General features: G+C 61.6%; 52 protein-coding genes (2 of these 52 only partly in view). 32 read left to right on the forward strand and 20 right to left on the reverse strand.

Translation table 11 applies throughout. From position 1 onward, the window contains the following. The 4 genes from PQQ95_RS19150 to PQQ95_RS19165 form a co-directional block, all read left to right on the forward strand. A protein-coding gene (locus tag PQQ95_RS19150) for a DMT family transporter (protein ID WP_408439245.1) crosses the window boundary here: on the forward strand, positions 1–567 show its 3' portion. The gene continues 333 nt to the left of window position 1, outside the view; the window shows 567 of its 900 coding nt (coding positions 334–900); its start codon lies off the left edge, out of view; it ends in the stop codon at positions 565–567. 141 nt (positions 568–708) lie between these two features. After that, positions 709–1,863 (forward strand): epoxide hydrolase family protein, encoded by a 1,155-nt coding sequence (locus tag PQQ95_RS19155; RefSeq protein WP_408439248.1) that lies wholly within the window; start codon positions 709–711, stop codon positions 1,861–1,863. Between the two features lie 396 nt (positions 1,864–2,259). Continuing rightward, positions 2,260–3,615 (forward strand): sigma-54 dependent transcriptional regulator, encoded by a 1,356-nt coding sequence (locus PQQ95_RS19160; protein ID WP_408439566.1) that lies wholly within the window; start codon positions 2,260–2,262, stop codon positions 3,613–3,615. Between the two features lie 387 nt (positions 3,616–4,002). Continuing rightward, positions 4,003–4,977, forward strand: coding sequence for a hypothetical protein (locus tag PQQ95_RS19165; RefSeq protein ID WP_408439251.1), 975 nt, complete (start codon positions 4,003–4,005; stop codon positions 4,975–4,977). Positions 4,978–5,013: 36 nt separating this feature from the next. Here the strand turns inward: PQQ95_RS19165 and PQQ95_RS19170 are convergent, their stop codons facing one another. Then, positions 5,014–5,784 (reverse strand): YkgJ family cysteine cluster protein, encoded by a 771-nt coding sequence (locus PQQ95_RS19170; protein WP_408439254.1) that lies wholly within the window; start codon positions 5,782–5,784, stop codon positions 5,014–5,016. A gap of 93 nt (positions 5,785–5,877) precedes the next feature. After that, complete coding sequence (locus PQQ95_RS19175) at positions 5,878–6,789, reverse strand: patatin-like phospholipase family protein (RefSeq protein WP_408439257.1); 912 nt, start codon at positions 6,787–6,789, stop codon at positions 5,878–5,880. Positions 6,790–7,552: 763 nt separating this feature from the next. On the opposite strand from PQQ95_RS19175, the gene PQQ95_RS19180 reads away from it, so the two are divergent. From PQQ95_RS19180 to PQQ95_RS19205, 6 genes are all read left to right on the forward strand, one after another. Next, positions 7,553–9,727: a M1 family metallopeptidase gene (locus PQQ95_RS19180; protein ID WP_408439259.1), complete on the forward strand. Its 2,175-nt coding sequence runs from the start codon at positions 7,553–7,555 to the stop codon at positions 9,725–9,727. A gap of 388 nt (positions 9,728–10,115) precedes the next feature. Further along, positions 10,116–11,072 (forward strand): metallophosphoesterase family protein, encoded by a 957-nt coding sequence (locus tag PQQ95_RS19185; protein WP_408439262.1) that lies wholly within the window; start codon positions 10,116–10,118, stop codon positions 11,070–11,072. Positions 11,073–11,105: 33 nt separating this feature from the next. Next, a complete protein-coding gene (locus tag PQQ95_RS19190; protein WP_408439264.1) occupies positions 11,106–11,450 on the forward strand; it encodes a cupredoxin domain-containing protein in 345 nt (114 codons plus the stop codon). A 73-nt stretch (positions 11,451–11,523) separates the two neighbouring features. Then, positions 11,524–11,763 (forward strand): hypothetical protein, encoded by a 240-nt coding sequence (locus PQQ95_RS19195; RefSeq protein ID WP_408439267.1) that lies wholly within the window; start codon positions 11,524–11,526, stop codon positions 11,761–11,763. A gap of 92 nt (positions 11,764–11,855) precedes the next feature. Further along, the gene (locus tag PQQ95_RS19200; protein ID WP_408439270.1) at positions 11,856–12,662 is read left to right on the forward strand and encodes a hypothetical protein; all 807 of its coding nucleotides are present in this window, start codon (positions 11,856–11,858) and stop codon (positions 12,660–12,662) included. Further along, positions 12,622–13,767: a diguanylate cyclase gene (locus tag PQQ95_RS19205; protein ID WP_408439272.1), complete on the forward strand. Its 1,146-nt coding sequence runs from the start codon at positions 12,622–12,624 to the stop codon at positions 13,765–13,767. The genes PQQ95_RS19200 and PQQ95_RS19205 overlap by 41 nt, the downstream gene beginning before the upstream one ends. Positions 13,768–13,777: 10 nt before the next feature. On the opposite strand, the gene PQQ95_RS19210 is transcribed toward PQQ95_RS19205, so the two are convergent. After that, the gene (locus tag PQQ95_RS19210) at positions 13,778–13,975 is read right to left on the reverse strand and encodes a DUF1289 domain-containing protein (RefSeq protein ID WP_408439275.1); all 198 of its coding nucleotides are present in this window, start codon (positions 13,973–13,975) and stop codon (positions 13,778–13,780) included. A 493-nt stretch (positions 13,976–14,468) separates the two neighbouring features. Between PQQ95_RS19210 and PQQ95_RS19215 the strand changes: the two genes are divergently transcribed. Next, positions 14,469–15,233 (forward strand): phytochelatin synthase family protein, encoded by a 765-nt coding sequence (locus tag PQQ95_RS19215; protein WP_408439569.1) that lies wholly within the window; start codon positions 14,469–14,471, stop codon positions 15,231–15,233. A gap of 67 nt (positions 15,234–15,300) precedes the next feature. On the opposite strand, the gene PQQ95_RS19220 is transcribed toward PQQ95_RS19215, so the two are convergent. The 4 genes from PQQ95_RS19220 to PQQ95_RS19235 form a co-directional block, all read right to left on the reverse strand. Beyond that, positions 15,301–15,948: a glutathione S-transferase family protein gene (locus tag PQQ95_RS19220; RefSeq protein ID WP_408439278.1), complete on the reverse strand. Its 648-nt coding sequence runs from the start codon at positions 15,946–15,948 to the stop codon at positions 15,301–15,303. 99 nt (positions 15,949–16,047) lie between these two features. Then, positions 16,048–16,437 carry a VOC family protein gene (locus PQQ95_RS19225; protein ID WP_408439281.1) on the reverse strand — a complete coding sequence of 130 codons (390 nt, stop codon included), beginning with the start codon at positions 16,435–16,437 and terminating at the stop codon, positions 16,048–16,050. A 105-nt stretch (positions 16,438–16,542) separates the two neighbouring features. After that, positions 16,543–18,015, reverse strand: coding sequence for a sodium:solute symporter family protein (locus PQQ95_RS19230; RefSeq protein ID WP_408439283.1), 1,473 nt, complete (start codon positions 18,013–18,015; stop codon positions 16,543–16,545). Further along, positions 18,012–18,227 carry a DUF3311 domain-containing protein gene (locus PQQ95_RS19235; protein WP_408439286.1) on the reverse strand — a complete coding sequence of 72 codons (216 nt, stop codon included), beginning with the start codon at positions 18,225–18,227 and terminating at the stop codon, positions 18,012–18,014. The genes PQQ95_RS19230 and PQQ95_RS19235 overlap by 4 nt, the downstream gene beginning before the upstream one ends. A gap of 344 nt (positions 18,228–18,571) precedes the next feature. Here PQQ95_RS19235 and PQQ95_RS19240 point away from each other — a divergent pair, with 344 nt between their 5' ends. Continuing rightward, positions 18,572–19,249 carry a MarC family protein gene (locus PQQ95_RS19240; protein ID WP_408439287.1) on the forward strand — a complete coding sequence of 226 codons (678 nt, stop codon included), beginning with the start codon at positions 18,572–18,574 and terminating at the stop codon, positions 19,247–19,249. An 83-nt stretch (positions 19,250–19,332) separates the two neighbouring features. Beyond that, positions 19,333–20,166 carry a class II glutamine amidotransferase gene (locus PQQ95_RS19245; protein ID WP_408439290.1) on the forward strand — a complete coding sequence of 278 codons (834 nt, stop codon included), beginning with the start codon at positions 19,333–19,335 and terminating at the stop codon, positions 20,164–20,166. A gap of 61 nt (positions 20,167–20,227) precedes the next feature. Here PQQ95_RS19245 and PQQ95_RS19250 read toward each other — a convergent pair whose 3' ends face one another. Continuing rightward, complete coding sequence (locus tag PQQ95_RS19250) at positions 20,228–21,970, reverse strand: cobaltochelatase CobT-related protein (RefSeq protein WP_408439293.1); 1,743 nt, start codon at positions 21,968–21,970, stop codon at positions 20,228–20,230. 33 nt (positions 21,971–22,003) lie between these two features. Beyond that, entirely contained in the window at positions 22,004–23,230 is a 1,227-nt protein-coding gene (locus tag PQQ95_RS19255) for an AAA family ATPase (protein WP_408439295.1), read from the reverse strand. A 144-nt stretch (positions 23,231–23,374) separates the two neighbouring features. On the opposite strand from PQQ95_RS19255, the gene PQQ95_RS19260 reads away from it, so the two are divergent. After that, the gene (locus PQQ95_RS19260; RefSeq protein ID WP_408439298.1) at positions 23,375–24,481 is read left to right on the forward strand and encodes a porin; all 1,107 of its coding nucleotides are present in this window, start codon (positions 23,375–23,377) and stop codon (positions 24,479–24,481) included. 10 nt (positions 24,482–24,491) lie between these two features. Here the strand turns inward: PQQ95_RS19260 and PQQ95_RS19265 are convergent, their stop codons facing one another. Next, entirely contained in the window at positions 24,492–26,834 is a 2,343-nt protein-coding gene (locus PQQ95_RS19265; protein ID WP_408439300.1) for an FdhF/YdeP family oxidoreductase, read from the reverse strand. 310 nt (positions 26,835–27,144) lie between these two features. Between PQQ95_RS19265 and PQQ95_RS19270 the strand changes: the two genes are divergently transcribed. From PQQ95_RS19270 to tkt, 4 genes are all read left to right on the forward strand, one after another. Further along, positions 27,145–27,390 carry a DUF6723 family protein gene (locus PQQ95_RS19270; protein WP_408439302.1) on the forward strand — a complete coding sequence of 82 codons (246 nt, stop codon included), beginning with the start codon at positions 27,145–27,147 and terminating at the stop codon, positions 27,388–27,390. Positions 27,391–27,540: 150 nt separating this feature from the next. Then, entirely contained in the window at positions 27,541–27,816 is a 276-nt protein-coding gene (locus tag PQQ95_RS19275; protein WP_408439304.1) for a hypothetical protein, read from the forward strand. A gap of 84 nt (positions 27,817–27,900) precedes the next feature. Next, the gene (locus tag PQQ95_RS19280) at positions 27,901–28,446 is read left to right on the forward strand and encodes a cupin (RefSeq protein ID WP_408439307.1); all 546 of its coding nucleotides are present in this window, start codon (positions 27,901–27,903) and stop codon (positions 28,444–28,446) included. A 277-nt stretch (positions 28,447–28,723) separates the two neighbouring features. Then, a complete protein-coding gene (tkt, locus tag PQQ95_RS19285; RefSeq protein WP_408439309.1) occupies positions 28,724–30,808 on the forward strand; it encodes a transketolase in 2,085 nt (694 codons plus the stop codon). 32 nt (positions 30,809–30,840) lie between these two features. On the opposite strand, the gene zapE is transcribed toward tkt, so the two are convergent. Together zapE and PQQ95_RS19295 are read right to left on the reverse strand one after the other, a co-directional pair. Continuing rightward, complete coding sequence (gene zapE, locus PQQ95_RS19290) at positions 30,841–31,941, reverse strand: cell division protein ZapE (RefSeq protein ID WP_408439311.1); 1,101 nt, start codon at positions 31,939–31,941, stop codon at positions 30,841–30,843. A gap of 214 nt (positions 31,942–32,155) precedes the next feature. Further along, the gene (locus PQQ95_RS19295; RefSeq protein ID WP_408439313.1) at positions 32,156–33,058 is read right to left on the reverse strand and encodes a YihY/virulence factor BrkB family protein; all 903 of its coding nucleotides are present in this window, start codon (positions 33,056–33,058) and stop codon (positions 32,156–32,158) included. 233 nt (positions 33,059–33,291) lie between these two features. Between PQQ95_RS19295 and PQQ95_RS19300 the strand changes: the two genes are divergently transcribed. From PQQ95_RS19300 to PQQ95_RS19325, 6 genes are all read left to right on the forward strand, one after another. Then, entirely contained in the window at positions 33,292–34,359 is a 1,068-nt protein-coding gene (locus tag PQQ95_RS19300) for a ligase-associated DNA damage response exonuclease (protein ID WP_408439314.1), read from the forward strand. Beyond that, positions 34,356–36,032 (forward strand): ATP-dependent DNA ligase, encoded by a 1,677-nt coding sequence (locus PQQ95_RS19305; protein ID WP_408439317.1) that lies wholly within the window; start codon positions 34,356–34,358, stop codon positions 36,030–36,032. The genes PQQ95_RS19300 and PQQ95_RS19305 overlap by 4 nt, the downstream gene beginning before the upstream one ends. Before the next feature lie 332 nt (positions 36,033–36,364). Continuing rightward, positions 36,365–36,823, forward strand: a complete 459-nt coding sequence (locus PQQ95_RS19310; RefSeq protein WP_408439320.1) for a response regulator — start codon at positions 36,365–36,367, stop codon at positions 36,821–36,823. A 240-nt stretch (positions 36,824–37,063) separates the two neighbouring features. Further along, on the forward strand, positions 37,064–39,307 hold the full coding sequence (gene glgX, locus PQQ95_RS19315) for a glycogen debranching protein GlgX (RefSeq protein ID WP_408439323.1): 2,244 nt from the start codon (positions 37,064–37,066) through the stop codon (positions 39,305–39,307). Positions 39,308–39,432: 125 nt separating this feature from the next. Continuing rightward, on the forward strand, positions 39,433–39,624 hold the full coding sequence (locus tag PQQ95_RS19320) for a DUF2934 domain-containing protein (protein ID WP_408439325.1): 192 nt from the start codon (positions 39,433–39,435) through the stop codon (positions 39,622–39,624). 49 nt (positions 39,625–39,673) lie between these two features. After that, entirely contained in the window at positions 39,674–41,671 is a 1,998-nt protein-coding gene (locus tag PQQ95_RS19325; RefSeq protein WP_408439328.1) for an AI-2E family transporter, read from the forward strand. A 47-nt stretch (positions 41,672–41,718) separates the two neighbouring features. Here PQQ95_RS19325 and PQQ95_RS19330 read toward each other — a convergent pair whose 3' ends face one another. Continuing rightward, the gene (locus PQQ95_RS19330) at positions 41,719–43,269 is read right to left on the reverse strand and encodes an FAD-dependent oxidoreductase (RefSeq protein ID WP_408439331.1); all 1,551 of its coding nucleotides are present in this window, start codon (positions 43,267–43,269) and stop codon (positions 41,719–41,721) included. 358 nt (positions 43,270–43,627) lie between these two features. On the opposite strand from PQQ95_RS19330, the gene PQQ95_RS19335 reads away from it, so the two are divergent. Beyond that, the gene (locus tag PQQ95_RS19335) at positions 43,628–45,781 is read left to right on the forward strand and encodes a hybrid sensor histidine kinase/response regulator family protein (RefSeq protein ID WP_408439333.1); all 2,154 of its coding nucleotides are present in this window, start codon (positions 43,628–43,630) and stop codon (positions 45,779–45,781) included. 54 nt (positions 45,782–45,835) lie between these two features. Here PQQ95_RS19335 and PQQ95_RS19340 read toward each other — a convergent pair whose 3' ends face one another. The 4 genes from PQQ95_RS19340 to PQQ95_RS19355 form a co-directional block, all read right to left on the reverse strand. After that, positions 45,836–46,855 carry a class I fructose-bisphosphate aldolase gene (locus PQQ95_RS19340; protein ID WP_408439334.1) on the reverse strand — a complete coding sequence of 340 codons (1,020 nt, stop codon included), beginning with the start codon at positions 46,853–46,855 and terminating at the stop codon, positions 45,836–45,838. A gap of 41 nt (positions 46,856–46,896) precedes the next feature. Next, complete coding sequence (locus PQQ95_RS19345; protein ID WP_408439337.1) at positions 46,897–47,217, reverse strand: thioredoxin family protein; 321 nt, start codon at positions 47,215–47,217, stop codon at positions 46,897–46,899. 170 nt (positions 47,218–47,387) lie between these two features. Continuing rightward, complete coding sequence (locus tag PQQ95_RS19350) at positions 47,388–47,675, reverse strand: hypothetical protein (protein WP_408439339.1); 288 nt, start codon at positions 47,673–47,675, stop codon at positions 47,388–47,390. A gap of 51 nt (positions 47,676–47,726) precedes the next feature. Beyond that, a complete protein-coding gene (locus tag PQQ95_RS19355) occupies positions 47,727–48,143 on the reverse strand; it encodes a MarR family winged helix-turn-helix transcriptional regulator (RefSeq protein WP_408439342.1) in 417 nt (138 codons plus the stop codon). A 174-nt stretch (positions 48,144–48,317) separates the two neighbouring features. Between PQQ95_RS19355 and PQQ95_RS19360 the strand changes: the two genes are divergently transcribed. The 4 genes from PQQ95_RS19360 to PQQ95_RS19375 all read left to right on the forward strand — a co-directional run bounded on the left by PQQ95_RS19360 (position 48,318) and on the right by PQQ95_RS19375 (position 52,225). Continuing rightward, entirely contained in the window at positions 48,318–48,656 is a 339-nt protein-coding gene (locus tag PQQ95_RS19360; RefSeq protein ID WP_408439345.1) for a DUF2628 domain-containing protein, read from the forward strand. Between the two features lie 79 nt (positions 48,657–48,735). After that, positions 48,736–50,055, forward strand: coding sequence for a sugar efflux transporter (locus PQQ95_RS19365; protein WP_408439346.1), 1,320 nt, complete (start codon positions 48,736–48,738; stop codon positions 50,053–50,055). A gap of 352 nt (positions 50,056–50,407) precedes the next feature. Next, the gene (gene gnd, locus PQQ95_RS19370; protein WP_494471480.1) at positions 50,408–51,505 is read left to right on the forward strand and encodes a phosphogluconate dehydrogenase (NAD(+)-dependent, decarboxylating); all 1,098 of its coding nucleotides are present in this window, start codon (positions 50,408–50,410) and stop codon (positions 51,503–51,505) included. A gap of 15 nt (positions 51,506–51,520) precedes the next feature. Next, positions 51,521–52,225 (forward strand): HAD family hydrolase, encoded by a 705-nt coding sequence (locus tag PQQ95_RS19375; protein WP_408439351.1) that lies wholly within the window; start codon positions 51,521–51,523, stop codon positions 52,223–52,225. A 34-nt stretch (positions 52,226–52,259) separates the two neighbouring features. Here PQQ95_RS19375 and PQQ95_RS19380 read toward each other — a convergent pair whose 3' ends face one another. Further along, positions 52,260–52,385 (reverse strand): hypothetical protein, encoded by a 126-nt coding sequence (locus tag PQQ95_RS19380; protein WP_408439354.1) that lies wholly within the window; start codon positions 52,383–52,385, stop codon positions 52,260–52,262. Positions 52,386–52,677: 292 nt separating this feature from the next. Here PQQ95_RS19380 and PQQ95_RS19385 point away from each other — a divergent pair, with 292 nt between their 5' ends. From PQQ95_RS19385 to PQQ95_RS19395, 3 genes are all read left to right on the forward strand, one after another. Beyond that, complete coding sequence (locus PQQ95_RS19385; RefSeq protein ID WP_408439355.1) at positions 52,678–52,884, forward strand: hypothetical protein; 207 nt, start codon at positions 52,678–52,680, stop codon at positions 52,882–52,884. 311 nt (positions 52,885–53,195) lie between these two features. Then, positions 53,196–55,589: a phosphoketolase family protein gene (locus PQQ95_RS19390; RefSeq protein WP_408439358.1), complete on the forward strand. Its 2,394-nt coding sequence runs from the start codon at positions 53,196–53,198 to the stop codon at positions 55,587–55,589. Between the two features lie 12 nt (positions 55,590–55,601). After that, positions 55,602–56,780 (forward strand): acetate/propionate family kinase, encoded by a 1,179-nt coding sequence (locus PQQ95_RS19395; RefSeq protein WP_408439361.1) that lies wholly within the window; start codon positions 55,602–55,604, stop codon positions 56,778–56,780. Between the two features lie 2 nt (positions 56,781–56,782). Here PQQ95_RS19395 and PQQ95_RS19400 read toward each other — a convergent pair whose 3' ends face one another. Both PQQ95_RS19400 and PQQ95_RS19405 read right to left on the reverse strand, forming a co-directional pair. Next, on the reverse strand, positions 56,783–57,004 hold the full coding sequence (locus PQQ95_RS19400; protein ID WP_408439364.1) for a BON domain-containing protein: 222 nt from the start codon (positions 57,002–57,004) through the stop codon (positions 56,783–56,785). A gap of 252 nt (positions 57,005–57,256) precedes the next feature. Next, on the reverse strand, positions 57,257–57,671 hold the 3' end of the coding sequence (locus PQQ95_RS19405; protein WP_408439367.1) for a D-amino acid dehydrogenase. It continues 797 nt past the right edge of the window; only the last 415 of its 1,212 coding nucleotides appear in the window; the start codon falls outside the window, past its right edge; its stop codon occupies positions 57,257–57,259.

Genomic DNA, 57,671 nt, shown 5'->3' on the forward strand with positions numbered 1-57,671 from the left:
TCGGAGACCTTGCTGGTCATCGTGCTTGCGCCGCTGCTTCTGAAGGAAACGCTCAAGCCGCGCGATGCGCTTGCCGCCGCGGTCGGCTTTGTCGGCGTGCTTTTCGTGGTGCGCCCGGACGGTTCGCATTCGAGCTGGCTCGGTCCGGTTCTGTTGATATCGAGCGCGTTTTTCGGCGCCTTGTCGATCATTCAGATCAAGCGGATTCGCGCCACTGACGATTCGGGCACCACCGTACTGTACTTCACGGTGATCGGCACAATCGTCACCGGTGCATCCCTGTTTTTCGCGTGGCGCACGCCTTCGATCGAAGCGCTCGCGGTGATGGCGCTGCTCGGCGGGTTCGCCACAGCAGGGCAATTGCTGATGACAATGGCATTTCGACAGGCCGACGCCGGTGCGCTCGCGCCGTATAACTACACCAGCATCGTGTGGGCGGCGCTATTCGGTTATATCGCGTGGGGCGAGACGATCGGCAGCATGTCGCTGTTCGGGATTGCGTTGATTGTCGGAAGTTCGATTGCGGTTGCGGTGCGCGGCAAGCAGGCTGAAGGGCCGCTCGTGTAGAAAATGCGCTCATTGTGTACCATGCAGATTGCTTCGCGCGCGCCGTATGCTTCGTGCCTTCGCTCCCGCTGAGTGACCATTCCCCGCGCTATCGAATCCGAAGCCGCTGCGATCTCCACACCCTGTGCCGGATGAACTGACATGCAGATAGAGCCGTTTCGGATTGTCGTGCCCGACGCTGACATCGACGATCTTCGCCGGCGTATTCGCGCCACCCGTTGGGCACCGGCCACGCCGTCGCCCGCCTGGCAGCAAGGTGTCGATTCCGCCTGGTTGCGTGAACTCGCGCAGTACTGGGCCGAGCGTTTCGATTGGCGCGAGGCCGAGCGCAGATTGAATCTGCAACCGCAATTTCTCGCCGAGGTCGACGGTCAGCGTGTGCACTTCGTGCATCGACGCGGCGTCGGCCCGGCATCTTATCCACTCGTGATCACGCATGGCTGGCCGGGATCGTTTTTCGAGTTCCACGCGCTGCTCGACCGGCTATGCGACCCGGCCGCGTTCGGCTGCGATCCGGCCGATGCATTCGACGTCGTCGTTCCCTCGCTGCCCGGCTTCGCGTTCTCGCAGGCGCCGGCGGAGCCCGGCACTTCCGCGTTTCAGGTGGCGGACCTGTGGGCTTCGCTGATGCGCGGCCTCGGTTATGAACGCTTTGGCGCCCAGGGCGGCGATCTGGGCGCCGGTGTCTCGATCGCACTCGCGGCGCGGCATCACGAGGTCGTCGACGGCATTCATCTCAACTTCTTGCCGAGTTCGTACGAGCCTGCAAGCGGCGCCGCGCAGACACCGCTTACGCCCGCAGAAGAAGCCTATCTGCGGGAGAAGGCCGAATGGGCCGCACTGGAAGGCGGCTACGCCCATATGCACAGCACGAAACCGCAGACCCTGGCGGCCTCGCTAAACGATTCGCCGGTGGGGCTGGCCGCATGGATCGGCGAGAAGTTTCGCGCGTGGAGCGATTGCGACGATGACATCGAACGGGTGTTTTCGAAAGACGAATTGCTCACCAATATCTCGCTCTATTGGCACACCCAGAGTATCGGCCCGGCGATACAGATGTATTGGGAAAACCGGCTGCAGCCGATGCGCTTCGCCGAAGGGCAACGCGTCGTGCCGCCGGTGGGGTTCGCCCATTTTCCCAAGGAGATCAATCATCCACCGCGCACGTGGCTCGAACGAACTTTCAACGTCGTGCAATGGACCGATATGCCGAGCGGAGGACATTTTGCTGCAATGGAAAAGCCCGATCTGCTCGCTGCCGAGATTCGCAAGTTTTTCAGGAAGTTGAGACGCTAGGCACGTCGATGTCATTGTGCGGGGGCAGGAGGCGCCAGGCGCATGAACACCTCTGGGCCGACGCACGCGGCGCCTGTTCGATAGCGACGCCGATGCGCCACGCGGCGCGTTTCCGCACTTAATCTTCAAATAAGGTCAGGACCGATCGCGGCGACCCTGCAGCCGCGTATGATCGACGGTCGTTGCCGCATCCGGTTTCTCGCCAGCCCACGCCCGTAGCGCCGTCGACTCGCCCGAATCCGATGCACCCTACAAATCGCCGCTCCCCGTACGCGCCTGATTCGCGAGGACAGGCATCCGCGTCGATGGAGCAACAGGAACAACGCCGCGACGAGAGGCCTGGCCAGACTACGTCTCAGAGCAGGCTCGGCGGAAAAACAAAAAACAATGCAGAAAATGAAGGCCATTACGCGGCGTGTCATCTATTTCACGCGCGATCCTTCGCCGGCGCTATTGGCGAGTTTCGAGGAGCGCGATTGGGCGGTCGACGTCATCGGCTCGGTTCGCGAGGTGCGGCAAGCCGTGGATGACGGCTCGCTGGCGGCCGGCCTGGCCGATCTGTCGAGCGTGTTCGATCCCCACGACATTGCCGCGCTGGAAGCGTGTCTGGCGATGCCGAACATCGGCTGGGTGGCGATGACCGCGGCGCCTGAACTCGACGACGCAGCCATCCGCAGGCTGGTGCGCGACTACTGCTTCGACTACGTGACGCTGCCCACCGCGGACGCCCGCATTATCGATACGGTAGGCCACGCCTGCGGCATGATCTCGCTCGGCGAGCCGGCGTTCGTCGATACGGCGACGGCGAAAGACGAGATGATCGGCACCTGCGACGCCATGCTCGCGTTGTTCCGCTCGATCCGCAAAGTGGCGGCCACCGACGCGCCTGTCTTCGTCTCCGGCGAATCCGGGACGGGCAAGGAGCTGACGGCGGCGGCCATTCACGCGCATTCGCCGCGTCGCAACGCGCCGTTCGTCGCCATCAATTGTGGTGCGATCCCGCCGCACCTGTTGCAGTCCGAATTGTTCGGCTACGAGCGTGGCGCGTTCACGGGCGCGAATCAACGCAGAATAGGGCGCGTCGAAGCCGCTCACGGCGGGACCGTGTTTCTCGACGAAATCGGCGATCTGCCGTTCGAAAGTCAGGCGAGCCTGCTGCGTTTCCTGCAGGAAAGCACCATCGACCGCCTGGGTGGCAACGGTTCGATCGATGTCGACGTGCGCATCATTTCCGCCACTCACGTCGATATGGAGGCCGCGATCGAAGACGGGCGCTTCCGTGCGGACCTGTATCACCGCCTGTGCGTGCTGAGAATCGACGAGCCGCCGCTTCGCGTGCGCGGCAAGGACATTGAACTGCTCGCGCTGTACACGCTGGATCGCTACCGGAAAGATGCGAGCCGGCGCTTGTATGGATTTTCTCCCGACGCAATCGCAGCGATGCATCAATACGACTGGCCCGGCAACGTGCGGGAATTGATCAACCGGGTTCGCCGCGCCATTGTGATGTCGGAGGGGCGCACGATTACCGCAGAAGATCTCGAACTGTCGGATTACGTGGCGACCGCGCCGCTGACGCTTGCGCAGGCGCGCGAGACAGCGGAGCGGCAGGCTATCGAACTCGCGCTGCTGCGCCATCGCGGGCGGCCTGGCGACGCCGCGCGTGAGCTCAGTATTTCACGCGCGACGCTGTACCGTTTGCTCAGCACGCACGGCATGCGCTACGGGGAAAACAGCGCGGCCGAAGCTTGACGCGCGACGTCAAAAGCATAGGCGGCAGTCAGGTAACTTGTTCACTCAAATGTTAAAACGCGGAGAGTGCCACGTATTTTCGACCGGCCGAAAGCCGATTGACGGCACCCGGGTTGCGTCTTGCTGACTTTTGGCGGAAAGGCGATGCAGGGACGTGAAACGATAGCTCATACCTGATACCTGCGCCCCGGTTCATCCGACTCCATCGCCGCAGATCAGCTTACCCGGCTCGAGCGTGACGTCATGAAGGCGCGGGCCGCGGCACGATGGCTGCGCGCCTCGCGCGGACTTCCGGCTTACCCATGAAAGGACGGGCGGATCGATCCGCGAACGATAACGGCAGCGCTGGAAAAAGCGAACTCTCTCTCACGCCTGGTGAGGAACAACGTGAATCTTTTTCCCTGCACGCTGGTGTATGTGGATGTCGATGCGAGTCCGGGTCCCAACTCGACGAATCGCGATCCGTTGTCGTATGTGAGTCAGGCGATCTGTCTGAACAACAGCTTGCGGCAGGTCGGCATGCCGACACTGACCATCGTGACCAACGCGCCGGCGGTGGTCGCGCAACGGCTCGAAAGCATGCAGAAGGAACATCGGCCTGCGTTGATGACGTTGAAGGCGACCATCGAGTTGCCGAAGAGCACACCGTTCTACGCCGCGCATTTCAAGCTGGATCTGATGGACCAGATGGCCGGCTCGCTGCCCGCCGACACCATGCTGTTGCTGCTCGACGCGGACATGGTCGCGCTGCTTCCGCTCGAACGCAATCTGATCGAGCGTTGCGCGGAAGCCGGGCTCGGCGCATTCGATATTTCCGATCAGGTATTTCCGCCGTACGGCAGCGAACGTGTCGTTGCGGATCTCGAGATCGTGGCGGACAGGCGGCTCAGAAATCCGCGCTGGTACGGCGGCGAGTTTCTTCTGGCCACGCCCGCTGCATTACGCCGACTGGTGCCTCGCGCGCGCGCCAGTTACGCGCGCTACGTCACCGAAATCGAGCGTCTGAGGCATCACGGTGACGAAGCGTTCATTTCCGCGGCACTCAATGTGCTGGTCGACGAAGGGCAGGGCCTGATTGAAGTCGGTGCTTATCAGGCCGTCGGCCGTCATTGGCCCGGCAATAATTATCGCGACGTGCGCTGGTTTCGCTGCTGTTCATTCGTTCATTTACCAGGCGGGAAGGCCTTGCTGGAAAGAGAGGCGCGTTTTGCAGAATTTGCGCCGGACCGTTTCTGGCGCCGGATGTGCGCGGCGCATCTGCGCGGCCGCGTGCGCCATGCATTGAAACGGATCGCCCGCATGGTGCATGCGGGGCGTCGCGCGACGCTGTCCGCTTGCACCTTGCGCAGCGTAAAGAGCTAGGCCGTCGCCCTGGCGATCTGAATGAACGGGCCGCGTTTATGAGGGTGGGAAAAAACCGTGATACCGCGCATTGCCGGCCATGGTGGGCTCAGCGAGGTGGCCGGTGGCGCCCACTGACAGAAGCGTTTCCAGGGTTCCCGTCCGATTCGACACAAACGTCCACTGCGCGGCTGCGGTCTGCGCTTCCGGCATCGTCACGTGAAGCCGGCGCAGCGCAGTCAACAGCGCGTCGCTATCCGGCGAAACCATGACAAAGCCTTCGTTCGCGAGTGCGGCATCGTTCAGTCCCAAGTCGAGGCATACCTGCATGCGCAGCGGCGCCTCGAGTTGATTCGCGCGACGCGACTGCCCGATCAGTTCGACGGTCGTCGCATCGACAATCATGCCCTGCCTTTGCAGGGGCTCGCCCTGCCACGCATCCGACGGACATCCCTTGTTTTCAGGCACTAACTCGACGAAGGGATTGATTTCGGCGGGATAGATCCGGCACACCAGCGGCCGTTGTTCATAGATACCGCAACGCATGTCGGCGTGGAGATTGGGACATGCACCGCCGAATGCCGCAGCAAGGACGATCGAGATGCGGACCGGCAGGCTGCCGCTCATTGCCGGTGAAGAACGTGCCCGTTTGTACTCGGCTTGCGCATTGCCGGGCTCGGGCTCGACCGGCCACGGTATGGCCTCGCAGATGAGTTCCATTTGGCCGCCGCGCTCCAGCCACGCGATTGCTTCGGCAATCGTCAGCGCGAGGCGTAAGTCGTGGCAGCATTTGCCGCATGACGTACATCCGAAATCGATGTCATCCACCCTGATTTCCAGTTCAAAAATGTTAGCGTTGTGATTAGTCGATACCGATCCGAAGTTATGACAGGGATCCGTAAAGAAGTGGGGCGGCGGTATTCATTGTGCCGTATGCGCGTACTCGTGCAATTCGCCAGCGGCAAAAGCGTGTTCGAGACCACCGTCATCGAGCCACGCACGCGTTGTCTCTGCGGCAAGGGCGATCAGGCGAGCGCATTGCGTGTAGTCGTAAGGTGAAATGTTGAGCGGACACACCTGGGGCGCCACGAAGAGCTCGACGCGGGGGGCGTAGAACGCCAGATCGCGAACGAGCTGGCGTGCAATCACGAGCGTAAGCGCGTGCATGGCTCGAGCGATCGCGCTGGCAGGCGGCGCGTCGAGCGGGCAGGCGAAAACCGCGGGCAGAACGATAATCCGGGTCGCGCCAAGCGCGACTGCTACCGATATCGGCGTGGTATTGGCGACGCCGCCATCGACCAGTTCCCGGCCGTCGATCCGTACCGACGGAAACACCCCGGGAATCGCTGCACTAGCCAGCACGGCATCGACCATCGGACCGGACGATAGGACGACCTCGTTACCCAGAAGCAGATCGGTAGCGACAATGTGCAACGGCAACGCCGCCTGCTCCACGCGCGTATATGAAAGATTCTTTTCGAGCAGACTACGCAGCGCCGTTGCCTCCACGAGATGCGCGCGGCGCCCCAGCACCATGTCGAACAGCCCGAACATCGAGAGCGGCATGATGTCCTGCCTGCGTACCCGGCACCACAATGCCTCGAGCAGAGTCACCCCGTCACGAGTCGGATTGCCCGCGAAATAGGCGGCATTGATCGCTCCTGCGGATGCGCCGACGACGAAATCAGGGCGCTCGCCCCGCTTGACCAGTTCCCGCAGCATGCCGACTTCGATCGCGCCCAGGCTGCCGCCGGCGGAAAACACGAAAGCGGTGAGCGGGGCGCGCGGCAGGTCGGCCTGCAGATTGGATAGTGGGGAATCAATCAATGACATGTCGGCCTCCCGCTCATACTGTACGCCTTACCGGCGCAGCAGGCGCGGCCCGAATAATGTGCAGATTTCAGGCATGGCGCGACGAGCAGGTTGAGGACGTTGCCGTTCTATACGCGGATCAGTGCAATATCGATTTGCGGTCATTTCATTCGATAGCGGCACATAGCGCGTCATTGCAGTGAAAGGCCGACTCATTGCATGTTCATTTTATTTCTTGAACTCACCGGCTGGTTAATTTTAGAAGTGCGTTCACTATCGTCGTATGCCGTAACACACTCCGCACTGCAATAAAACAAAGTTTCTCGTAGAAACGCGCAGACCTGCCGGTTTTAGCGTATTAACACTGTCGCTTACTTGAGCCATTCGATTTGCATACACAATTCGTGCTTAAAAGAAATAGTGTGAAAGGAAGTTGACATGAGAACGTTTGCCAATCTAGGCTACGCACTGTCGCTAAAAATTGATCTGATTCCCGTTCACCTGCATGGAGACGCAGGTAAGCCGCTGCTTTGCCCATCAGTCAGTCAACAGCGTGGAAACAAAAGATGACGGTCTTCGATAAGGCCTGTTTGAAAGTATTGTAATAATTAAACGGTGCAATTATAAAATCAGCCACAAGTGCTGAGGCAGTAACACGTCCATATATTCTCGCTAGCAATCCGGTGCTAGTGCGGGAGACCTTTTTTGCTGAAAAAACCGAGAAATGCAGCTTAAGCACTCATCGCACTTTCTTTATGCCGATTTTGTCAGTCGAGGATTAACAATGCGTATAAATTTCCGATTGCAGATACAATGCCTGGCGTTAGCCGGAATAATGGTTCTGGCGGGCTGCGGCGGTTCGGATGGCTCGCCGGCGCTTTCGAGCAAGTCCGCCCAGACACCTTCTGCCGCCTCCGATGTGGCGCTGGCGCCACCCGCTGCGCCGATTGTTGCGGACACATCGATCAACAAGAGCGTGTCGCCTGTCGAATTGCCCGATACGGTCACGCCGATCAACTATAAGCTGTGGTTCCGGCCCAACCCGGCGCTCTCTTCATTCGACGGCCGCGCGGACGTCCAGATCAAGGTGCTGAAGGCCGTCAACGCGATTACGATTGCCGGGCACCGCATCAAGTTCACGAACGGCACGATCACGCTGCAGCCAGGCAACATCCCGTTGATCGCCACGCCGCAGGATGACGGCGATTTCTACCAGCTTCGGCCCGTGAGCGGGCAGATCGCCGCAGGCAACTACTCGCTGCATATGGAGTGGAGCGGCATCATCAACTTCAAAACCTACGACGACCCGGTCGCCAAAACCGGCGGCAGTTGCGGCAACGATCCCTATCCGGGTTGCTCCGCGGCGGAAGGCGTGTTCCGCGTCGACCTGAAGTCGACCGGCGGCACGACGAGCGGCGCGATTCTCACGCAAGGTGAATCGAACCTCGCGCGTCAATGGTTCCCCGGCTGGGACGAACCGGCGTTCCGGCCTACCTATGAGGTGAGCGCGGAAGTCCCGCAAAACTGGAACGTTGTCTCGAACGCGGCGGAAAAGCCGGCGGTGAACGTGGATAGTGGCTACAAGCTGGTGTCGTTCGAGAAGACGCCGCCAATGCCTTCGTATCTGCTTTTCTTCGGCGGCGGCCAGTTCGACATTCTCGAAGACGACTTCTCGAGTCCGCTGCCGGATCGCAAAGGTCTGCATCTGCGCATCTTCACGCCGCCTGGCATGCGTGACTGGGCGAAGCCGGCCATGCAGCAGACCAAGCAGGCGCTCGATTATTACTATCGCTACACCGGTATTCCGCTGCCGCTCACCAAGTTCGACACGATCGCCGCCAACGACGCGTTCAAGGAGCAGAAAGACCTGAACTTCGGCGGAATGGAGAACTGGGGGGCGATTCTCGAATTCGCCGACGACATTCTGCCGGCGCCAGGCACCGCGATGTCCGACTATGGTGTGACGGTTCTGACGCATGAAGCCGCGCATCAATGGTTCGGCGATCTCGTCACGCTCGACTGGTGGGACGACGTGTGGCTGAACGAATCGTTCGCGACGTTCTTCGAGAACAAGACCAAGGTGCGTTTCTTCCCGGACCGCTTCAGCTGGGTCGACGACGTGAAGAACAAGTACGCGGTCATCAACGCCGATCTGAAATCCACATCGTTTCCGGTGCAGCCGAACTTCAACGGCTGGGCCTCGAACGACTTCGTGCTGAGCGCAAGCGCCTTTACCTACGACAAAGGCGGCCATGTGCTGAAGATGCTGGAGAACTATCTCGGCGAAGACGTGCTGCGCAAAGGGCTGCAGTCGTATCTGGCCGACTACGCGCTCGGCAATGGCACGCCGAAGCGCTTGTGGGACGAACTGGCGAAGGCGAGCGGAGAGCCGATGGTCGCGATCGGCGACAGTTTCGTGCGGCAAACCGGCGTGCCTTTGCTTTCGCTCGACACCCAATGCGATCTGACGACCAACCAGACCGTGGTCACGCTGAAGCAGTCGCCCTTCCCGAACCAGAACTCGTATCCCGGCACGCAATGGACCATTCCGTTGACGCTCGCCTACGGTGACGGACTGACGTCGCGTAAGACGATTGCAATGAAGGACACGCAAACGCAGGTGCGCCTGAACGGCTGTTCCGCGGTGCTCGCGGATCCGAGCGGTCTTGACTATTATGTGACCAACTACAGCAACAACGCGTGGAGTCAGTTGCTGGCGCAGGGTAATGCGCTGAAGGATCCGGTTTTGCTGACCAGTCTGCAGCTTGAGGCCAAGCTGCTGGTGAAGAACGGTCTGGCGGATCCGTCGCGTGCCACCAGTATCGGCTCGCTTAGCCCGACGGCCGCACCGCTCGCGCGTCAGTTGCTGATGACCGCGCCGACGACACAGTCGCTGCGTCCGACGATCCGGTATCAAGGCAAGTTCAAGCTGAAACCGCAAGCGCAGCAAGCGCAATAAACCAGGTAAGCCTAGTAAGCGGGATAAACGGCCTCGAACCGTACCGAGCCGCCGTAATGGGCACCATCCACTGCCCGTATCGCATTCTCATGCGATGCGGGCAGTGGCACGTCTGCTGCGTCCGGCGATGCACAGTCTCTTCAACCGTGCTTTGGCATCTGCATCCGCATAGATAAGCGGTTGAGCATGGCCGCCGCAGCGGCACGGCTACTTCCATTTGTTCCGGCACCAGACATCTACGCATCAGCGGGCGGACTCACCAACCCCGCGGCATCTTTCTTTTCCCTGGAATAAAACCGGCGGCACGGCAGTCTTCCTCATGAACCGAATCGTGTGGCCCGCCGGATGATCCCGCGGTTTGCCTGCGAATCCTTATCGTGAGGTCAACATGTCGTCACATCATTCATCCGATCCCGCATTCAAGCCGTCACGCCGCGGCGCGCTGAAATGTCTCGCTTACGGCGGCGTAGGCACGGTGTTCGTTCTTGCCGGCGGCATTCTCACGCCGGTGGAACTGGCCCTCGCGGCCGATGCGAAATCGTCCGCGACCTCCATGGGCGTACCGCTTTTCCTGCAGATCAGCGATTCACATATCGGCTTCAATAAAGAAGCCAATCCGGACGTCGCGGGCACGCTCAAACAGACGATCGACTACGTCAATGCCATGCCGGTCAAACCTGCGCTGACCCTCCACACGGGCGACATCACACATCTTTCCAAGCCCGCGGAGTTCGATCTCGCGGCGCAGTTGATGTCGGGTCTGAATATCACGGAACTCCATACCGTGCCCGGCGAGCATGACGTGACGGACGGTCCCGGAACCGAATACTTCAGCCGCTTCGGCAAGGCTTCGGACAACAAGGGCTACTACAGCTTCGACCACAACGGCGTGCACTTTGTCGCACTCGTCAACGTGATGCACTTCAAGCCCAACGGCCTGGGCGGTCTCGGCGACGATCAACTCGCCTGGCTCGAAAATGACCTGAAGGGCCGCTCGTCCAGCACGCCGATCGTCGTCTTTGCTCATATGCCGATGTGGACGATCTACGAACCGTGGGGATGGGGCACGGGCGACGCCGGCCAGGCCATGAGCTATCTGAAGCGCTTCGGTTCGGTGACTATCCTGAACGGCCATATTCACCAGATCGTATCGAAGGTTGAAGGCAACATCACTTTCCATACCGCTCGCTCGACAGCCTATCCGCAGCCGACCGCCGGCAATGGTCCCGGCCCTGGGCCACTCACAGTCGCGAGCGATCAACTCCCGAAAATGCTTGGCGTGACCAGCATCAAGATCGCGCGTCATCCGCTCAAGGCGACGCTTGCCGATACGACACTCGTTTGATTCCAGATTTTTTTATTTCGCAGGAGATCGGGCATGCAAACTAATATTATTGGCCGCACGTTCTTTGTGCTGCTGGGGAGCTTGGCGCTTATCGCGGCATCGGCAGGATTTTCCGTTGCGCGAGCGGAGACGCCCAACGCCGTGGTCATCAAGAACTTCATGTTCTCGCCGATGGCGCTGACAGTCAAAACCGGCTCGACGGTAACGTGGAAAAATCTCGACGGTGAGCCGCATACGGTCGTGAACGACGCGGGCATGTTTCGTTCCGCCGCGCTCGATCAGAACGACACGTTCCAGTTCAAATTCGACAAACCGGGCGTGTACAAGGTGTTTTGCGGCATCCATCCGAATATGAAAGAAACGATCACGGTGCAATAAGTGCCGGATCTGGTGTGAAGCGCCGTGCGACCTGGGGGACGCACGGCGTTTTAATCGATGGATACCGCTCTGTATGGCTCCGTATTGGCGTGTTATTGGCGTGTTTATTGCGTGGTGGATAACCGCGCTGCATGCCTTCCGCCAGCCTTTCCAACTCAACGTGGAAGCGCTCACGCAAGCGCTCGCGGCACGACCTGCTGATACGGACGGCGTTGAATCTTTTACCTGTCTTGTCGGTGCGCACAGCGGACTCGCAAAACTGGCGTTTAAAGCGCAGCATGGCGCTATTGCCGCTACCCGGCGAGCGGGATAAATTCTTTCACGACGCCAGATCGACCGCCGCCGAATCATATGAACAAAGTCTGCCGAATGTCAGACGCGTAGGGGATTCCGGAGAGTATTGCGATGCTCAACGATATCGACTTGCCAAACTCTGCAGCAGAACGTTCGGATACGGGTTTCGACGCTGGCGCTGAGCCGTCGGCCGCGGCGCTGCCCGCGCTATTCGGCCGTTTTGCGCTGTGTGTCGCGACGGCAAGCGCGCTGGCTTTGGGCGTCGTGGGCACGGTCGCGTACGGTGTCTGGTTCAACCATGATCAGCAAGCGTATGCCGACGCCATGGCGCGCGCGCGGCAGGCGCTCGGCACGGCTGCGTCAGCGGCTGCAGGAGCGGGGTTGGCGAATTCGATGGCGCCCCCACGGCTGGCAACTTTCGCTGCAGCGCCGCGATCGGCGGCGACGGTGGCAGCAGAGGGGACAGCGAGCCGTATGCAAGCACCCGCAGTTCAATCGATGGCAACGGGCACGCAGGTAACAACGGTTGCACCGGCAACAGCACAAATGCAGGCAACAGCGGCTGCCCCCGACACAGAACAAGGCGGACAACACGCGTCCTGGTCCGGCCCCGTCACGCGCCTCCCGGCGCCTGCGGCTAGCCAGACCGGCGTGGCGGACGCGACACCCGCAGAAGAGGCGTCTTCTGCGCCTGCCGCCCAACGCGCAGCGCCCCCGTCCAATCCTGCTTCGCAGCAATTGGCGTCCAGCCGGCCCAGCCGGGATGCGCGCCTCGCGCAGCAGGACCGTCGATCTTCTTCGGCGACAAGTGCCAGACACAAGGACAGTCTGTTCGCCCGGATGGGGTCCTTCTTGCGTCGCGTGAGTTACCGCCAGCATGGCACCGGAAGCCAGCAAGACATCTATTCCCATCCCTGAGCGGACGCGTACTCAGCGCGCCGCTCGTGGGCGCGCCTTCGTGATCCGCTTCGGGCCGGCACCGGCTGTGATCGCCGCCGCGGCGCTGGGTTGTCTGCTAATCGGCCTTTTGTATCTGGCGCTGCAAATCCGGACGATCTTTTCCGATCAACTGAAGCAGGAATACGCGGGACTCGTTCTCGAAGCGGTCGAACGAGCGGAAAGTGCCCGGAGTCTGGTCGGCCTCTGGCAGCAACTGCCAGACGCTACGCAAGCCCGGACCGCCGGGTATCAGCACGCGCGAATCGAGCTTGCTCATCGCCTCGCGTTACTCGCGGCGCTGGTGAATGAGAGTCCATCGGCGGCGCCCCGTTTGCCGCCATCCGCGCTCTCGCCCGACGCCGATCTGCGCGATACGGATGCCGTGCTCAGTACTGTGTCGGCCTGGTGGCGGGCACAGCGCGATGCAGATAGCGCCGATGTGCGCGTGCGGATTGCCCACGTCGCGCGCACGCTGATTGCATCGGCGGCGTTGCTGTTCTGCATGCTGATCACCGCGCTGGGCATGTATGCCAAACGAAATCGCCTGCTGGCGGGGCAGTCGCACGAATTCGAATGGGCGGCGCTGCACGACGCGATGACCGGCTTGCCGAACCGGCGCAAGCTGTTTGCCACGCTCGAAGAGGCGGCGGTGAAACCGGCTGCGCGCTCGGGGGCGTGCAAAATTGCCGTGTTGTACATCGATCTGGATGGATTCAAGCAGGTCAATGACTCGCTCGGCCATCGCGTCGGCGATGAATTTCTGATCGCGGTGTCGAAACGCTTTCGAGAGTCGGTGCGGAAAGTCGATGTCGTCGCCCGGATCGGCGGCGACGAATTCGCGGTCCTGGTGCGCGAATTTTCGACCAACGCGGAGCTCGGCGAAATCGCCCGGCGGCTCACCGCCTGTGTGGTCCAAACGGACAAGGAGATGGGAGTGGGACTGGTTCGCGCCAGCATCGGTATCGCCAGTTTTCCGGATCCCGTCGACGATTACCACCGCCTCGTAGCCGCAGCCGACGAGGCGATGTATCGAGTCAAGCATAGCGGCAAGAATAGTTACGCGTTCGCCAATCAGGCGAACTGACCGGCGCCTTTTATGATGCTTGCGTCTCCGGCGTCTCCGGTTTCACCTTCGCTTTGCGGCGCGAGGCGTCATTGATAACCTGATGGCGCCGGTGGTCAGTCATGTTTTTCCATTCGCGAATCTCGTCACGGGTGCGCAGGCATCCGATGCAGAAGCCCGTTTTGCCGTCGATTTTGCAAATGTCGATGCAGGGTGATTGAATTGCCATCTTCGGGCGATCAGTTCCATTGGGTTGATTTCGGCCGTAACGCGCGACAGCCCGTCCACGTGTTTCAGCAAGGCATGATAGAAACGTGAGCTATGGCGCGTTTTCTCGATCGCGACGGATATTACCGCATTCATATGAGCGGGCCCACACGCCAGGCGTGCAAGTCGCGCGCCGGCAGACCGTTCATCGCGCATCGACAACAGATGATCTGCGGAAGTACGTCGACGCCGCCGCGCCCGTCGTCGAGTGCGCGTTCGATGGCCTCCATTTGCCTCAGGCAGACAGCGCTTAGGTTCATCTGCGTCTGGCCGCCACATTCACGCGCCGACTTATTTCGTGTTAAAAAATCGAGGCTTGCCGGCAGGGCGTGAAATGTGTCGGCACGGCCGAAGTCGTTCCGAATTCATCCGCGGCGGAAGGGGTTATGAGCAGATATTTGTTGAGGCGTACCGTGGGGCGCATAAGCCGGCCTGAGTGGCTCCTTGCTGCATTGATGGCCACGTTGGTCGCCTGTGCGCCGCTGCCACCGGCTGCAAATCAAGCCGCGGATCAACCCTCGCAACAGGCCACTGTTGTAGACACAGCACGGCCAGCCGACGGGCCGCTAGCCGTTCCCCCGAACCTCATTGCATTGACGCAGCCGGCCGGCCAGCAGCGCTTGATGACCGCCGCGCGTAAGCAGTCGTACTGGCCGCTCTCACAATACTTCGAAACGCAGCGCAACCAGGCCTACTGTTCGGTCGCGACCTCCGTGATGGCGCTCAATGCATTGGGCATCCGCCGCCCTGAATCGACGCAGTATCCGGATTTCCCATTCTTCTCGCAGCAGGATTTCTTTCGCGGCATCGATCCGCAGATCGCCAACGCTGCGCAGGTATCGAGGGAGGGCATGACGCTCGACCAACTCAGCGCAGCCCTGGGCGCATTTGCTGTCGAGGTCAGGAAGTTTCATGCCGACGACCTGACGCTCGCTCAGTTTCGCGATCTGATTCGCGACACGACCGGCCACAGCGACCGTTTCGCGTTATTGAACTTCAGACGGGTGGAGATAGGCGAAGCAGGCGGTGGCCACTGGTCGCCCCTTGCCGCCTACGACGCGGCGAGCGATAGCGCGTTGCTTCTCGATGTGGCGCGCTACAAGTATCCGGCCGTCTGGGTGCCGGTCCAGCAGCTATACGCCGCGGCGCAAGCGGTCGACAGCGTGAGCGGACTTTCGCGCGGCATCGTGATTGTCGGTACGCGAGCGGACTCGAACTAGCTGACGTTTTTCACCATCACGCAGTTACGCCCCGGCCGCGGCCGTCCGCAAATGGGTTGCGCGTGCGTCAATCGTCCTGATTGCGCCATTCGGTGAGTCCTTCTCGCGCATTCAATTCGATGAACGAGGGCAGGGCCCGCAGTTGGCGGATATAGCGCGCGAGATGTGGCCAGCCGAGTGCGGGACGCGGCATATTGCGTGTCCAGCGCATCAGCACGACGGCGAGGAAATCGGCGGTGCTGAGCTTGCCGCCGACCAGATAGCCGCGTCCGTCGGCGAGATCGGCATCGAGCCGGCCACAGGCCTCTTCGATGCGCCGCCGCGCGAGCGCTTGAACTGCTGCGGCACCGGCAGGATCGCCGTCGACGTCCGCATAAAACCAGTCGCGCATGGCGGGCAGCAGCGTGTTGGCCAGATAGATCATCAACTCCAGCCACGCGGCACGGTCGGCGGAACCCGGCACCGGTGCGAGGGCGGCTTCGGGGTGCCGCTCGGCCAGCAGCATCAGCAACGCGGCCGACTCGTGACGGGGTGTTCCGTCCACTACCAGGGTGGGAACGCGGCCCGACGGATTCAGCCGCAGGTATTCAGGGTTTCGCTGATTGCCGGCGTCGATGTCGACCAGTTCGACGTTGAACGGGATGCCCATGTCGATCAACATCCAGTGAACGGCCATGCTCGCCGCGCCCGGCGAGTAGTAAAGAAGGTAGTCCATTGATTCGCTCCGCATGCCCGGCTGATTCGGTGGGTTTCAATTCGGGCGAAGTCTAGCGCAATCCTTGAAAGCCATCGCTCAAACGTGATCAGACCTCTTTCAACCCCACGCCGCGTTCTGTAGAACGATTCGATATCCGTCGGGGTCTTCAAAGGTTTTTCCCAGCCGGTCCCAATACGGATTTTCTGATTGGCAGGGCAGGACGCCGAGTGCCTGAATCCGCTCGACAGCCGCGAGCCATTCATGATGCTCGGGCAGATAGAGCACCAGAAGGTGCTCGGTGGTCGGTGCACGCTGAACGGTGACGCCGTGCTGGTGAGTGAACTCGATGTGCCACGGGCCGTTACGCTGCCCGAGGACGACGCCGTCGAAACCCTCGTGATTTTCGAAGCGGGCCAGAACCTCGAAGCCTAATCCCCGGGTATAGAAGTCGGCGAGCTTGTGCAGGTCGTTGGTGGGGCGAGCGACTCGGAGAACGGGTGATTGCATCGACGGCGGCTCAACGGATGATGTCTGTGCCGCAGAGCATAACGTGGCGGAGCGTGATTGGCTAATCACGTTCCGCCACACCGGTGACGACGATACGAAAAAACCTCAATGCACAGGCGCGTGAGTCTGCTCGACCGACCGCGGCTGCGTCACAGCGCTCACCAAGGCAAAAACGATCACGTTCACGGCTAACGCCAGGAAGCCGATATTGACGTCCTTCAGCGCATCGGGCAAAAACGGCATCAACTGCCCAACACTCAGATGCATGGTGGTCGTCAGCGTGACCACCGCGACGCCCGCAAGAATCCCGCAAAACGCGCCGTACTTCGTCGCGCGGTTATGCGGCAGCAAACTGCAGATCACCGCGGGAAACAGCTGGGTCACGAAGCTGTAGCCCATCAGCAGCAACGCCACGATCGTCTCGCCGCCATGCAGCGTGAAACCCACCGCCACCAGCGCCACCACCGGCACCAGGAAGCGTGCGAGGTTGGCCACCGTCGCGTCCGACGCCTTACGGCTCACCATGCCGCGATACACGTCGTTGGCGAGCAGCGTGGACGCCGAGGTCAGGATCATCGAGCCCGGCACCAGCGCTGTCAGAATCCCGGCTGCGCCGATCACGCCGACGAACCACGGGTCGAAAGTCTGCAACGACAAGCGGAACAGCGACAGGTCGATGTCGCCGCCCTTCAGGCCCGGCACCTTCAGCGTCGCCGCAAAGCCCACGAAGAACACGAACAGCAGAATCAACTGGTACAGCGGCAGCACCATCGCGTTACGCCGGAAAATGCGCTCGTCCTTCGCCGTGAAAATCGAGCCGAACGTATGCGGCCACATGAAGAAGCCCAATGCGGTCAGGAGCACGGTCGACTGGAACCAGGTCACGCTCGACCCCTTGGCCGGGAAGGTCAGGAAACCCGGGCGCGCGGCGTCGATGGCGTGGAACATCGCGCCGAAGCCGCCGTAGTAGTGCAAGGGCAGATAAATGCCGAGAAACAGCACGATCGCCAGAATCAGCAGATCCTTCACCACCGAATTCCACGCGGAGCCGCGCACGCCGGAGACGATCACGTATGCCGTCACCACCGCGGCGCCGATCCAGATGGCGGCCGTCGACGAAATCGCGCCATAAGAAGCCGTCGCCACGATGATGCCGAGCCCCTTGAGTTGCAGCACGAGGTACGGAATCAGCGCGGCCACGCCGACCAGCGCGACCAGGGTGCCAAGCGCCGGGCTGTCGTATTTGCGCGTGAAGAAGTGCGGTTGCGAGACGAGGTGGTGATTTTTTGCGTAACGCCAGATGGGCGGTAACATCCAGTACGAGAGGATGTACGCCAGCGTGCCGTACGCAAGAATGTAGTAGACCGGCGCGCCCTTGCCGTAAGCAAAGCCGCTGCCGCCGAGGAAGGTGAAGGTGGTGTAGATTTCGCCCGCCATCAGCAGGAACACGAACGCGGTGCCGAAACTGCGGCCGCCCACGGTCCACTGTTCGAGACTCATGTCGTGGCCGCGCCGGGCGCGCACGCCCAGGTACAGGGCAAACAGCGTAATGGCCGCAATGATGACGAGTGCACTCATGGCCGGACCTCTTCGCCTTCTCCGGCGAGCTGACGGTTAGTCGGATCCAGACGGTAGATGATCGCCATGATGATCGAACTCAGCACCACCCACATGACGATCCAGGCCAGCACGAACGGCATGCCGAGCACCAGCGGCTCGACACGATTCACAAACGGAACGCCGAGCAGCATGCCGACGAACGGCAGCGCGGCGAGTACACGAAGCAACATGGGGGCAACTCCTCGAACCGGTCAGTACGTCTCGTTGAAAGTGCAGCTTCGCTGAGGACTGTATGCCTGATGCTTTGGTTACGTAAAGTAAGTCAAAAAAGTGTAGGCTTTCCGAAAGTTGTGCGCGCATCTTTCGGCGCTCGTCTGCTGCGGTGCAGCGTCACTCGCGGCTTGCGTCGCGGCCCTTTTTTACCAAATTGCGTGCCGCGCCGCGATATCATCTGATCCACGCAACGCGAGTATCGATCTGGACAGCCCGAAGGCGTCCGGCACTTCAACCTGGCGTGTCGCGCCGGTGGGCAGTCAATCAGCCCGCCCGAGCCGCTGCCCGAAACGGATCGCATATGGTCGAAAGTCTGATCTCGGACATCCTCTTTGGCTTCACTGGGCTGATCAGCATCATCAACCCCATCGGCATGGCGTTCGTCTTCCTCGACCGGACCGCATCGCTCACCACGGAAGACCGCACCGCGCTCGCCAAGAAAATCGCCTTCAACGTCATGTGCGTGATGCTCGTCGCCTTCTTTGTCGGCACCCCGATCCTCCATTTCTTCGGCATTTCCATGGAGGCATTGCGCATCGGCGGGGGCCTCGCGGTCGCCGTCGGCGGCTGGCAGATGCTTAACGCGCCCGACACGCAACCGGCCGAGCAGCCGGCGGTCAAGCGCGTGGACGCGGATAACGCCATGTCGAAGGCGTTCTTCCCGCTCACCATTCCACTCACCACCGGGCCGGGTTCGATCGCCACCGCGATCGCGCTGACCGCGAACCGCACGCATAAGCTCTCGGCGTTCGTGCTATCCAGCATCGCGTCGGTGGTGATTTCGCTGCTGGTGGCGGCCACCGTGTATCTGGTCTACAGCCGGGCGGTGGTGTTCGCCAGGTATCTCGGCGCGGACGGCACCAAGGTCGCGATGCGCGTCTCGTCGTTCCTGCTGCTGTGTATCGGCGTGCAGATTATCCTGACCGGTTTTTCGGAGTTCCTGATACCGATCGCGCAGTTGCAACCCGTGGTCAAATAGCGATCGGCGGCACGCGAGCCTATCGAGGCTGGGCGAGGTCCGTCGGACATCTCGTCGCATTTCGTCGCAACCGGAGGGAATTCATGTGCCGCTGGCTCGCTTATACCGGTAACGCGTTGCAACTCGAAACGGTGCTGTTCAACGCCAAACACTCCCTGATCGACCAGAGCCTGCATTCGCGGCTCGGCCACACCACCACGAACGGTGATGGATTCGGCATCGGCTGGTACGGTCATCCTACTGACATCCCGTTCCGCTATCGCTGTATCCAGCCCGCGTGGAGCGACCGCAATTTGCGCGAGGCCGCGCGGGCGATCCGCGCGCCGCTGTTCGTCGCGCACATCCGTTCGGCCACCGGCACGCCGTCGCAGGAAACCAACTGTCATCCGTTCCGTTACGGGCGGTGGCTTTTCATGCATAACGGGCTGGTGCGTAACTTTCCGCTGCTGCGCCGCGATCTGATGCTGGCGATCGATCCCGAGTTGTTCCCGTCAATCGAAGGTTCGACGGATTCCGAGGTGCTGTTCTTTCTCGCACTGACCTTCGGTCTCGAACTCGCGCCGGTGACCGCGCTCGAGCGGATGGTGGGGTTTGTCGAAGATATCGGCCGTAAACAGGGTGTTGAAGAGCCGCTGAACATGACCGTATGCGTCACCGACGGCGAGCAGATCGTCGCGGTTCGCTATTCGAGCGAAGGGCAGTCCCGCTCACTCTTTCATAGCACCTCGTTCAGGCATCTGCATGACCTGTATCCGGACGACCCGCGCATCGCGACGGCGGGCGAAGACGCCTTCCTGGTGTTGTCGGAGCCCCTGTCGGATTTGCCGGGCTGGTGGGAAGAGATCCCGGAGTGCACGGTTGTGGTCGCGCGGGGCGGGGAGATCGATCAGTATCCGTTCAAGCCGCAACTGGCGTAGAACTGGCGTAGGCGCGTAGCGAAGATTCCGTTGAATGCGTGCCTGTCGATGCTGTTGTGCACTAGCGCGTCAGCAGCATCGAACTCAACACCGAGAAGACCGTCGACGGCAATTCGGCAAGGCGGCTCACCACCACGTTGTGCGGATAAAAGTCTTCGACCGCATCGGTCAGCACGCCGATCCCCACCAGTTCGATGCCGCGTTTCTGGATCGCTGCGACGCGTTCGCGCAGATCGTGGCGCAATACCTGAGGGTCGCCGTCACCGGTCGACGGGTAGCCGTCGGAAAACACGATCAGGATGCGCCGCTCGGCCTGATGATCCGCAAGCCGCGTCGCGGCCCACGCCAGCGCCTCGCCATCCGGATTCTCATGACCACAATCGATCTCGGCGATGCCGCTTGAATCGATCGCGCCAAAGCGTTTGTAGACTTTCAGATCGAGCCGTTCGACAAAGCGGTTGTAGCGCTGCAAGTCCGCGCCGGCCGCCCGTTGCCGTTCATACAGCTGCTTCATCGGCGCGGACTCGAGCGAGCAATAGCCGAGCACTTCGCAGTCGAACGACAACTGCGTCAGCGTATCACACAGCGCGGTCGCGCACAGGCGTGCGAGCTCGATCTTGCGCCCGGCCATCGAACCGCTGCGATCGATCAGCAAGGTCACGGCGACGTCGCGCCCTTTGGCCGCCCGCTGCGTACGAAACGGCGTGCGGTAACCGGGCGAGGTCGCCAGTTTGGCCAGCGCGGTGCGGTCGATCTCGCCGCGTTCCTGTTCGCGGCGCCAACGGGTGCGTTCGTCGGCGCTCAGCGCACGTTCGAGTTTCTCCTTGAGCGGCGCGGTGTCCGCACGGGCCTGCGCGCGAAGCGCACGCCAGGTCGCGCTGTCGCCTTGACCGGTGACGTCAGTGATCTCATCGAATTCGGTGGCGAGCGGTATCGACAGCCGTGCGCGAGTGGCGTCTGCCGCTGCGCCGGCTTCGCCTTCGGAACGTGCCGACGGTTGCTGTGCATCGGCCAGCGATTGCCCCATGCCCACCGCATTTTCCGCTTGCGCGCCGCCGCTTTGGTCGGATGGCGGTGAGGCAGAGCTGTCCTGGTCGGGGCGAGCCGTGTCGTCATCGTCGAGCGGCGCGGACGAAGAGGCGGCGGTTTCCGTATCGATGTCCTCAACCGGATCCGCCGTGAACACCATGCTGTTGACATCGCCCGCCGACAGCGCCCGCACGCGCGCCACCAAAGCCCGCGCTGCCGCGATGCTATGCGCGGTCGAACGGCTTCCACGCGACTCGTCCAGCAGATCCTGTGCGGCATGCAGCGCGGCCAGCAGCGAATGGCTCGCTTCGGTCCGGGTCGGCTGTTCGTCCCACAGCGCGCGTTCCACCAGCCAGACCAGCCGGTCGCGCCAATGCAGCTTCGGCCAGCGCTGCCGCGCCTGCTCGGCGGCATGCGCACGCAGTTTGCCGATGAACCAGCGCGCGCCCGGATACTCGTCGAGCAGTTGCACGCAAACGCGGCGGTCCTCGATCACCTGCGCGAGATTCGCCGCCACGCCAGGCGGCAGCGCATCCATCTGCGCGAGCGACGAATGCTTGGCGCGTGCCACCAGCAGGTCCAGATAGCCGATCAGCACGTCGCGTTCGACACCGCCGCTCAACTCATAGTCGGGAATCACGATGCGGCCGGGTTCCACGCGCGGCCCATCCGGGCTGAAGGCGACCGTCACGCCGTATTGTCCGGTCAGTACGCGCGCGACTTTGCTGAGCGTCGATTCGAACGCGAAGCCTCGCGTGTCGCGCGTTGCGTGCATGGCGTTCACTGTGCGTGTTGGGGTCACCGACCGTCAGGCGGCCGGCGCAATGTGATGGCGGACAATGCCGCGAATCAACGCCGCGTCTTCGGGACTGACCTTCGCATAGATCGCGGGACCGGCGGCGCGCTCGGGGTCGCCGGTGCGCAGCATCAGCTCGGCCCAGTCGAGCAGGCGCCGCGTGGAGAACGCGCTCGACAGGTCTTCGCGGGCGAACGCCGCGCGGCAGTCGGCGGCGATCGCGGCGAGGGTGGTGGCGAGCGCGCGCGTCATATGCGGGGAGAGGGTGCGCATCAGTACATCGGCTTCTTCGGCGGGCGTCAGATAGTCCAGCATATAGACGCGCCAGCGATCGAGAAACGCCTCGTTCATCAGATTCGCGCCCTGATACAGATGACGGAACTGGCTCATCGCACCGACCGCATTGGCCGTGGCGAACAACCGGAAGGCGGGATGCGGCGCGACGATTTCGTTGCCTTTCTCTTTCAGCACGAGACGGCCATGCGGTTCGAGCACAGCAGTGAGGGCGGCCAGAATCGACGGCTCGGCGAAATCGATTTCGTCGACGATCAGCCATAAGCCTTCGCGCATCGCCGTGGGCAGGACGCCGTCTACCCAGATCGTCTCGCCCCCTTTGACCGTCCAGAAACCGACAAAATCGCCAACGGTAGTTTGCCCGTTCATGTTCGAACGCAGCACACCGTGCTGCGAGCGCGCGGCGACCTGTTCGATCAGGCTGGTCTTGCCGGCACCCGTATGACCAATCAGCATGACGCGCCGGTTCTCCACGATGTCTTCGACGATATCGTTAAAGCGCTCGGAGAACAGATAGGCCGGATTGACGCGCGGCACGAGCGGATTGTCGGCGCCGAACGGCACGTCGACATGACCGATGCGCACGGTTTCGCCCGCACCCTCTGGCTGCGGATGGCGCTTCGCCGCTGCGGCCAGCGCCGCAACGCGCTGCAACTCCGGCATGAAGGCCACCCGTTCAGCGGTGCCGGGCTGGTCTGCGGTGTCGCGCGTATCGATCGCAAAGCCTTCGCGGCGCCACTTCTTCAGTTTCGCGCGCAGGTTTTCCGCGTCGACCACCAGATCGATATCCACCGAGCCTGCGCCGTTGCCGTTATCCACACCATGTTCGAGCCGGTAGTTTTCCGGCCGGTCCGCCACGCTGACGCGCCACCATTCCGCGCCGTTTTCCGTCGCACGCTGGTAAAGGCCAAGGTTTTCGTCTTCGGTCAGTTCAGGCACGTTCATGGCGATTGGACAATGACGAAATAGTTAAATAACGATTAATGCGTTTCGATTTGGCTGGGGCCGAATGACCGACTATCTTATCGTGAGTACCTTTCGATCTCCTCGATGGGAATGTCCTCGACAGAAGAAACTCACGGCAAAACAATGAGACTCCATACAAAATTAATGGCCGCGCTGGCTGTGGCAAGTCCGTTGGCCTATGGTCAAACCAGCGTGACGTTATACGGCCGGCTCGACGGCGGCGTGGAATATCTGAATCACATCAACAATGGCGCGGGCGGCAGTTCGAGCCGTTGGAGTGCCGAAGGCGGCGATTGGGGCACCAGTATGCTGGGCCTCAAAGGCAATGAAGATCTGGGCGGCGGGCTGAATGCGATCTTCAACCTCGAAACCGGTCTGCAAATCATGAACGGCACCACCAGTGGCGGACGGCTGTGGTCACGGCGTGCCTTTGCCGGCCTGAAGAGCGACCAGTGGGGCACGCTGCAGGCCGGGCGCAATCTGTTCATCGATAGCGACGGTGTGTGGGAATTCGATCCGTTCGTGCAGCAGGCATTTTCGTCGGCATCGCTCGTGCGCGGGCGCAACTGGCAGCAGACCAGCAATAACGTCGAGTATCACAGCCCGGTGTTCTGGGGCTTCGACGTTCAGGCGCAATACGCGTTCGGCAATCAGGCGGGCGCGTTCAACAGCGGTGCATCAGGCGAGTTTGGCCGCTCCGACGGCATCATGCTGACGTATCACTCGCCGCTCTTCGACGTGCGCGGCATCTACGACGAACTGCGTGACAGCAACGGCCGCTTCAGCAATATCTTCCAGGCCTCGCGCGAATATTTCGCCGGTGCGAATGTGCATTTCGATGCGTGGAAGATCCAGGGGGCCTATACGCATTACTCGGCGCCGGACTCGCCGGCTGGCGTGGCCGACAGCGCGGACCACTACTGGCTGGGCGCCACGTACAACTTCCCGCAGCGCTGGGCGGTGACGGCGGGCGGCTACTACATCAACGTCGGCGATGGTGGCGGCGATGCCGCGCACGATCCGTCCGGCCACGCGATGATGTATGTGCTCGGCACGACGTATAACCTGTCGAAGCGCACCTTCCTGTACGGCACGGTGGCCTACGTGCGCAACGGCAGCAACTCGAATTTTTCGCTTGAAGCGTCGCCGCGCGACGCCGTCAATAACACGAGTCCGCTCACGGGCGAATCGCAAACCGGCGCGTATGTCGGGATGCTGCATCAGTTTTAGCGCAACCCCGTCAGACCGCAAGGTCTTCGACCACCGCCGATTTGCGCAGGCGCACCGGAATCGACTTCGACGCCGGCACCTGGCTCGATTTCGCGTGATGCGAGAGCGGGATCAGCCGGTTGCATTCGGGGTAGTAGCCCATGATGCAACCGCGCGGAATATCGAATGCATGCACGCGCATGCCATCGACTTCCCGCGTGACGCCGTCGTGGGAGACAGTCGAGATACATACGGCGTCGCCTTCGGCAAAGCCGAGGCGCGCCAGATCCTCCCGATGCATCAGCAACACCTCGCGCGTGCCATGTACGCCGCGAAAACGATCGTCGAGTCCATAGACGGTCGTGTTGAACTGACTGTCGCCGCGCGTCGTCATCAGGCGCAGCACGTCGGGCCCGGGGGACGGCATATCGGCGTCTTCGTCGAGCGTATCGGGCACGATGAAATTGGCCTTGCCGCTTTCCGTTTTCCATTCGCGTTTGCATGCCGGCAAGGGCCGGTGAAAACCGCCAGGCTGCGTGAAGCGCTGGTTGAAATCGTGGAACTGGTCGGGATAAGTGCGCTCGATAGCGTCGCGCACCAGGGCGTAGTTGCCGACCCACGCGTCCCAGTCCACCTTCGGATTGTCGGGCAGCAAGGCCTTGGCCATACCCGCGACGATCGCCGGTTCCGATAACAGCATGTCGCCGGCAGGCTCGGCCAGGCCGTGCGAACCATGCACGCACGCCGTGCTGTCCTCCACACTGACCCATTGCTCGCCGCTGGCTTGTTGGTCGATTTCAATGCGTCCCAGGCATGGCAGCAAATACGCGATCTCGCCATGCAACTGGTGGCTGCGATTAAGTTTGGTGGCGATCTGCACCGTGAGCCTGAGTCGCCGCCACGCCGGGTCCATCACATGATGATCCGGTATCGCCACCTGAAAATTCCCGCCCAGCCCGATGAACGCTTTGACCTTGCCGTCGAGCACACCCTGGCAGACTTCGACTGTGCTCATGCCTTTTTCGCGTGGCGGCTCGAAATCATAGAGTTCTTTCAGTTTGTCGAGCGGGGCGAGTTCAGGCTTTTCGGTAATCCCGACCGTGCGCTGTCCTTGCACATTCGAATGACCGCGAATCGGGCAGATCCCGGCGCCGGGCCGCCCGATATTGCCGCGCAACAGCAGTAGATTCGACAGCATCTGAACGTTGTGTACGCCGCTTCGATGCTGCGTGATCCCCATGCCGTACAGCACCATGGCGGCGTTCGCCTGTGCGTAGACGCGTGCTGCTGCTTCGAGTGCCGCGCGCGTCAGCTGTGAATGACGCTCGATCTCTTCCCACGGGGTGGCGCGCATGGCCTCGGCGAACGCTTCGAAGCCGTGCGTATGCTCTGCGATGAAGGCGGCATCGAGCACCCGTTGCGTGCCGTCGCGCTGCGCCTCGTCGTCCCATTCGATCAGCAGTTTGCACAGTCCGGCAATGGCCGCCGCATCGCCGCCGATCTTCACCTGATGATATTGCGTGCTGATCCGGGTTTCCTTCGGGGTGAGCATGTCGACTGGTGACTGCGAATTGGCGAAGCTGACGAGCCCGCGTTCCCGGAGCGGATTGAACGTGATGATTTCCACGCCGCGCTTACGCGCATCCTGCAATTGATGCAGCATGCGCGGCGCGTTCGTGCCCGTGTTGTGGCCGAAGAACAGCATGCAGTCCGTGTGTTCGAAGTCTTCGAGTTGCACGGTGCCGACTGGCGCGCCGATGGTCTTCGGCAAGCCGACCGAGGTGCTCTCGTGACACATGTTCGAACTGTCGGGCAGATTGTTGGTGCCGTACATGCGGGCAAGCAGGGCATACATATACGACGTTTCCAACGCCGCACGGCCCGACGCGTAGAACACGGCTTCGTTCGGATCCAGCGCGCGCAGCTCTTTCGCGATCTCCGCGAATGCATGTTCCCACGTCGTAGGCACGTAACGATCGGTAGCGGCGTCCCATCGCATCGGTGCGGTCAAACGGCCCTGCGATTCCAGTTCGAAGCCGCTCCATGTTTGAAGCTCGCTCACTGTATGGTTAGCGAAGAAGTCGGCGTCAATACGCTTATTGGTAATCTCCCAGGCGGTGGCCTTCGCGCCGTTTTCACAAAACTCGAACAGATGGGGGTCTGCCGGTTTGGCCCAGGAGCAGCTCACGCAGGCAAAACCGTCGGCCTTGTTCTGATGGGAGAGGATACGGCTCCCGCTCAACGTGACGTGCTCCTGCACGAGGATCGTCGCGACCGCTTTGACCGATCCCCATCCGCCCGCGGGGTTGCGATAGGGCTTGAGGGGGGCGGTGTCGGTATCCGCCACGTGCTCGACGATGTCTTCGGTACTCATGCTGGCTCCTGGCAGGTCGGCCGGTCGAGTCATCCCGGTTTGTGCCGATGCCGCGCAATTCCCGGACCAGTGTCTTAACTTTCGCTTACAGGACGCCGTGTCTCGAAGCAGCGGATTGCAACTCCGCACCGCCATTCACCTCCATTCATTTCCACGCGGAGCCGATGGCGGCCGCGCGTGGAACAGGTATTGCTCGACGTCGATACGTGCTGACTGCCGTTACGGCATTTGACGGCGCTATACGACACCGGAATTGACGCACGGAATTGACGTACCCGCCGTGCAGGAATCAGGGAAACAGGAAATAAACATGGCGCGACATAAGGCCGACGTGGTTGACGACGACTTCGAGATTTACGCCAGCTATCATGGAACAGGCGACGGCCGTTACGTAGGTGGACTGAAGGTCGTCAGAAAAGCGGACAGGCGAATTCTGTTTCCATTCGACGGTGCACCGCAAATCGGCCCCTATGACACTGCCGAGGAAGCCCGACGCGCCGCGATCGATTACGGCCGCGAGATCGTGGCCGCCGACCGTGCGGCTCCGGAGGCGTAGTGCCAGATTTACAAAAATCAATCCCGATCTTCAGCATGGAGGCCGTGACGGCCATCTGCAGGCAAGGATGCTGGGTCCTTATCCGCGCTTTCACGGAGGGGGATCGATTGTTGCTGCATCCATGGAGTAGCCGACTCCAAGGAGAGCACCGTGCAAGATAGCAAACCCACCGAAGGTCTCAACGCAGAACGCGAAACACCGGATACGAAACCGCACGATAAACCGCGCAGCAAACCGAGCGGAGCCCGCTATGTCGAGCCCAGTCCGCTCGGCATCGAACCGGTTGAGCAGACAGAGGTCGCGGCGCAAACCAATCCACGTCGTTCAAGCGAGCGTCCGCAACAAACCGCTGAGGTCCCGCTGGGCACCGGCGCGCACGCCGAACCGCCGGGCGGTGGTGGACGCGCGTCGCAGGGCAAGAAGTGATGCGAGGCGGGCAGTCCACGCACGTGCCACAGCCCGCGCCCCTCAACAGAACGCCACGCGCATCAGGCATTTCAGGAGTCAATCATGTACAACGATTCGAAGCACGGATTCGACGCGGCGCGGACCGAGTACGAAGCATTTATGCTGGAGCCACGCGAATGGGTGCCGAACAACCGTAAGTTGCCGGTGGTGATATACCGCAGGGCGCTCGCGCCGGACAGCGGCGATCTCGTGGCCGCATTCGAGATCCTGTTCGAGCGCAACGATTGGCCCCCGCAGTGGCGCGACGGCATTTTCGACTACCACCATTTCCATGCGACTGCGCACGAAGTGCTCGGCGTAACCCACGGTTCCGCGGAAGTCATCGTGGGCGGTCCCGGCGGCAGGGTGGTGACGATATCCGCCGGCGACGCGTTGCTGCTGCCCGCCGGCACGGGCCATTGCCTGCAATCGTTCGCGCGTCAGTTCCAGGTGGTGGCGGGCTACCCGGCAGGCCAGCAATGGGATATCCGCCGCGAAGCGCTGACCCCGGACGAGCAGGCAGCGATGGAGGCTCTCCCATTCCCCGCCATGGACCCCATCGACGGGAAGCAGGGGCCACTGATCGAATACTGGCTGCATGCGGCCTGAGTTGGCTGAGGTTGTCTTCTCGCGGGCTTGCGCGCTTGTGATCGGCCAAAACCGCAAGCCGTCTGAAAGATCCGCAGCCGGTCATGCGGGCCGCGCGGCGCGATATGTAAAGCGCCGTGCAGATTTGCGCGCATCGGCGCATCATCGATCAGGCTTGCTGCGGTTCCTCATGCGTTCTTCCCCGTTCTTCCATTGAACACGGTTCGCCGGGCACGCTGGTGCATTGCGTCCAGATGATGCCGGCGATGTCCTCAACCGCCGAACAAGGAGTGTCCCCATGCAAAACGATCCCGCCCTCGATCAGTTGTGCATCAACACGATTCGCACGCTATCGATGGACGCCGTGCAAAAGGCCAATTCCGGTCACCCCGGCACGCCGATGGCCTTGGCGCCGGTCGCTTACCATCTGTGGCAGAACCATCTTCGCTATGATCCGGACGAGCCGCTGTGGCCGAATCGCGACCGCTTCGTGCTCTCGGTGGGGCATGCGTCCATGCTGTTGTACTCGCTGCTTCATCTGGCGAGCGTCAAGGCCGTGGACGAGGACGGCAAGCCGACCGGTTCTCCCGCCGTCTCGCTCGATGACATCGAACATTTTCGCCAGCTCGGCAGCAACACGCCTGGCCACCCCGAATACCGTATGACCACCGGGGTGGAAACGACCACCGGTCCGCTTGGCCAGGGGCTGGGCAATAGCGTCGGCATGGCGATGGCGGCACGCTGGTACGAAAGCCACTTCAACAAGCCGGACGCGCCGTTGTTCGATTACCGCGTCTACGCGTTATGCGGCGACGGCGACATGATGGAAGGCATCTCGCATGAGGCAGCGTCGCTTGCCGGGCACCTGAAACTGTCGAATCTGATCTGGATCTACGACAGCAACCGCGTCACCATTGAAGGCCACACCGATCTTGCATATAGCGACGACGTCGAGAGCCGGTTTCGCGGTTACAACTGGCACACGCTGCATGTGAACGACGCGAATGACGCCGCGGCGCTGGAAGCCGCATTTGTCGAAGCAAAAAGCATCACGGACAGGCCGACGCTGATCGTGGTCCACAGCATTATCGGTTGGGGCGCGCCGCACAAGCAGGACACGTCCGCCGCGCATGGCGAGGCGCTCGGTGTCGAAGAAGTGGCGCTGACCAAGAAGTTCTATGGCTGGCCTGAAGACAAGTTCTTCTATGTTCCCGACGGCGTGCATGAACGCTTCGCGCAGGGTATCGGTGCGCGCGGCAAGGCGGCGCGTGAGGCATGGCAGGCGAAGTACAACGCGTACACGAAACAGTACCCGGAACTCGCGCGTGAATTTGCCCAGATGGAAGCGCACGAATTGCCGGACGGCTGGGACAGCGATATCCCCACGTTCGATGCCGACCCGAAGGGCGTGGCCTCGCGCGACTCGTCAGGCAAGGTGCTCAATGCGATTGCCGCGCGCGTGCCGTGGATGATCGGCGGTGCGGCCGATCTCGCGCCGTCCACCAAAACGAATCTGAAATTCGAAGGCGCGGGCAGCTTCGAATCCGGCAACTACGGTGGCTGCAATCTCCACTTCGGGATTCGCGAGCATGGAATGGGCGCGGCGGTGAATGGCCTCGCATTGTCGAATTTACGCCCGTTCGGTTCCACATTCCTGATTTTCAGCGACTACATGAAGCCGCCGATTCGCCTTTCCGCGATCATGGAAGTGCCGGCGATCTACGTGTTCACGCACGATTCGATCGGCGTCGGCGAGGACGGTCCGACCCATCAGCCGATCGAGCAACTGGCCTCGCTGCGCGGCGTGCCGGGACTGACCGTGCTGCGCCCGGGCGACGCGAACGAAGTCGCCGAATCATGGCGCGTGGCGATGTCGCATCCGCGGCGGCCGTCGTGCATCGTCGTGTCGCGTCAGCCGTTACCGACGTTGGATCGCACGCGCTACGCGCCGGCTAGTGGCGTGCAGAAGGGCGCGTATGTGCTCGCCGATGCGCCTGACGGAAAGAAGCCTGACGTGATTCTGCTCGCCACGGGCAGCGAATTGTCGCTATGCGTGGACGTCTACGAGAAGCTCACGAGCGAAGGGATCGCGGCGCGCGTGGTGTCGATGCCGTCGTGGGACATCTTCGAGCAGCAGGACGAGGCTTATCAGGACTCCGTGCTGCCACCCGAGGTGGATGCGCGCGTTGCCGTCGAGCAGGCGGCAACACTGGGTTGGGATCGCTATGTCGGGCGGCTCGGCGCGCAGGTGGTGATGCATACGTTCGGCGCGTCCGCGCCGCTTGCCGATCTGAAGAAGAAGTTCGGCTTCACGCCCGAGCGCGTGTATGACGCGGCGAAACAGCAGATTGCGCGAGTGAAGGGCAAGCGCAGCCAGGAGTAAGCTGTGTCCGCAGATGGTTGTTTGCGCCGCTATTACGGCTGGGCGACCGTCTGCGTTTCTGCAGTGCCGGTTCTGCCGGCGGTATTGTCGAGCGTGCTGCGATAGCCGCGCGATTGCATTTCGGCAAGTCGGCTGAGCGTTCTCGACAGATCGTGTGCGCCTTCGAGTCCGCTTAGCGCCGCCTCGATCGGCTGATCGGACGCGATGAACAGCGCGTGTTTCCGGTCGTAGAAAATATCGACCAGCCATATGAGCCGCTGCAATGTATGTGATTGGCTGAGCCACCCGGTGTGCACCTTGTCGAGAATCAGACCATGCCAGTGTTCCGCGAGGTCGAGATAGTCGAGATGCGAACGGCTCGCCACGCACAGGTTCTCAAAGTCCACCCATAGCAATGCGGCGCCTGCCGCATGGGTTGCGAGCGGACGGCCTGCCGCGCTGACCGTGGCCGGTTGCAACGTTTCGCTGCCTTCGTAGCGCACGAAAATTTCAAGCAGCGCCTCGTTGGTCGCCGTATCCAGCGGGGTAAAGAAATGCGGCAATAACGCTTCTTCGCCACCGAAACGATAATCGCGGGCGCCATCGAAGTGAATCACAGTGAAGCAATGTTTGATCTGCTCGATGGTCGGCAGGAAACGCTCGTGAAACTCAGGGTCCGACAACAGGGCGTCCGGCGCGTAATTCGAGGTCAGCACGATGCGTGTGCCCATGCCGATCGCGGTATCGAGAAACCGGCCCATCAGGAACGCGTCGGCGATATCGTGCACGTGGAATTCGTCGAAGCACAGCAGTTCCACGCCATCGAGCCATTGTCTCGAGACCGACCCCAGCCGGTCGTCGCCGCGTGGTTCACTCACCAGCCGCCGGTTCATGTCGCGCAGAAATTCGTGGAAGTGCAGGCGCCGTTTCCGGCAGTTTGCCAGTTCGAACACCGTATCGACCACCATGCTTTTGCCGCGTCCGGGCAGCCCGTGGCAATAGACGCCCTGATGCGCGAGCAGGGTGCCGGACTTCGTGCGTCGCCCGGCGGTGGCGAGCAAGGTGACGAGCGCCGCGATGGCGTCGCGCTGGTTCGCATCGGGCACGATGCCGCGCGCAGCGAGGGCGTTGACGATGCGGGCTTCGTCAAGCATGGACAGCCGTCTTCGTTCGTGGCGAGAACGTGTCGTTCAGAACGGCAATGAGAGCGGTGTTGGTCATCGTGGTGAACAGGCAGGAGCGATCGCGTCATTTTAACGGCAGCCAGTCAGCCGCCACGTTGGCGGCTCAATACGCGCTGTCATTCCCGCGGATCCACAGGCTTGATGAAATGATGATCAAAGCCGGCTTCTCCGGCCGTCTGTTTCTTTACGCCGTTTTGATTTCCTGCGGTGACGCCGCAGCCGGGTCGAGTCCGAAGCGTTCGTATTGCGAAATCACCTGTGCGCCGAACAGGAGCAAGGTGGCAAGCCACTCGAGGCTGAACAGGATCACGATCGCCATGGTCAGCGATCCGTAGACCACACTGACCTGGGACAGCGTTGCAAAATACCAGACCAGCACATGCCGCGTGATTTCCCACAGCGCGGCGGCAACAATTCCGCCGAACAGCGCATGTTTGAGAGAAGGTCGCCCAACCGGCATGACCAGATAGATCGACGTCAACACGAAAATCTCACCAGCAAGACCCAGCAGATACAGCACGACGCGCGACAATCCCTGTAATGAAACGTGCAAGCCGAATAGTTCGACACCCTCAGCCCCGACAGCCTCCAGGCCGCTCGACACAAACGTCACGATCAATAATCCAATGCCGAGGAAGAGAATGTAGCAATAGGGCAGCAGCGCGGAGAGCAAAAAGTGGCGGCGCCGCACTACCACCCGGTGCACGAAAATCAATGACATCGCGTTCTCGAGCACCGTGAATGCGAGCGAGCTGAAAAAGATCATCGTCAGCAGCAGAACCCAGCCGATCACCGCGCGATGCGCCAGAAAATTGGCCAGCTCGTGGACCAGCGCAGTGGATTGTCCGGGCACCAGCCATTGCAACAGATGAGCCAGCGCCGCCAGCAGAACGTGCTGCGGTACGAGTCGTGACAATACGATCACAATCAGAATCATCAGCGGCACAATCGACAATAACGCGTAATACGCGACCGCCCCCGCGAGCAGCAAACCCTGGTTTGCGCGGAAAGCTTTCAACGTCTGCAGGATAAACGTGCCGGGATGTTTTGCGACATACAGCGCGTGTTCATCGATGATGGTTGGCATGGCGTCTCACGTTGCGCGTTATCCGGCTTGCCGGAGCGGCAGCCAGTTTTAGCGCTTACCATGCACCTCAAGCAAGAACGCAGCCACACCTGATGGGACAACGGACCGCGTGGGCCGTTTTAGCGGGAACACAGTTTGCTTTGCGTCGACAGCAGGTGGACCTATTAACGTGCATGGCAGCGCATAGACGCGGGCGTTTCGGAATGAGCCGATGACGCCCATCGGAATCACAATTGAACAACACCACTGACCAAGCCAATCTCACCGACCTCGTGATCGCGCGCCCCGAGGGCCTGTATTGCCCACCCGGCGACTTCTACATCGACCCATGGCAGCCAGTGGAGCGGGCTGTCGTCACACACGCGCATTCGGATCATGCGCGCTTCGGGCATCGGCACTATCTCGCATCACAGGCAGGCGCGAGCGTGTTGCTTTCGCGCCTGCCCGGCATCAGCCTGCAAACTCTCGCATATGGCGAGCGGCTCGATATGGGCGGCACGACGATTTCGCTTCATTCCGCGGGGCACGTGCTGGGTTCGTCGCAACTCAGAATCGAGCACAAGGGACGCGTGTGGGTTGCGTCCGGCGATTACAAGCTCGATCCCGATCCAACCTGCGACGCGTTCGAACCCGTGCGCTGCGATACCTTCATTACCGAATCGACCTTCGGTCTGCCGATCTATCGGTGGGACGCGCCGCAAACGATCTTCGACAGCGTCGATTCATGGTGGCGTCATAACGCGGCAGAAGGGCGCGCGTCGGTGCTGTTCTGCTATGCGTTCGGCAAGGCGCAACGCGTGCTGGCCAGTGTCGATGTGGGCATCGGGCCGATTTTTTGTCACGGCGCCGTCGAACCGCTCAATCGTGCATACCGGGAAGCGGGCGTGCATATACCGCCGGTGCGTCTCGTCAGTGAAATACCGGCGAAAGAGAAAACGGTCTTCAAACAGGCGTTGATCGTGGCGCCGCCGTCCGCGCAGGGCAGCGCGTGGCTGAAACGTTTCAGCGACTACAGCGATGCGTTCGCTTCGGGATGGATGCGTCTGCGTGGCGCGCGGCGCAGACGCGGCGTGGATCGCGGCTTCGTGCTGTCGGATCATGCGGATTGGCCCGGCCTGCAAACCGCGATTCAGGCGACTGGCGCTGAGCGCGTCATCGTTACGCACGGTTCGGTCGAGCCGATGGTGCGTTGGCTGCGCGAGCAGGGCCTCGAGGCAGGCTCGTTTGAAACGCAATACGGGGACGACACGGCAGACGACACAGCGCGTGATACGGCAGAAGACACGGCGGCCGATACATGAAACGCTTCGCAGCCCTCTATACCGCGCTCGACGCCACGACCTCGACGCATGACAAGCTCGAGGCGCTCATCCGCTATTTCGCGGCGGCAGCGCCTGAGGACGCCGCGTGGGCGTCGTACTTTCTCGCTGGCGGCAAGCCGCGTCAATCGGTGCCGACGCGCCTCCTGCGCGAAATCGCCCGTGAGCGCGCCGGACTGCCGGAATGGTTATTCGAGGAGTCGTATCACGCTGTCGGCGATCTGGCCGAAACCATCGCGCATATCCTGCCGCCCGCGCAGCGCAGCACCGAACTTGGTCTGACGCAATGGATCGAGCACCGCGTGCTGACGCTGCGCGGAGCGACGCCGGAAGAATTGCGCGTGCGCTTACTCAGCTATTGGGACGAACTCGACTGGGGTGGCCGTTTTCTGCTGACCAAACTGATCGGCGGCGGCTTTCGCGTCGGCGTCGCGCGGCAACTCGTGGTACGAGCGTTGGCGTCCGTGGCGGGCGTCGATCACAAGCGTATCGCGCAGCGCATGGTCGGGTGGACCGACTCGCAACAGAAGCCGGATGCGGCACGGTACCTGCGTTTGATTGCGCCGGAGGCAAGCGGTGAAGACGGCCAGATCATCCAGCAAACGCCTGACAGCGATCTCGGTTTGCCTTATCCGTTCTTTCTCGCGCATCCCTTGCAGGCCGATCCGGCAACACTCGGTGAGCCGCGGAACTGGCAGATTGAATGGAAGTGGGACGGCATTCGCGCGCAATTGGTGAAACGCAGCGGGCGTGTATGGCTATGGTCGCGCGGCGAGGATCTGATAACGGAGCGGTTTCCCGAAGTGGCGGCGCTTGGAGAATCGTTACCGGACGGTTTCGTGATCGATGGCGAAATTCTCGCATGGGAGCCGGGCGCTCCGGCACCGTTGCCGTTCGCGCGGCTGCAGCCGCGGATTGCGCGCAAAACGCTGAGCAAAAAAATTCTCGCCGATTCACCCGCCACGTTGCTCGCCTACGACCTGCTCGAAGCACACGGCAAGGATCTGCGTATGACCCCGCTGACCGAGCGGCGCAAGCAACTCGACGCACTGGCCGTGTCGGTTGACGGGACCTTGGCACGCGATCTCCTGCGCGTGTCGCCGGTAATCTCCGCACCCGATTGGCAGACGCTTGCGACGCTGCGTGAAGAGAGCCGCACGCGTGGCGTGGAAGGCCTGATGGTGAAAGAGCGCGGGTCGATGTATGGGGTAGGCCGCACCAAAGCTTCCGGCACATGGTGGAAGTGGAAGATCGATCCGTATGCGGTGGATGCGGTGCTGGTCTATGCCCAACGCGGTCACGGACGGCGTGCCAGCCTGTACACCGATTTCACCTTCGCCGTCTGGGACGAGGCCGACGGAATGCGCACGCTCGTACCGTTCGCCAAGGCCTATTCTGGATTGACCGACGAGGAAATGCGCCAGGTGGACGCAATCGTGCGTAAGACCACAATCGAAAAATTCGGACCGGTGCGCAGCGTCACGCCGACGCTGGTATTCGAAATCGGCTTCGAAGGAATTCAGGGGAGCCCGCGCCATAAGTCCGGCGTCGCAGTGCGATTTCCGCGCATGCTGCGCTGGCGCACTGACAAACATATCGATGACGCCGATACGCTCGCCATGTTGAAGGGTTTCATCGACGGCCGTGCGGGATAACCCGCAGGCTGAATTCCGTCAGCGGGCTGCACGCAGCAAGGGCGGCATGCACGGCGGAAGTGCGTTTCATCCATATTTCAACGCAATATCCCGTACTTGCGCACGATGTATGGGGATGAGTCAAGACAGCATAAATCAGGAAGCGGCGGTTCTCCCTGTGCGCTATGGTGATGAGAGAGCGCGTGTGCGGCGGACAGACCGGCACTGCATGGGCAAAAACCGAAGCGAATGTCTTGCGAGTGCAAGCGCTTGCCACGCGGTGGGAGCGAATCTTGCAAGCATTTTCCTCGATGCCCCAAAGCGGCACCGGAATGAGTGCCAGGGAGACCAGGGTGACGTTCGACGACAGAATGGACGAGAACGATGACGTCGTGGTTTGGCGGACTATTCAGTATGCGATGGCATCAAACCGTCGCGTGCTCGTTGTCGACGACTACCGCGAAGCGGCCGAAGCTTTGCAGATGCTGCTGAACGCCGACGGTTTCGAGTGCCGCGCGCTGGACGATCCGTTCGCCGTCTGCGACATGGCCTGTGAGTGGCAGCCGTTCGCCGTTCTGCTCGACATCAAAATGCCCGGCCTCGATGGCCTTGAGTTGGCTCGCCGCCTGCGGGCCGATCCGTTAACTTCAGACATGCTGCTCGTAGCCTGCACCGCTTTTGCTTCACGCGAAGACCGGCTGCGTGCGAAAGCCGCGGGTTTCGACGCGCATTGTGCCAAACCTCTGACACCAGAGCGGCTCTTGCGCGTGCTCGAATCGGCTGCCGCGCTGCATGCTGTTGGGCCGTCGTAAAGACGGCGTAATGCTTGAAAGCCTGCAGGCTCAGCGGGCGCTCTTCTAGTCCGCGTCATCCCCTGTCTCCCCTCATGTCCACGGCGAACGCGCTGCACGCGCTGTCCGTGCATTTTTTCGTCATGACCTGAAGGCTGCCTTGCAGCACATGCGCGCGCCCAGGTCCAGAATTTGCTGAAGCAGCAAGCTTGCCTGTTCAAAACAGGCGTATCAGCGCCTTTAGCTTCCACAGGAATCTCTATGTCATCCCAGACCCATTACTCGACGCGTATCGCGGAAGGCACACCTTTTCCGCTTGGTGCGACGTGGAACGGAAGCGGTGTGAACTTCGCGCTGTTCTCGGCGCATGCCACGAAGGTCGAACTCTGTCTGTTCGACGAAACCGGCGAAACGGAAATCGAACGCATCGAACTGCCGGAGTACACCGACGAGGTCTGGCACGTGTTCGTGCCGAATCTGAAACCGGGTGCCGTGTACGGCTATCGGGTCCATGGTCCCTATGAACCGGAAAAAGGACATCGTTTCAATCCGAACAAGCTCCTGCTCGACCCTTACGCCAAAGCGCATATCGGCGAGCTCAAATGGGCGCCGGAAATCTTCGGCTATACGCTCGATTCGGAAGAAGGCGACCTGTCATTCGACGAGCGCGACAGCGCGCCCTTCGTGCCGAAGTGCAAGGTGGTGGATGCGAACTTTTCGTGGAGTCATCCGGAACGTAATGCGCTGCCCTGGGAGCGGGTGATTTTCTATGAAACTCACGTGCGCGGTTTTACCAAACGCCATCCCGACGTGCCGGAGAATTTGCGTGGCACCTTCGCGGGTCTGGGCCAGCAGGTTGTACTCGATTACATCAAGGGCCTCGGCGTCACGTCGGTCGAGTTGATGCCGATTCAGACCTTCGTCAACGACAGCTATCTGCTCGACAAAGGCCTCACCAACTACTGGGGCTATAACACGATCGGCTTCTTTGCGGCTGATCCGCGGTTTTTTGCTTCGTCGATCGACTCGGTCGGCGAATTCAAGGAAATGGTGGACCGTTTTCATAACGCCAATCTCGAAGTCATTCTCGACGTGGTCTACAACCACACTGCGGAAGGCAACGAGCGTGGTCCGACGATTTCCTTCAAAGGCATCGACAACGCCTCCTACTACCGGCTGATGCCCGACGAGCCACGCTATTACATCAACGATACCGGCACGGGCAACACGCTCAACCTGTCCCATCCGCGCGTGCTGCAGATGGTGACCGATAGCCTGCGCTATTGGGTGACCGAGATGAAAGTCGACGGTTTCCGTTTCGACCTCGCCACGATTCTGGGCCGTGAGCTGCACGGTTTCGACGAAGGCGGCGGCTTCCTCGACAGTTGCCGGCAGGACCCGGTGCTCTCCGCCGTACGGCTGGTTGCCGAACCTTGGGATTGTGGTCCCGGCGGTTATCAGGTGGGCGGCTTTCCGCCTGGCTGGGCCGAGTGGAACGATCGCTTTCGCGATACCGTACGCGGCTACTGGAAGGGCGACGAAGGCGAGGTGCCGGATCTCGCCAAACGCCTGACCGGTTCGGCCGACAAATTCAATCATCGCGGGCGCCGCCCGTGGGCCAGCGTCAACTTCGTCGCCGCGCACGACGGCTTCACACTCAACGATCTGGTTTCCTACAACGACAAGCACAACGAGGCCAACGGCGAAGACAACAAGGACGGCCATTCCGACAACAAGTCATGGAACATGGGCGTCGAAGGACCTGCCGACGACCCTGAAATCCGGCAGCAACGCGAGCGCCAGAAACGCAATCTGCTAGCCACCTTGCTGCTCTCGCAAGGCACGCCGATGATCCTCGCAGGCGATGAATTCGGCCGCACGCAGAAGGGCAACAACAACGCCTATTGCCAGGACAACGAGATCAGCTGGGTCGATTGGGAAGGCATCGATGACGATGGCCGCGCCCTCACGGAGTTCGTCAAGAACCTGACGACGCTGCGCCATCGTCTGCCTGTGCTACGGCGTGGGCGCTTTCTCACCGGCGAATATAACGAAGCACTCGAGGTGACCGACGCGCGCTGGCTTTCTCCCGACGGCACCGATCTTTCGCAGGAACAATGGGACGATCCGTCGATGCGCTGCTTCGGCCTCGTGATCGACGGACGCGCGCAGGCGAGCGGCATTCGACGTCCCGCGTCCGATGCGACTTTGCTGTTGGTGCTGAATGCGCATCACGACGTGGTCAATTTCACGCTGCCGGACATTCCCGAGGGCGATCAGTGGACCTGTCTGCTGGATACGAACATGCCGGTGCGCGGCGAGTTGCCTCAATTCAGCGCCGGCGACGCGTATCAGGTAACCGGCCGTTCATTGCTGCTATTGGCGCTTGACGCGCCGAGCCGCGCCACGCAACGCGTGTTTGACGGGCTGGAAGAACAACTTACCACTGATGAAAGCACTGAGGAAAGCGAACGTCCTGCGGCACGTAACGAGTCTGGAGCCTGACACAAGCGCTAGCCGTCAGGTATAGCGCTTGCTCGATCCCGGATAGCCACCGTTTGCCGCATCCGGCGACAAGCGCGTCAGGCCGCCGGTGTCGATCTCTGCCCGGTCCAACTGAGGGTGCGCAAATGGAACAGGAACACACATCTCCAGACTCTTCTCAAGAAGAACAGATTCGTACACGTGCCTACTACCTCTGGCAGCAGGCCGGAGAGCCGAAGGGGACGCCTGAAGAGTATTGGGAGCAGGCACGCGACGAAATAGAGAAGGAAGCGCCGCCGACAGAAAGCGGACCGGTGGCTGACACGCCGAAAAAGTGAAGGGGCGCAGACCGTTGCAGAAGTAAGAGCCGAGGCAGCAACGAAACACATGAAGGAATTTCCCGACCCGCGTGGCGCGAGGCCAGCCGCCCGCATTCATGCGCCGCCCGCCGCATTGGGCGTCGACGGTCTGATCGCGCTTGCGGTCGGCGTGACCGTGGTCGCCTGCCTGTACTTTGCGCGTGCGGTGCTGATTCCCATCACGCTCGCGATTCTGCTCAGCTTCCTGGTGGCGCCGCTTGCCAATTCGCTTGGGCGTTTGAAGCTCGGGCATGTCGCGTCCGTGTTTGCCGCGGTGGTGATGTCGGTATCGGTGATCGTGATGCTTGGCGCGGTGATCGCCACGCAGTTGACCGACCTTGCCGCCGGCATGCCGCGCTATCAGGTAACCATTGAGCACAAGATGGACGCCGCGCACAGCCTGACCATCGGCAAGCTGAACCGGCTCGCGAGTGCGGCCGGCCAGGCCCTGCAACGGGCGACTATCGAGCCGCCGCAACCCCAACCGCAACGCGATGCGACCTCGACGTCGAGTGTCCATCCGCCTGCCGCCGTGCCCGTCGAAGTGCGCGAACCGGTGCCGACGCCATTTGAACTCGCCCGGCGTGTGTTGTCGCCGGCGATCAGTCCATTGGAAACGGCGTTTATCGTGTTCATCGTGATGGTGGTGATCCTGCTGCAACGCGACGATCTGCGCGACCGCGCGATCCGACTGTTCGGCTCACGCGATCTGCACCGCACGACCACCGTGATGGATGAAGCCGCGCGACGCTTGAGCCGCTACTTCGTTTCACAACTCGGCGTGAACGCGGGCGTGGGCGTGGTGATTGGCGCGGGGCTGTTCCTCATCGGCGTGCCGAGTCCGATCTTGTGGGGGATTCTGGCCGCGTTGCTGCGGCTCGTTCCCTATGTGGGCATCTGGATTTCCGCGACGCTTGCCACTGCGCTCGCCGCCGCGGTGAGTCCTGGGTGGGCCATGGCGATCTGGTCGCTCGCCTTGTTCGGCACGGTCGAGGTTTTGGTGGGGCAGGTGGTGGAACCGCTGCTGTACGGACACAGCACGGGACTGTCGCCTTTTTCGGTGGTGGTCGCGGCGATTTTCTGGAGCTGGATCTGGGGGCCGATAGGCCTGATTCTGTCGACGCCGTTGACCTTGTGTCTGCTGGTGCTCGGACGGCATGTGAGACGTCTGGAGTTTCTCGATGTACTGCTGGGCGATCAGCCAGCGCTTACACCGATTGAAAATTTTTACCAGCGCGCCCTTGCCGGCGATCCCGATGAGGCGTTGGAGCAAGCCGAGGTTTTATTGCGCGAGCGTTCGCTGTGCGCGTACTACGACGAGGTGGCGATCAAGGGCTTGCAACTCGCCGCCAACGACATGCTGCGCGGCAGCGTGACGGCGGCGCAACTGGCGCGGATTGAATCGACGACCAACGATCTGGTCGATGGTCTCGACAGTTATGAGGACCGCCAACCGGCGCCGCAAATGGCGGAAGAAAACTGGAGCGCAGCAGGGCCGACAACGGATATTCCTGCCGACGAGGGGAACGAACCGGCAGCTGAAGTGCCGGTTCGTACGAATGTTCGGCTAGCCGAGGCGGGAAGCCGGGATGTCGGTTCCCGAGGCAAACGCGTGCTGTGTATTCCAGGGCGCGGGCCGCTCGATTCGCTGGCGACCGCGATCCTGTTGCAACTGCTCGGCAAGCACGGATTTGCGGCGCGCACGTTGCCGCATGAGGCCGCTTCGCGCGCCTCGATCGATAGTCTCGATGCGGACGATGTCGGTATCGTGTGTATTTTTTATCTGCAAATCGAGGGGATTCCTTCGCACCTTCGGTATATGGTCAGGCGCATTCGTGCGCGCTTGCCCGCGGCCTCTATTGTTGTCGGATTGTGGGCGGCCGAGGACACGGGCAAGTGGAGCGACGATTTGCAGACCGCGATCGGGGCTGAGTGTTATGCCGCGTCGTTGCAGGAAGTGGTGGCGGCATGCAGGCGGATCGACGGCGCCAGCGCGGAGCCGTCGTTGGATGTCGTGAATGGGTGAGGAAGCGGTGGGTGGCCTTCTGCTGGACATGTAAAGTACGCCGCGACCTAATCGCCTTTGGTGATCTCCAGCGCTTGCGTCCGGGACAAACCTCGACCCATGGCGTCGATTAAACGCGCGGTCTGCGCTTCGCGTTCGCAGGCAAGTACGGCAACCAGCCTGTTATCCTTCACATACAACGCAACGAATTGCTGGCGATCGAGTTCGCCGTCGATGACGATGTCGTCCCATTCGCTTGCATGGCCGAGATATTCGAAGCGCTTGCCGAAGTGATAGGTCCAGAAATACGGCACGCCGGCATAGCGGTGACGCGCGCCGCACATGTTTTCAGCGGCGATGCGCGCGTGTTGCTGCGCGACGCGCCAATGCTCGATGCGCATCGGTTCCTGATCTTCGTGCAATGGAAAAACAGCGATATCACCGGCTGCATAAAGTCCAGGCGCGGCCTGCATGCCCGCATTGACGATCACGCCACCGTCCTTTTGCAACGGCAAGCCTTCGACAAAACCGGTAGCCGGGGCAACGCCCGTGCCCAGCAATACGATGTCGGCGGCGACATGCTCGCCACTTTCGAGCATTACTTCATGCACGTTGCCTTCCTCGCCTTCAAGCGAAGCGACTTTTGCATCGAGGTGGAACACCACGCCATTGCGCGTATGCAGTTCGCGAAACATGGTGCCCACGCGCTCGCCGAACTGCTTGGCGAACGGTATTTTTTCGGGCGAAATGACGGTTACTTGCGTGCCGCGTTTGCGCAGTGCCGACGCCGTTTCCAGGCCGATGAAGCTGCTGCCGAGAATGGCGACATGCGTGTTCTCTGCCTCCTTGCCGATTGCTTCGACGAGTGCGGCGGCGTCGTGAAGATTACGCAGCACATGCACGCCGCCAAGTTCACAACCGGGGATGGATGGAATCTTCGGCACGCCGCCCGTGGCGAGCAGGGCGGTGTCATACGCCAGTTCACCACCATTTTCGAAATGAATCGTGCGCCTTGGCACATCGAGCCGCGCGACCTTTGCGACGATACGTTCCACGTCGTGACGCTCGAGCCAATCCGGCGCAAGGAGGGGCGGCACATCGTCCGGCGCCATCTCGCCGGACGGCACAAATTTGCTGAGCGCAGTGCGATCGTAGGGCGCGTGCGGCTCTTCTCCGACCAGCGTGACAGGACCCGCAAAGCCGTACTCGCGCAATGCCGCGCAAGCCGCGGCGCCGGCTGCGCCCGCGCCGATCACCACGTAGTGCGGGCTTCGAGCGGATGCATTACGCACGGGTTGCGGAATTTTCTCCGGCGTGACCATCACGTCGTCGCCGTTTACTACCACCGGATAACGGTCGAGCGCGATCAGCGCGGGCGGTTCGAGCACGTTGCCGGTGGCAACGTCGAAGGTAGCCTTGTGCCACGGACAGATGATCCGTCCATTGCACAGCGCGCCTTGTTCCAGCGGGCCGCCGGCGTGCGGACAATCCGCGGCATAGGCGTGTACTGTGTCGCCATCGCGCACGAGCAGAATGTTTTCGCCATCCATCTCGATGCGTTCGGCGCGGTCCGCTTGCATTTTCGATAGCAGGGCCACGCGTCGGGCAAGCGTTGACATGGTCGACTCCTCGCGAAAGGTACATGGGCTGTGGGCAATACACCCTCGCCCCGGGATCAATAAACGCTGATTCGTCATACGTAGCGGCTGAGGTCCGGAACGTATGAAAGAGGGCGGCCGCCTCAGCGCACATGACGCGGGGCTGCAACACTCAACAGGGCGTCTGAACGCCTCTATGGACAGCAAACCCTGTGCCTGTTCACGCGCAACGTCACGTGCGGCGTTTTGATCGAGTGTCATGCTATGGAGAACACCGGAAGTGCGGTAAATTCCGGTAGAGAAATAGCGCACGAACAATGTGGGGCGTTTGGCGTATCGCAGCCCCGGCTTGTGTTTATCTTTCATGGAGATTTTGGCCGTGCAACGTGCTGAGCGTGTCGCAGTCGATTTCCCCATGCCGTCGCGCAATTTCGCGGCGACACGGCGCGTGCTGCTGATCGTGCTCGCCGTTTCGATTGTGTTTCCCTTGGCCTGCCTCGCGGGCTACGGGTATTTCGATTACCAGCGCCGGATTGCCGATTCGAACGACATGATCGACCGGCTCGCGCGCGTGACCGAGGAACAGGCCGTCAAGGTGCTGGACCTCAATCAGCAGATGGCTTCGCGCATCGTCGACCTGCTCGGTAACGACGACGATGCGCGGATTCGCGCACAGGAATCCGGCTTGCACGACCGTCTGCGGCAGATTGGCGGCGATTTCCCGCAGGTTGCATCGATTTATCTGCTCGGCGCGAACGGCGATTTGCTGGTGTCGAGCCGCACTTATCCGGCGCCGGCCATGTCGACGGGTCAACGCGAAGACTTCACTGCCGCCAGGGCGATGCGGCCGCAGCCTTATTTCTCACTGCCTTTGTTCGGGCCGCTGTCACAAACCAATGTGTTCAACACCGCGACCGGACGCTCCGGCGAGAACGGACAATTCCTGGGCGTGGTGTCCGTGGCGCTGCGCACCGATTACTTTTTGCGCTTCTACCGTGAACTGACGAATGGCGATACGTCGCTCTCCTTAGGGCTGTATCGCCAGGATGGCAGTCTGCTGGTGCGTTATCCGGCATGGCCAAGCGGCGCCAAACCCACTCAGCAGAGCGCATTCACCGCGGCTTTGCGCGACAAACAGCTCTCCGGCCACATTCGTCTGACGTCCACCGTCGACGGTGTCGAGCGGCTGCTGGCGTTTCGCCGCGTCGGCGACTATCCGCTTTACGTGATGAGCGCCTATGACACGGCGTCGATCGGCGAGGCGTGGCGCGAGCACTTCATGACGATCGCTGCGATCACGGTCGTGCCCTGCGTGGCGATCTGGTTGCTGGTGTTTTTCTCGTTGCGCCGGCTCGCCGGTGAGCGCCGCGCGTGGGAGCGCTGGCAAGGCGAAGTGGCCATGCGTCTTTCCGCCGAGGCCTCGAGCCGGCAATTGCAGCGCATGGGCGCACTCGGCAATCTCGTCGCCAATGTCGCGCACGATTTCAACAATCTGCTGATGGTGGTGTCGGCGAACACCGAACTCGCGCGGTTGAAGCGCTACAACAACCTGGAAAAAGAAGTGCAAGCCGTCGAGCGCGCCACCGCCACGGCGGAGTCGCTGACGCGCCGGCTTCTGAGTGTGGCGAAAAAACAGCCGCTCAAGCAGGAACCGGTCGACCTCGCCACATGGCTGCCGAGCGCCGCGCCGCTTATCGACGCAGCACTCGGCGACACCGTCGAAATGGCCTTGAACATAGTCGACAATGTCTGGCCCGTGCTGGCCGATCCGATCGACCTCGAATTCGCGATCATGAATCTGGCGGTCAATGCGCGCGATGCGATGCCGCACGGTGGCCGCTTTGTGATCCGTTGTCAGAACAACCGTCTGGTGGGCAGCGACCTCTTGCTGCCCGACGGCGAATACGTGCTGATCGCCTGTTCCGACGACGGCGAAGGAATGCCTGAATCCGTCGCGCGTCGCGCGTTCGAGCCGCTCTTTACCACCAAGCTGCGCGGTTCGGGCACCGGTCTCGGCCTCGCTCAGGTCCTCGCCATGTGTGAGCAGGCAGGCGGTACGGCCAAAATCGACAGCGTGCCGGGCAGCGGCACGACGGTCAGACTATATCTGCCGCGCTATCGCGAACGGCAGAAGGCGCTGGTGCCCGACATGGAAACGGCGCAACAGCCTGTGCCGGCTTCAAAGGGCATCGTGCTGCTGGTGGAAGACAACGAAGACGTGGCGGCCGGCGTGGCCGCCGTGCTGGAAACCTTCGGCTGCGCAGTGAGGCACGAACCGACCGCCGATCAGGCGTTCGACGTACTGAGCGGCGGCGCGACATTCGAACTCGTGCTGTCCGATATCCAGATGCCGGGCAGGCTCAACGGTATCGACCTCGCGGAGAAAGTGCGCAACGCGTGGCCCACGCAGAAGATCGCGCTGATGACCGGCTACGCCGATGAACTCGAACGGGCGCGCCGGCTCGGCGTGGCGATACTCGCCAAACCTTTCAACATCGACGAGCTGCACGCCCTGGTGGCTTGCGAACCGTAAAGTCACCAGAGGTCCAGGCGTGGGTGGCACGCATGGACCGCTTCGCCGTAGAGGCTAGCTCTTTTCCTGTGCTGCTTCGTACTTGCCGAGCGCGGCCGCGCTGTTCAGGCGGGCACGCTTGAGCAACGCCGCCTGAGCTTCCTTGACGTTGCTCGCTTCACCCTTCCACGCTTGCAGCGGCGGTTCCTGCAACGCACGACCGTATGAAAAGCTCAGATTCCACGGCAGGGCTCCGAGGCGGTTCATTGCATCGAGATTGGCCGTGGCTTCTTCCGGCGTTTGGCCGCCGGACAGAAACACGATGCCCGGCACTGCCGAGGGTACCGTTCGCCTGAGTACCCGCACCGTATGCACCGCGATATCCGACGTCGACGATTGCTGCGCGTGTTCAGCGCCCGCCAGCACCATGCTGGGTTTCAACAGAATGTGTTCGAGCACCACGCGATGCCGGTGCAGCGCGTTAAAGACTTCGTGCAACACGGCCTCGGTCACTTCCGCGCTGCGGCCGATGGTGTGATCGCCGTCCATCAGCACTTCCGGTTCCACGATCGGCACGATGCCCGCTTCCTGCGAGATCGCCGCATAACGCGCGAGGGAATCGGCATTGGCTTCGATGGCGAGGCGGCTCGGCAAGCTCGCCGTGATGTTGTAGACCGCGCGCCATTTCGCGAAGCGCGCACCTTGCCGCTTGTAATCGACGAAACGCTTGGCAAGGCCGTCGAGACCCTCGGTGATTTCGTCGCCGGGGGCGAGCGCGAGCGGAATCTTGCCGAGGTCCACCTTGATGCCGGGCACGATGCCGTTCTTCGCGGCGAGTTGCGGAAAAGGCGTACCGTCGTCCGCTTTCTGGCCGAGTGTTTCTTCGTAGAGGATCACGCCGCTCACGAATTCGCCGAGCCCCGGTGTGGTGAGCAGCAGGTTGCGGTATGCACGGCGGTTTTCCTCGCTCGATTCGAGGCCGATCGTCTTGAAGCGTTTGGCGATGGTCGGGCCGCTTTCGTCCGCGGCGAGAAGACCTTTTCCGGGTTGAACCATCGCATTGATGGTGGCTTGCAACTCGCTACGGGTGTCCATGAGGTGTGCTCCCATTAGTCCGGTTTGCAGATGACGTCGTGTCAGAAAGAAGCGAAAGCCTCGGCTATCTCCGTGGCGCTGGTGGGGCGCACAATGCGCGCGACTTCCGCGCCGTCGCGCATGAAGATCAGCGTGGGCCAGAGTTTGACCTTGAAGGAACGACCGAGCGGGCGGCCGGGGCCGTCTTCGATTTTCAGATGCCTGATGTTGGCATGGGGTTCGAAAGCTTTTGCGATCGATGCTTGCACACCCTGGCAGTAGCCGCACCAGTCCGTGCCGAATTCGATGACCGTGACGCCGGGGAGGGTGTCGACCTCGACTCGTGAGGGCGCTTTGGGGGAATAGGCTGCTTGGGTCGCCATGCATGCTCCGGTGCTTTTTACCTGTGCCGGCAGGGCTCTCCGCTATGGCGGAGTCTCACTGCGCGTGGATTTTTGTAAGAGTAGCAGCTATGGTCGCAATCGTCAGTGAGGGTGGCCGTTGTCTGTACGCGGGCAAGCTGCACAACGCAGCGCGGAGCGCAAAGCTCTCACTACCGCGCGCATTGCGTAACCGCCAGAGCCAACGCATCCTGACCGGCAGGGTTCTGGAAAAAGTCTTCGACGCTGACGTGCTGTTCCTCAGCCAGGGCCTGTAAGCAGCGTTCGTTGTTGCTGCGTACGGCAGCGGGCGCGCAGGCAATCGCGATGCCGAGCAGGACACAGAGCGCAATCCCGATCACGCCGCCAAAAACCCAATTCGCCGACCATCGCGTGTAGCTGGAAAAAACCCGCACGCCCTTACGGGACGCTGCACACCGTTGGCTCGCCAGATCATTCATTCACGTCTCCCGTTATAGTTAGCAAGACAATCATTGATTTAAAAAAAAGTCTCATTCAAGGGCTTTTCGCACGCCGTGCATCGACGTCACAGCCGCCTCGAATAACTCCGGCCCAATCTTTGCCCGCAGATTTCTCGCTATCTGCGCGCTGGCCTCGTTGATCGGTCGTTCCAGCGCCTTGCCGGCCCGCGTGGCATACACACGCCATTCCCGTCCATCCGTCTCGCCCTGGCGGCGTTCGATCAAACCCTTGTCGCTGAGGTTATCGATCAGCCGCGTGGCAGTGGGGCGTGCAATGCCCAACAGATCCGCCACCTGACTGCTCAGGCAGCCGGGCGTGGCCAGGATGACGCGCAGCACAAAACCTTGGGGCGGCGTCAGGCCGAATTCGGCGTAGACAGCACCCCATTCGCGCTCGGCCAGCCGGGCCAACGCGGATGAATTGAAGTAAAGGCAATGATCGAACATGGACTGTATTGAAGCGCAATATGATTAGCAAGGCAACTAAAATTTGAGGCATCGCGCCTGGCGCTACAGGCGGCGAGTCCACACGCAAATTTCACACAAACTCATATTTTTACCGGCGTGTCATGTTAAACGTCATGATTCGCTCTCAAGGCATCACCGCGTTCAGGAAAGGACATGGCAGAAAAGATCTACCTGCGTCACCCCGGCAAGGATGAAACCGTCGCTGTCGCCACTGGATTCAGCTGGGGCGCATTGCTATTGGGCTTCGTCTGGGCCCTGTCGAAGAGAATGTGGTTTGCCACCTTCATCATGCTGGCCGTCAACACGGTGCTGTTTTTCTCGGGCTTGTGGGGCGAAACGATCGGCACGATCGGACTCGTGTTGTCCGTTTTATTCGGTATTGCCTGTGGTGTTTATGGCAACCAGTGGCACCGGTGGACGCTCGAGCAGCGCGGATACGTCGTCGTGACGCAGGAAGGCACAGGTTTACGCGCCTGCAAGCCAGGCCGATAATGCCACGGTCGTTCCGGCCACGATGTCTGCGGCGCACATCGCGCGTCGCAGGCGCGCTTTCCCTGACCTACCGCCTCCCGTGCTGAAAACCGCCCGTTTTTTCGATCTGCTACGCATCCCTGGCTTCAAGCCGCTGGCCGCCGCCACCCTCATGCTCGGTGTGGCAATGTCGTTCACCGCGCCGTATCTATCGTTGTTCGGTGTAGAACGTGCCGGCATGACACCGCTCAAGCTCGGTATCTTCATGACGTTGATCGCCGCGAGCGGGGTGCTGGCGAGCACCTTCGCCGGCCGTTGGAGCGATACCAGCGGACGGCATCGGCCGTTGCTGCTGGCGGCACTGGTGGCCGCTGCACTCGGTTATCTCTGTCTATGCGTGGTGCGTGACTACCGGCTGTTACTGGCGGTCGGCATTGTTTTCATCGGCGCGGGCGGTTCGGCCATCTCGATGGTGTTCTCGTTCAGCCGCGCGGCGCTGCCGGTGCCGGACCCCGCGGAACGCGCGTTTGCCAGCGCCACCTTGCGGACGATCCTATCGGCGGCGTGGGTGTTCGGTCCGTCGGTGGGCGCATTGGTGCTGGCCGGCACCGGTTTCTATGGGCTTTTCCTGTTCGCGGCGGCAAGTTTCGCAGCCTGCGCAACCATCGTCTGGCGCATGCGGGAGCCGCAAGGCCATCTGGGCGACCACACGGTGGAAGACACCGCCTCGGAACCGTCCGCCTCGATCACCGTGCCGCCGCTGACCACGCCGGGCGAAGAGGCGCACGAGGAGTTGCCGGGCGTCGCCTCGCAGAACGATATCCGCCGGGCCGTGGCCGCGCTTACCCTGCTCGGTCTCGCCGCGAATGCCACCATGATCGTGCTGCCGCTCTACATCGTGCATGGTCTGAACGGCACGCATCTCGACGTGTCGGTCATGCTCGGCCTCGGCGCCCTGATGGAGATTCCGATGATGCTCGCGCTCGGCGCGAAGTCGTCGACGCTGCACAAGCCGAACTGGCTGGCGGCCTGCGCGGCGGTTCACGCGGTGTATTTCGTCGCGATGTCGCTGGCGGGAAGCGTCCACGTGCTGATTCCGATGCAGATGCTCAACGCGTTCGTGGTGGCGGTGACCTCGTGTCTCGGCATGGTCTACGTGCAGGATCTGATGCCGCATGCGCCGGGCCGTGCGACCGCGCTCTTCTTCAACGCGGCGCGGGTCGGCTCGATTCTCTCCGGGGTGTTGTCGGGTTTGCTGGTCCAGGCATTCAGCTATCGCGGCACGTTCCTGTTCTGCGGATTGCTGGCGCTTTGCGCGCTGGTGCTGTTTGCGGTGCCGGGCTATCGTTATCCGCTCATGTGGCGCGCGGTGCGCCGTTTTGCGCGCAAGCGATACGAGGAGATCCGAGCACGGCGGTAATAGCGTAGCGTTCGCCGCTCGCACGCGGCATGTTTCCTGCGCCACCCAAACTGATCTCGTGCCTCAAAGGCAGTCGCAACCGCGAGAGTGGTCCGCTTTATCGTGTGCCAGAAGTGTAATAAGGCAGTCAGCCAAATCGAAGCCTGCGCATTGGCTGCGCAGTTTGTATCGACACATATCCGGAACTTAAGGCGGCGCAAAACCTCTGCAAAGAAGCGTATCGTCGTTTGATGCAGGCGGGAATGCCCGATTCACTGCATGGACGATGCGAGGCTGTTACCGTGTGTCCGTCGGATCACGCAAAACACAACTACAGTTAGGAAGTCACCATGCCGCCTGCGAAGCGCGCGGCATGGCCGCAGTACACCGAGCCAGATCGAGCAGCGCAACGAGACACTTTCCGGAGCGAGATATGCAACTGGGCATGATTGGATTGGGACGCATGGGCGCGGACATGGTGCGGCGCCTGACGAAGGGCGGTCAGCAATGTATCGCTTACGACGTTCAACCGGCTGCGGTGGACAAGCTGAAACAGGAAGGTGTCGCGGGTGCCGCGTCGCTCGAAGACCTGGTCGCGCAACTGCAGAAGCCGCGCGCGGTATGGCTGATGGTGCCGGCCGCGGTGGTCGACAAGACGCTCGAGAACCTCGTGCCCTTGCTGGAGCCCGGCGACATGGTGATCGACGGCGGCAACTCCTATTACCACGACGACATTCGCCGCGGCGCCGAGCTGGCCCAGCGCGGACTTCACTATGTGGATGTGGGCACGAGCGGTGGCGTCGCGGGACGTGAGCGCGGCTACTGTCTGATGATCGGCGGCGAGACCGAGGTCGTGAAACGCCTCGAACCGATTTTCTCGACGCTGGCGCCAGGTGCGGGCGCGGTGCCGGCCACGCCGGGGCGCGCGGCCGGCGTCGGCACGGCCGATCAGGGCTTCCTGCATTGCGGTCCGCAGGGCGCGGGGCACTTCGTGAAGATGGTTCACAACGGAATCGAATACGGCATGATGGCCGCGTATGCCGAAGGCCTGAACATTCTGCGCCACGCCGACGCCGGCAAACACGCGCGCGAAGCCGATGCCGAAACGTCGCCGCTGCGCCGTCCCGAGCTTTACCAATACGAACTGAATCTCGCCGACGTCACCGAGGTCTGGCGGCGCGGCAGCGTGATCGGTTCGTGGCTGCTCGACCTGATCGCAGGATCGCTCGTCAGCGACGCCGATCTGCAAAGCTACGCAGGACGCGTATCGGACTCGGGTGAAGGCCGCTGGACCGTGGCCGCTGCGATCGACGAAGGCGTGCCGACGCCCGTGCTGAGCGCGGCGCTGTTCGCGCGCTTCAGCTCACGGGGCGACGCGGATTTTGCGAACCGGGTGTTGTCGGCCATGCGGCACGACTTCGGCGGTCACGTCGAGAAAGCGGCCACGCCGGCCGATGGACACAAGAACTAAGTCATGGGAGCCGCCATGCAAACCTCCAATAGCGCGCCGCACGACGTCGTCTTTCTATTCGATTGCGATAACACGTTGCTGGACAACGATCACGTCATAGCGGATTTACGCGCGCAGATGAAGCGGGAATTCGGCGAGCAGAACTGTGTGCGGTACTGGGAAATTTTCGAAGACCTGCGGACAACGCTGGGCTACGCCGATTACCTGGGCGCATTGCAGCGGTACCGGCTGGAGAACCCACGGGACACGCGTTTGTTGTTGATGTCGGCGTTTCTGATCGACTATCCGTTTGCGAATCGCCTGTATCCGGGGTCGCTGGATGCGATCAAACATGTGTCGCAGCGGGGGCCCGCAGTGATTCTGTCCGATGGCGATGTGGTGTTCCAGCCGCGCAAGATCGCCCGTTCGGGCTTATGGGAAGCGGTCGAGGGGCGGGTTCTGATTTACATCCATAAGGAGCAGATGCTCGATCAGGTGATGGAGTGCTATCCGGCCCGGCACTATGTGATGGTGGATGACAAATTGCGGATTCTGTCCGCCATGAAGAAAGTCTGGGGAGAGACGCTCACCACGGTTTTTCCTCGCCAGGGGCATTACGCTTTCGATGCCAAGGAGATTTCCAGCAATCCGCCCGCGGATGTGACGATCGAGAGGATTGGCGAGTTGGCCGATATCGACGTCGACCTGCTTCTGAGCAGCGGGAAGGCAGGGCGCGCTTAGGTTTTCCGCCGTTCGGCGCCCGGCCGGTGGCCCGCTAGCCCAGGCCCAGCAGTTTGATCAGCAAGCCGAACACGCCCACCAGAACAGCGACGCCGGCGCACAGCAGCACAAGCGAGAGAAGGAGAATCAGGGGGCCTTTGAGGCGGCTGGGTGTCGGCATGGTGGCTGTTCAGATAATGGGCGAGCAGGAGAGGATGCGCCAAATGCGGTCCGCCGTCGCGCATGTAGCGTGAAGAGCTTAATCGTATTCACTTAATGCTCACTTAAAGTCTAGCGCAAGACCGGCAGTTTCCGACGCGCCAACGAGCCGCCAGCCGGACAGTTCGACAGCGTGCAGACACAGCGGCCAATTAAGCGCATGATCCTTGCTTCACGCGCGTCGTTGCGAAGTTTGCTCGAAAGGATTGGCAAGAAACGCTGATTCGTCTCATATCCTCGAAAAGGGAGGCACCATGTCACCAATACCTGCTCCGCGACGTTCGCCGTCGCCGTTACGCCAATCCGATTCCCCTGGTGCTGTGCGCGACCGGCGCGCCGAACTCGGCCGTGCCGATGAAGCGCGCGCCGAGCAACGCGAACGCGACGACGCGCGCAACGATCCGAATGCCAGCAAATGGCGCTACCAGCCGCCACAACGGAGTGAGAAAGAGCAGGCGTAAAGCCTTCAGCTGAACACCCGCGCACGAACGGATAAACCATCGAACGGGCGCTAGTCAGCGTTCGGGCCGGCAACCGGACCGGCCATTTCCTTATCCACGCTTTCCGCGCCTACACGAAAGCGACGCACGCACGTCGCATGATCAAGCTTTGGACGATCGCGCCGAACCATGACGCGCACTTCCTGTCACACCGCTGACGATCGCCGCTCCGATCCCCGGAAGCCTTGCGTAAAAGACCCAAAGACCCCGATACCTTTAGTCGCTGCAACACCCGCTAACCTGCCTGACAGTCCTTTTCGAGGAGTGACGCCATGGCCGAAGCAACTTCCCGTCCCACCCCGCCGGCAACACTGGAACCCGAAACGTTGCGCAAGATGGACCGCTACTGGCGTGCCTGCAACTACCTCTCGGCCGGCATGATCTACCTGCGCGACAACCCGCTGTTGCGCGAACCGCTCAAACCCGAACACATCAAGAATCGCCTGCTGGGCCATTGGGGCTCGGACCCGGGGCAAAGCTTCCTGCTGGTGCATCTGAACCGGCTGATCAAAAAGCTCGATCTGAACGTGATCTATCTCGCCGGACCGGGCCATGGCGCGCCTGCCACGCTGGCGCATTGTTACCTCGAGGGCCATTACTCGGAAATTTATCCTGACCGAAGCGAGGACGAAGCCGGCATGCGGCGCTTCTTCCGGCAGTTCTCGTTTCCCGGCGGCATCGGCTCCCATTGCACTCCCGAAACGCCGGGCTCGATTCATGAGGGCGGCGAACTCGGCTACAGCCTCTCGCACGGCTACGGCGCCGCGTTCGACAACCCCGACCTGATCGTCGCGGTGATGATCGGCGACGGTGAGGCGGAAACCGGTCCGCTCGCCACCTCATGGCACTCGAACAAATTCCTCAACCCGATTCGCGATGGCGCGGTGCTGCCGGTTCTGCATCTGAATGGCTACAAGATCGCCAATCCGACGATCCTCGCACGGATTCCCCGCGAGGAACTCGAAGCCTTGCTGACCGGCTACGGCCACAAGCCGTATTTCGTCGAAGGCGACGATCCGGACATCATGCATCAGCAAATGGCCGCTACGCTCGAACAATGCGTCGGCGAAATCCGCGCAATCCAGCAGCATGCACGCGAAGCCAATGACGCCACGCGGCCGCGCTGGCCGATGATCGTGCTGCGCTCGCCGAAAGGCTGGACCGGGCCGAAGGAAGTAGACGGCCATCAGGTGGAAGGCTCGTGGCGCGCGCACCAGGTGCCGGTGCTCGATCCGGTCACCAATAGCAGGAGCCTGAAACTCGTCGAGGGCTGGCTGCGCAGCTATGAACCGGAAACGCTATTCGACGAAGCCGGGCGTCTGGTCGAAGAACTGCGCGAACTGGCGCCCGAAGGCACGCGCCGCATCAGCGCCAATCCGCATGCGAATGGCGGCATGCTGTGCAAAACGCTCGACATGCCGGCGTTTCGCGACTATGCGGTGGCGGTGAAAAAGCCGGGGGGCTCGTACACGTCGCCCACTGAAGTGCTCGGCACGTTTCTACGCGACGTGATGCGCAACAACATGACGAACTTCCGCGTGTTCGGCCCCGACGAAACCGCGAGCAACAAGCTGACGGCCATCTACGAAGCCTCCGAAAAAACCTGGCTGGCCGAAACCATGGCCAGCGACGCCGACGGTGGCGAACTCGCGGTGGACGGCCGCGTGATGGAGATGCTGAGCGAGCACACGCTCGAAGGCTGGTTTGAAGGTTATGTGCTGACCGGCCGCCATGGCCTGTTCGCCACCTACGAAGCATTCGTCCATGTGATCGATTCGATGTTCAACCAGCACGCCAAGTGGCTGGAGAAAGCGAAGCGCGATCTCGGCTGGCGGCAGCCGGTGCCGTCGATCAACCTGTTGATCACGTCGCTGGTATGGCGCCAGGATCACAACGGCTTCACGCACCAGGACCCGGGATTTCTCGATGTCGTGACCAACAAGAGCCCGGACGTGGTGCGTATTTACCTGCCGCCGGACGCGAACTGTTTGCTGAGCGTCGCCGATCATTGTTTGCGTTCGCGCGACTACGTCAACGTGGTCGTGGCCGACAAGCAGCCGCATCTGCAGTATCTCGACATGGATTCGGCCGTCACGCATTGCACCAAGGGCATCGGCATCTGGGATTGGGCATCGACGGATAAGGGCGTCGAGCCGGACGTGGTGATGGCTTGCGCGGGCGACATCCCGACGATGGAAGCGCTTGCCGCCGTGCAGATTCTGAAGGAGCGCTTTCCCGAGTTGAAGATCCGCTTCGTCAACGTGGTCGATCTGTTCCGTCTGATGCCTGAACATGCGCATCCGCACGGCTTGTCCGATCGCGATTTCGATTCGTTGTTCACCACCAGCACGCCGGTGATTTTCAACTTCCATTCGTATGCGTCGCTGGTGCATAAGCTGACGTACAACCGCACCAATCACGACAATCTGCATGTGCACGGCTATCACGAGAAAGGCAACATCAATACGCCGCTCGAACTGGCGATCATCAACCAGGTCGATCGTTTTTCGCTGGCTATCGACGTGATCGATCGCGTGCCGGCGCTACGCGGCGTCGGCGATCATGCGAAAGAGTGGTTGCGTGGGCAGATCATCGAGCATCTTGCTTATGCGCATGCCGAAGGCATCGACAAGGAAGAGATCCGCAACTGGACGTGGAAGGGCTGAGCGGAGTGTGCCATGGCGATTGATGAGAAGACCGGCGACCCGGCGCAGGCACCGACGATCCTGGTGTTGAACAGCGGTTCGTCGTCGCTGAAATTCGGACTCTTTGCGCATGCCGCGCACACGGGCGGCGACGAAACGTTGCTGCTGGAGGGCAGCGCCGAAGGTATTGGGCGAGGCGACGGCAGTTTGCGCATCAAGTCGCCCGACGGGCGCGTGCTGGTGCAGGAGAACAATGTGCTGGAGTCGCAGACCGATGCGTTGCAGAAACTGTCGCGCGTCCTCGCGGAGCAGAAGCACGGGCGGCCTGCGGCGGTGGGGCATCGGGTGGTGCATGGCGGCCCGCATCTGCGCACGCATCAGCGCTTGACCCCTGAAGTCCAACAGCGCCTGCGGGACGCCGTTCACTTTGCGCCTTTGCATATTCCGCCGGCACTCGCCTTGATCGACGAGGCCATGAAGATTTTCGACGACGCGGCGCATTTCGCCTGCTTCGATACGGCGTTTCATTCCACGCTGCCGGCGCGCGCGGCGCAGCTTGCGTTGCCGCGCCGGTATGTAGACGCCGGCGTGATTCGCTACGGTTTTCACGGGCTCTCTTATGAGTCGCTGGTGGTGCAGCTGGGTGTCGACTTACCGCCGCGCGCGGTGTTCGCGCATCTGGGCAACGGGTCGAGTTTATGTGCGTTGCAGGACGGCAAATCCGTCGATACGTCGATGGGCCTGACACCCACTGGCGGCGTGCCGATGGGCACGCGCAGCGGCGACCTCGACCCGGGCGTGCTGCTGTATCTGATGCGCGTGGAAAAGCTCGATGCCGATGCGCTCGAAACGCTGTTAAACCGCCAGAGCGGTCTGGCCGGTTATGCCGACGGCGAGAGCGATATGCAGGCGCTCGAAAAGCGCGCCGCGGCGGGCGATGAGAATGCATTGCTGGCGCTGGATGCGTTTGCTACCGCCGTGCGCAAGACGATTGGCGCCTATGCGGCTTTGCTGGGCGGAATCGATTTGCTGGTGTTCACGGGCGGGATCGGCGAACACAGTCAGGAGATTCGCAGGCGAGTGTGCGAGGGGCTTGCGTTTCTGGGGCTATCGGAAGGAAATTCGGCGGGGAAGGTGAGAGCGATTCATACCGAGGAGGAGAAGCAGATCGCGAGGCATTGCCGAAGGTTGTTGCGAGCGGAAGCAGGCTAGGGTTATGTCGCTTTGATGGTGGCGTGATCAGAGACGCCGGTGACGCCGAACAGGCGCGAGACGTCTTCCAGTGCGGCGATTCGTTGCTGGGGGTGTTGAAGTACGCCTAGCAAGGTGATGCGTCCGCGTGAGACTTTGACGTGCAGGCTGTTGGGGGGAACGGCGGCGTCCCATGCGAGACGCCTCGCCGCTTCCGCGGCGATTTGTTCATCAGTGAAGCGCATGCCTGGTTTGCTGGGCGTGGCGGAGCGAGATCTGGTCATGATAATTCCCTCGAGCATGAACACCGATTGAACAACATTAGCAGATGCCGCGGGTTTTGCCTTTGGGGACGCTCGCTCCAGACTACTAGTCAGATCAGGTTCCTGCTCGTACGCATCATCGCGAAAGCGCGGCGGCCGGTCCGGCGAACCACCGCAAGGGCGCACGCAGCGCCGCCGGAAGTCTGGCAGTAAGCGCCGCGCGCGCAACCAGCGCTATTGAATCGCCCCCGCCAAAACCTGCGCCGTCGCTGCCGACAACGTCCACCCTAAATGCCCATGCCCGGTGTTATAAAAAACGCCGCGTCGTTTCCCGCGGCCCACCTTGGGCAGCATGCTCGGCAACATCGGCCGCAATCCTGCCCACGGAATCACCTTCGAAGTCGACACTTCAGGAAAATACCGTCGGGTCCAGTCGACCAAAGGCGCAATCCGGTCCGAGCGGATATCGCGGTTAAACCCATTGATCTCTGCGGTGCCGGCAACCCGGAACCGATCCACGCCGAGCCGGCTCGTCACGATCTTCGCGCTATCGTCGAGCAGACTCACCCAGGGCGCGTTCTGCTGACTCACTGCATCGTCGAGGCAAACGGTGATCGAGTATCCCTTAACCGGGTACACGTTCACGTGA

This window comes from Paraburkholderia caffeinilytica (assembly GCF_046030355.1).
Lineage (GTDB): Bacteria > Pseudomonadota > Gammaproteobacteria > Burkholderiales > Burkholderiaceae > Paraburkholderia > Paraburkholderia caffeinilytica_B.

Excerpts from the sequence above, each read along its gene's own strand:
- PQQ95_RS19155 (WP_408439248.1), top strand. The coding sequence starts at position 709 with ATGCAGATAGAGCCGTTTCGGATTGTCGTGCCCGACGCTGACATCGAC.
- PQQ95_RS19160 (WP_408439566.1), top strand. The coding sequence starts at position 2,260 with ATGAAGGCCATTACGCGGCGTGTCATCTATTTCACGCGCGATCCTTCG.
- PQQ95_RS19175 (WP_408439257.1), bottom strand. The coding sequence starts at position 6,789 with ATGTCATTGATTGATTCCCCACTATCCAATCTGCAGGCCGACCTGCCG.
- PQQ95_RS19180 (WP_408439259.1), top strand. The coding sequence starts at position 7,553 with ATGCGTATAAATTTCCGATTGCAGATACAATGCCTGGCGTTAGCCGGA.
- PQQ95_RS19185 (WP_408439262.1), top strand. The coding sequence starts at position 10,116 with ATGTCGTCACATCATTCATCCGATCCCGCATTCAAGCCGTCACGCCGC.
- PQQ95_RS19190 (WP_408439264.1), top strand. The coding sequence starts at position 11,106 with ATGCAAACTAATATTATTGGCCGCACGTTCTTTGTGCTGCTGGGGAGC.
- PQQ95_RS19195 (WP_408439267.1), top strand. The coding sequence starts at position 11,524 with ATGGCTCCGTATTGGCGTGTTATTGGCGTGTTTATTGCGTGGTGGATA.
- PQQ95_RS19200 (WP_408439270.1), top strand. The coding sequence starts at position 11,856 with ATGCTCAACGATATCGACTTGCCAAACTCTGCAGCAGAACGTTCGGAT.
- PQQ95_RS19205 (WP_408439272.1), top strand. The coding sequence starts at position 12,622 with ATGGCACCGGAAGCCAGCAAGACATCTATTCCCATCCCTGAGCGGACG.
- PQQ95_RS19210 (WP_408439275.1), bottom strand. The coding sequence starts at position 13,975 with ATGGCAATTCAATCACCCTGCATCGACATTTGCAAAATCGACGGCAAA.
- PQQ95_RS19215 (WP_408439569.1), top strand. The coding sequence starts at position 14,469 with ATGGCCACGTTGGTCGCCTGTGCGCCGCTGCCACCGGCTGCAAATCAA.
- PQQ95_RS19220 (WP_408439278.1), bottom strand. The coding sequence starts at position 15,948 with ATGGACTACCTTCTTTACTACTCGCCGGGCGCGGCGAGCATGGCCGTT.
- PQQ95_RS19225 (WP_408439281.1), bottom strand. The coding sequence starts at position 16,437 with ATGCAATCACCCGTTCTCCGAGTCGCTCGCCCCACCAACGACCTGCAC.
- PQQ95_RS19230 (WP_408439283.1), bottom strand. The coding sequence starts at position 18,015 with ATGAGTGCACTCGTCATCATTGCGGCCATTACGCTGTTTGCCCTGTAC.
- PQQ95_RS19235 (WP_408439286.1), bottom strand. The coding sequence starts at position 18,227 with ATGTTGCTTCGTGTACTCGCCGCGCTGCCGTTCGTCGGCATGCTGCTC.
- PQQ95_RS19240 (WP_408439287.1), top strand. The coding sequence starts at position 18,572 with ATGGTCGAAAGTCTGATCTCGGACATCCTCTTTGGCTTCACTGGGCTG.
- PQQ95_RS19245 (WP_408439290.1), top strand. The coding sequence starts at position 19,333 with ATGTGCCGCTGGCTCGCTTATACCGGTAACGCGTTGCAACTCGAAACG.
- PQQ95_RS19250 (WP_408439293.1), bottom strand. The coding sequence starts at position 21,970 with ATGCACGCAACGCGCGACACGCGAGGCTTCGCGTTCGAATCGACGCTC.
- PQQ95_RS19255 (WP_408439295.1), bottom strand. The coding sequence starts at position 23,230 with ATGAACGTGCCTGAACTGACCGAAGACGAAAACCTTGGCCTTTACCAG.
- PQQ95_RS19260 (WP_408439298.1), top strand. The coding sequence starts at position 23,375 with ATGAGACTCCATACAAAATTAATGGCCGCGCTGGCTGTGGCAAGTCCG.
- PQQ95_RS19265 (WP_408439300.1), bottom strand. The coding sequence starts at position 26,834 with ATGAGTACCGAAGACATCGTCGAGCACGTGGCGGATACCGACACCGCC.
- PQQ95_RS19270 (WP_408439302.1), top strand. The coding sequence starts at position 27,145 with ATGGCGCGACATAAGGCCGACGTGGTTGACGACGACTTCGAGATTTAC.
- PQQ95_RS19280 (WP_408439307.1), top strand. The coding sequence starts at position 27,901 with ATGTACAACGATTCGAAGCACGGATTCGACGCGGCGCGGACCGAGTAC.
- tkt (WP_408439309.1), top strand. The coding sequence starts at position 28,724 with ATGCAAAACGATCCCGCCCTCGATCAGTTGTGCATCAACACGATTCGC.
- zapE (WP_408439311.1), bottom strand. The coding sequence starts at position 31,941 with ATGCTTGACGAAGCCCGCATCGTCAACGCCCTCGCTGCGCGCGGCATC.
- PQQ95_RS19295 (WP_408439313.1), bottom strand. The coding sequence starts at position 33,058 with ATGCCAACCATCATCGATGAACACGCGCTGTATGTCGCAAAACATCCC.
- PQQ95_RS19305 (WP_408439317.1), top strand. The coding sequence starts at position 34,356 with ATGAAACGCTTCGCAGCCCTCTATACCGCGCTCGACGCCACGACCTCG.
- glgX (WP_408439323.1), top strand. The coding sequence starts at position 37,064 with ATGTCATCCCAGACCCATTACTCGACGCGTATCGCGGAAGGCACACCT.
- PQQ95_RS19320 (WP_408439325.1), top strand. The coding sequence starts at position 39,433 with ATGGAACAGGAACACACATCTCCAGACTCTTCTCAAGAAGAACAGATT.
- PQQ95_RS19325 (WP_408439328.1), top strand. The coding sequence starts at position 39,674 with ATGAAGGAATTTCCCGACCCGCGTGGCGCGAGGCCAGCCGCCCGCATT.
- PQQ95_RS19330 (WP_408439331.1), bottom strand. The coding sequence starts at position 43,269 with ATGTCAACGCTTGCCCGACGCGTGGCCCTGCTATCGAAAATGCAAGCG.
- PQQ95_RS19340 (WP_408439334.1), bottom strand. The coding sequence starts at position 46,855 with ATGGACACCCGTAGCGAGTTGCAAGCCACCATCAATGCGATGGTTCAA.
- PQQ95_RS19345 (WP_408439337.1), bottom strand. The coding sequence starts at position 47,217 with ATGGCGACCCAAGCAGCCTATTCCCCCAAAGCGCCCTCACGAGTCGAG.
- PQQ95_RS19350 (WP_408439339.1), bottom strand. The coding sequence starts at position 47,675 with ATGAATGATCTGGCGAGCCAACGGTGTGCAGCGTCCCGTAAGGGCGTG.
- PQQ95_RS19355 (WP_408439342.1), bottom strand. The coding sequence starts at position 48,143 with ATGTTCGATCATTGCCTTTACTTCAATTCATCCGCGTTGGCCCGGCTG.
- PQQ95_RS19360 (WP_408439345.1), top strand. The coding sequence starts at position 48,318 with ATGGCAGAAAAGATCTACCTGCGTCACCCCGGCAAGGATGAAACCGTC.
- gnd (WP_494471480.1), top strand. The coding sequence starts at position 50,408 with ATGGCCGCAGTACACCGAGCCAGATCGAGCAGCGCAACGAGACACTTT.
- PQQ95_RS19375 (WP_408439351.1), top strand. The coding sequence starts at position 51,521 with ATGCAAACCTCCAATAGCGCGCCGCACGACGTCGTCTTTCTATTCGAT.
- PQQ95_RS19380 (WP_408439354.1), bottom strand. The coding sequence starts at position 52,385 with ATGCCGACACCCAGCCGCCTCAAAGGCCCCCTGATTCTCCTTCTCTCG.
- PQQ95_RS19385 (WP_408439355.1), top strand. The coding sequence starts at position 52,678 with ATGTCACCAATACCTGCTCCGCGACGTTCGCCGTCGCCGTTACGCCAA.
- PQQ95_RS19390 (WP_408439358.1), top strand. The coding sequence starts at position 53,196 with ATGGCCGAAGCAACTTCCCGTCCCACCCCGCCGGCAACACTGGAACCC.
- PQQ95_RS19395 (WP_408439361.1), top strand. The coding sequence starts at position 55,602 with ATGGCGATTGATGAGAAGACCGGCGACCCGGCGCAGGCACCGACGATC.
- PQQ95_RS19400 (WP_408439364.1), bottom strand. The coding sequence starts at position 57,004 with ATGCGCTTCACTGATGAACAAATCGCCGCGGAAGCGGCGAGGCGTCTC.